55 protein-coding genes, 1 tRNA gene and 1 riboswitch (1 of these 57 cut by a window edge) are annotated in these 54,223 nt (G+C 68.7%); of the genes, 21 read left to right on the top strand and 35 right to left on the bottom strand.

Features of this window, described 5'->3' with window-relative positions:
• Positions 1-6 precede the first annotated feature (6 nt).
• On the top strand, positions 7-1,311 hold the full coding sequence (locus AB4Z46_RS06915) for an MFS transporter (RefSeq protein WP_442282737.1): 1,305 nt from the start codon (positions 7-9) through the stop codon (positions 1,309-1,311).
• Here AB4Z46_RS06915 and AB4Z46_RS06910 read toward each other — a convergent pair.
• Positions 1,279-2,046 (bottom strand): class II aldolase/adducin family protein, encoded by a 768-nt coding sequence (locus tag AB4Z46_RS06910; protein WP_442282736.1) that lies wholly within the window; start codon positions 2,044-2,046, stop codon positions 1,279-1,281. The genes AB4Z46_RS06915 and AB4Z46_RS06910 overlap by 33 nt on opposite strands.
• 26 nt (positions 2,047-2,072) lie before the next feature.
• Complete coding sequence (locus tag AB4Z46_RS06905; RefSeq protein ID WP_442282735.1) at positions 2,073-2,666, bottom strand: HD domain-containing protein; 594 nt, start codon at positions 2,664-2,666, stop codon at positions 2,073-2,075.
• 113 nt (positions 2,667-2,779) lie between these two features.
• On the opposite strand from AB4Z46_RS06905, the gene AB4Z46_RS06900 reads away from it, so the two are divergent.
• Positions 2,780-3,502, top strand: a complete 723-nt coding sequence (locus AB4Z46_RS06900; RefSeq protein ID WP_442282734.1) for a Crp/Fnr family transcriptional regulator — start codon at positions 2,780-2,782, stop codon at positions 3,500-3,502.
• Between the two features lie 12 nt (positions 3,503-3,514).
• On the opposite strand, the gene AB4Z46_RS06895 is transcribed toward AB4Z46_RS06900, so the two are convergent.
• Positions 3,515-4,684 carry an ABC transporter substrate-binding protein gene (locus tag AB4Z46_RS06895; RefSeq protein WP_442282733.1) on the bottom strand — a complete coding sequence of 390 codons (1,170 nt, stop codon included), beginning with the start codon at positions 4,682-4,684 and terminating at the stop codon, positions 3,515-3,517.
• Positions 4,685-4,912: 228 nt separating this feature from the next.
• Here AB4Z46_RS06895 and AB4Z46_RS06890 point away from each other — a divergent pair, with 228 nt between their 5' ends.
• Complete coding sequence (locus AB4Z46_RS06890) at positions 4,913-5,350, top strand: hypothetical protein (RefSeq protein ID WP_442282732.1); 438 nt, start codon at positions 4,913-4,915, stop codon at positions 5,348-5,350.
• A 9-nt stretch (positions 5,351-5,359) separates the two neighbouring features.
• On the opposite strand, the gene trmB is transcribed toward AB4Z46_RS06890, so the two are convergent.
• The 4 genes from trmB to AB4Z46_RS06870 form a co-directional block, all read right to left on the bottom strand.
• Positions 5,360-6,151 carry a tRNA (guanosine(46)-N7)-methyltransferase TrmB gene (gene trmB, locus AB4Z46_RS06885; protein WP_442282731.1) on the bottom strand — a complete coding sequence of 264 codons (792 nt, stop codon included), beginning with the start codon at positions 6,149-6,151 and terminating at the stop codon, positions 5,360-5,362.
• On the bottom strand, positions 6,109-7,023 hold the full coding sequence (gene gluQRS, locus AB4Z46_RS06880) for a tRNA glutamyl-Q(34) synthetase GluQRS (RefSeq protein ID WP_442282730.1): 915 nt from the start codon (positions 7,021-7,023) through the stop codon (positions 6,109-6,111). Before gluQRS ends, trmB begins: the two co-directional genes overlap by 43 nt.
• 16 nt (positions 7,024-7,039) lie before the next feature.
• A complete protein-coding gene (locus AB4Z46_RS06875) occupies positions 7,040-8,110 on the bottom strand; it encodes an NAD(P)/FAD-dependent oxidoreductase (RefSeq protein WP_442282729.1) in 1,071 nt (356 codons plus the stop codon).
• A 71-nt stretch (positions 8,111-8,181) separates the two neighbouring features.
• Entirely contained in the window at positions 8,182-9,135 is a 954-nt protein-coding gene (locus AB4Z46_RS06870) for a LysR family transcriptional regulator (RefSeq protein WP_442282728.1), read from the bottom strand.
• A 145-nt stretch (positions 9,136-9,280) separates the two neighbouring features.
• Between AB4Z46_RS06870 and AB4Z46_RS06865 the strand changes: the two genes are divergently transcribed.
• From AB4Z46_RS06865 to AB4Z46_RS06850, 4 genes are all read left to right on the top strand, one after another.
• Entirely contained in the window at positions 9,281-9,982 is a 702-nt protein-coding gene (locus tag AB4Z46_RS06865; RefSeq protein WP_442282727.1) for a pirin family protein, read from the top strand.
• Between the two features lie 38 nt (positions 9,983-10,020).
• Positions 10,021-10,461 (top strand): DoxX family protein, encoded by a 441-nt coding sequence (locus AB4Z46_RS06860; protein WP_442282726.1) that lies wholly within the window; start codon positions 10,021-10,023, stop codon positions 10,459-10,461.
• Positions 10,462-10,635: 174 nt separating this feature from the next.
• Positions 10,636-11,184 carry a flavodoxin family protein gene (locus AB4Z46_RS06855; protein ID WP_442282725.1) on the top strand — a complete coding sequence of 183 codons (549 nt, stop codon included), beginning with the start codon at positions 10,636-10,638 and terminating at the stop codon, positions 11,182-11,184.
• A gap of 176 nt (positions 11,185-11,360) precedes the next feature.
• The gene (locus tag AB4Z46_RS06850) at positions 11,361-12,248 is read left to right on the top strand and encodes a pirin family protein (RefSeq protein WP_442282724.1); all 888 of its coding nucleotides are present in this window, start codon (positions 11,361-11,363) and stop codon (positions 12,246-12,248) included.
• Between the two features lie 4 nt (positions 12,249-12,252).
• Here AB4Z46_RS06850 and AB4Z46_RS06845 read toward each other — a convergent pair whose 3' ends face one another.
• On the bottom strand, positions 12,253-13,038 hold the full coding sequence (locus tag AB4Z46_RS06845) for a sulfurtransferase (RefSeq protein ID WP_442282723.1): 786 nt from the start codon (positions 13,036-13,038) through the stop codon (positions 12,253-12,255).
• Positions 13,039-13,100: 62 nt separating this feature from the next.
• On the opposite strand from AB4Z46_RS06845, the gene dnaE reads away from it, so the two are divergent.
• The gene (dnaE, locus tag AB4Z46_RS06840) at positions 13,101-16,601 is read left to right on the top strand and encodes a DNA polymerase III subunit alpha (RefSeq protein WP_442282722.1); all 3,501 of its coding nucleotides are present in this window, start codon (positions 13,101-13,103) and stop codon (positions 16,599-16,601) included.
• A gap of 11 nt (positions 16,602-16,612) precedes the next feature.
• Complete coding sequence (locus tag AB4Z46_RS06835; protein WP_442282721.1) at positions 16,613-17,155, top strand: phosphatase PAP2 family protein; 543 nt, start codon at positions 16,613-16,615, stop codon at positions 17,153-17,155.
• Between the two features lie 19 nt (positions 17,156-17,174).
• Here the strand turns inward: AB4Z46_RS06835 and tolA are convergent, their stop codons facing one another.
• From tolA to AB4Z46_RS06740, 19 genes are all read right to left on the bottom strand, one after another.
• A complete protein-coding gene (gene tolA, locus AB4Z46_RS06830) occupies positions 17,175-18,131 on the bottom strand; it encodes a cell envelope integrity protein TolA (protein WP_442282720.1) in 957 nt (318 codons plus the stop codon).
• 3 nt (positions 18,132-18,134) lie between these two features.
• Positions 18,135-18,572: a biopolymer transporter ExbD gene (locus tag AB4Z46_RS06825; RefSeq protein WP_442282719.1), complete on the bottom strand. Its 438-nt coding sequence runs from the start codon at positions 18,570-18,572 to the stop codon at positions 18,135-18,137.
• 15 nt (positions 18,573-18,587) lie between these two features.
• Positions 18,588-19,301: a protein TolQ gene (tolQ, locus tag AB4Z46_RS06820; RefSeq protein ID WP_442282718.1), complete on the bottom strand. Its 714-nt coding sequence runs from the start codon at positions 19,299-19,301 to the stop codon at positions 18,588-18,590.
• Positions 19,298-19,759: a tol-pal system-associated acyl-CoA thioesterase gene (ybgC, locus tag AB4Z46_RS06815; protein WP_442282717.1), complete on the bottom strand. Its 462-nt coding sequence runs from the start codon at positions 19,757-19,759 to the stop codon at positions 19,298-19,300. Before ybgC ends, tolQ begins: the two co-directional genes overlap by 4 nt.
• Complete coding sequence (locus AB4Z46_RS06810; protein ID WP_442282716.1) at positions 19,759-20,946, bottom strand: pyridoxal phosphate-dependent aminotransferase; 1,188 nt, start codon at positions 20,944-20,946, stop codon at positions 19,759-19,761. The genes ybgC and AB4Z46_RS06810 overlap by 1 nt, the downstream gene beginning before the upstream one ends.
• Positions 20,943-21,476 carry a transcription antitermination factor NusB gene (gene nusB, locus AB4Z46_RS06805; protein ID WP_442282715.1) on the bottom strand — a complete coding sequence of 178 codons (534 nt, stop codon included), beginning with the start codon at positions 21,474-21,476 and terminating at the stop codon, positions 20,943-20,945. Before nusB ends, AB4Z46_RS06810 begins: the two co-directional genes overlap by 4 nt.
• Positions 21,473-21,937, bottom strand: coding sequence for a 6,7-dimethyl-8-ribityllumazine synthase (gene ribH / locus AB4Z46_RS06800; RefSeq protein ID WP_442282714.1), 465 nt, complete (start codon positions 21,935-21,937; stop codon positions 21,473-21,475). The genes nusB and ribH overlap by 4 nt, the downstream gene beginning before the upstream one ends.
• Positions 21,937-23,097 carry a bifunctional 3,4-dihydroxy-2-butanone-4-phosphate synthase/GTP cyclohydrolase II gene (gene ribBA, locus AB4Z46_RS06795; protein WP_442282713.1) on the bottom strand — a complete coding sequence of 387 codons (1,161 nt, stop codon included), beginning with the start codon at positions 23,095-23,097 and terminating at the stop codon, positions 21,937-21,939. The genes ribH and ribBA overlap by 1 nt, the downstream gene beginning before the upstream one ends.
• Positions 23,094-23,747, bottom strand: coding sequence for a riboflavin synthase (locus AB4Z46_RS06790; RefSeq protein ID WP_442282712.1), 654 nt, complete (start codon positions 23,745-23,747; stop codon positions 23,094-23,096). The genes ribBA and AB4Z46_RS06790 overlap by 4 nt, the downstream gene beginning before the upstream one ends.
• Positions 23,748-23,791: 44 nt before the next feature.
• A complete protein-coding gene (gene ribD, locus AB4Z46_RS06785) occupies positions 23,792-24,940 on the bottom strand; it encodes a bifunctional diaminohydroxyphosphoribosylaminopyrimidine deaminase/5-amino-6-(5-phosphoribosylamino)uracil reductase RibD (protein ID WP_442282711.1) in 1,149 nt (382 codons plus the stop codon).
• 15 nt (positions 24,941-24,955) lie between these two features.
• On the bottom strand, positions 24,956-25,384 hold the full coding sequence (locus tag AB4Z46_RS06780; RefSeq protein ID WP_442282710.1) for a type IV pilin protein: 429 nt from the start codon (positions 25,382-25,384) through the stop codon (positions 24,956-24,958).
• Positions 25,381-27,546 carry a pilus assembly protein gene (locus AB4Z46_RS06775; RefSeq protein WP_442282709.1) on the bottom strand — a complete coding sequence of 722 codons (2,166 nt, stop codon included), beginning with the start codon at positions 27,544-27,546 and terminating at the stop codon, positions 25,381-25,383. The genes AB4Z46_RS06780 and AB4Z46_RS06775 overlap by 4 nt, the downstream gene beginning before the upstream one ends.
• Positions 27,547-27,549: 3 nt before the next feature.
• Positions 27,550-28,152: a pilus assembly PilX family protein gene (locus AB4Z46_RS06770; RefSeq protein WP_442282708.1), complete on the bottom strand. Its 603-nt coding sequence runs from the start codon at positions 28,150-28,152 to the stop codon at positions 27,550-27,552.
• Between the two features lie 9 nt (positions 28,153-28,161).
• On the bottom strand, positions 28,162-28,944 hold the full coding sequence (locus AB4Z46_RS06765; RefSeq protein ID WP_442282707.1) for a PilW family protein: 783 nt from the start codon (positions 28,942-28,944) through the stop codon (positions 28,162-28,164).
• A complete protein-coding gene (locus tag AB4Z46_RS06760) occupies positions 28,931-29,470 on the bottom strand; it encodes a type IV pilus modification PilV family protein (protein ID WP_442282706.1) in 540 nt (179 codons plus the stop codon). The genes AB4Z46_RS06765 and AB4Z46_RS06760 overlap by 14 nt, the downstream gene beginning before the upstream one ends.
• Positions 29,464-30,030, bottom strand: a complete 567-nt coding sequence (locus AB4Z46_RS06755; RefSeq protein ID WP_442282705.1) for a GspH/FimT family pseudopilin — start codon at positions 30,028-30,030, stop codon at positions 29,464-29,466. The genes AB4Z46_RS06760 and AB4Z46_RS06755 overlap by 7 nt, the downstream gene beginning before the upstream one ends.
• Positions 30,031-30,236: 206 nt before the next feature.
• On the bottom strand, positions 30,237-30,680 hold the full coding sequence (gene nrdR / locus AB4Z46_RS06750; protein ID WP_442282704.1) for a transcriptional regulator NrdR: 444 nt from the start codon (positions 30,678-30,680) through the stop codon (positions 30,237-30,239).
• 175 nt (positions 30,681-30,855) lie between these two features.
• Entirely contained in the window at positions 30,856-32,100 is a 1,245-nt protein-coding gene (gene glyA / locus AB4Z46_RS06745; protein ID WP_442282703.1) for a serine hydroxymethyltransferase, read from the bottom strand.
• A gap of 41 nt (positions 32,101-32,141) precedes the next feature.
• A riboswitch (ZMP/ZTP riboswitch) is annotated at positions 32,142-32,270 on the bottom strand.
• 37 nt (positions 32,271-32,307) lie between these two features.
• Entirely contained in the window at positions 32,308-33,138 is an 831-nt protein-coding gene (locus AB4Z46_RS06740; protein ID WP_442282702.1) for a transglycosylase SLT domain-containing protein, read from the bottom strand.
• Between the two features lie 591 nt (positions 33,139-33,729).
• Here AB4Z46_RS06740 and AB4Z46_RS06735 point away from each other — a divergent pair.
• Both AB4Z46_RS06735 and AB4Z46_RS06730 read left to right on the top strand, forming a co-directional pair.
• On the top strand, positions 33,730-37,539 hold the full coding sequence (locus tag AB4Z46_RS06735; protein WP_442282701.1) for a DUF748 domain-containing protein: 3,810 nt from the start codon (positions 33,730-33,732) through the stop codon (positions 37,537-37,539).
• A gap of 90 nt (positions 37,540-37,629) precedes the next feature.
• Positions 37,630-40,464, top strand: a complete 2,835-nt coding sequence (locus AB4Z46_RS06730) for a DUF349 domain-containing protein (RefSeq protein WP_442282700.1) — start codon at positions 37,630-37,632, stop codon at positions 40,462-40,464.
• 36 nt (positions 40,465-40,500) lie between these two features.
• Here the strand turns inward: AB4Z46_RS06730 and AB4Z46_RS06725 are convergent, their stop codons facing one another.
• The 5 genes from AB4Z46_RS06725 to AB4Z46_RS06705 all read right to left on the bottom strand — a co-directional run bounded on the left by AB4Z46_RS06725 (position 40,501) and on the right by AB4Z46_RS06705 (position 43,880).
• The gene (locus AB4Z46_RS06725) at positions 40,501-41,295 is read right to left on the bottom strand and encodes a zinc-dependent peptidase (protein ID WP_442282699.1); all 795 of its coding nucleotides are present in this window, start codon (positions 41,293-41,295) and stop codon (positions 40,501-40,503) included.
• Positions 41,295-42,074: a UDP-2,3-diacylglucosamine diphosphatase gene (locus AB4Z46_RS06720; RefSeq protein WP_442282698.1), complete on the bottom strand. Its 780-nt coding sequence runs from the start codon at positions 42,072-42,074 to the stop codon at positions 41,295-41,297. The genes AB4Z46_RS06725 and AB4Z46_RS06720 overlap by 1 nt, the downstream gene beginning before the upstream one ends.
• Before the next feature lie 54 nt (positions 42,075-42,128).
• Positions 42,129-42,638, bottom strand: a complete 510-nt coding sequence (locus AB4Z46_RS06715; RefSeq protein ID WP_442282697.1) for a peptidylprolyl isomerase — start codon at positions 42,636-42,638, stop codon at positions 42,129-42,131.
• A gap of 14 nt (positions 42,639-42,652) precedes the next feature.
• Positions 42,653-43,192 carry a peptidylprolyl isomerase gene (locus AB4Z46_RS06710; protein ID WP_442282824.1) on the bottom strand — a complete coding sequence of 180 codons (540 nt, stop codon included), beginning with the start codon at positions 43,190-43,192 and terminating at the stop codon, positions 42,653-42,655.
• 97 nt (positions 43,193-43,289) lie between these two features.
• Positions 43,290-43,880, bottom strand: a complete 591-nt coding sequence (locus AB4Z46_RS06705) for a tetratricopeptide repeat protein (RefSeq protein ID WP_442282696.1) — start codon at positions 43,878-43,880, stop codon at positions 43,290-43,292.
• Between the two features lie 193 nt (positions 43,881-44,073).
• Here AB4Z46_RS06705 and cysS point away from each other — a divergent pair, with 193 nt between their 5' ends.
• The 9 genes from cysS to AB4Z46_RS06660 all read left to right on the top strand — a co-directional run bounded on the left by cysS (position 44,074) and on the right by AB4Z46_RS06660 (position 52,607).
• Positions 44,074-45,450: a cysteine--tRNA ligase gene (gene cysS, locus AB4Z46_RS06700; RefSeq protein ID WP_442282695.1), complete on the top strand. Its 1,377-nt coding sequence runs from the start codon at positions 44,074-44,076 to the stop codon at positions 45,448-45,450.
• Positions 45,451-45,467: 17 nt separating this feature from the next.
• Positions 45,468-46,115 carry a DNA-3-methyladenine glycosylase family protein gene (locus tag AB4Z46_RS06695; RefSeq protein WP_442282823.1) on the top strand — a complete coding sequence of 216 codons (648 nt, stop codon included), beginning with the start codon at positions 45,468-45,470 and terminating at the stop codon, positions 46,113-46,115.
• Positions 46,116-46,131: 16 nt separating this feature from the next.
• Entirely contained in the window at positions 46,132-47,112 is a 981-nt protein-coding gene (locus tag AB4Z46_RS06690) for an acetyl-CoA carboxylase carboxyltransferase subunit alpha (protein ID WP_442282694.1), read from the top strand.
• 37 nt (positions 47,113-47,149) lie between these two features.
• Entirely contained in the window at positions 47,150-48,100 is a 951-nt protein-coding gene (gene tilS, locus AB4Z46_RS06685) for a tRNA lysidine(34) synthetase TilS (RefSeq protein WP_442282693.1), read from the top strand.
• Positions 48,101-48,185: 85 nt separating this feature from the next.
• Positions 48,186-49,454, top strand: coding sequence for an aspartate kinase (locus AB4Z46_RS06680; protein ID WP_442282692.1), 1,269 nt, complete (start codon positions 48,186-48,188; stop codon positions 49,452-49,454).
• A 22-nt stretch (positions 49,455-49,476) separates the two neighbouring features.
• Positions 49,477-49,569 (top strand) — tRNA-Ser (locus AB4Z46_RS06675).
• A 276-nt stretch (positions 49,570-49,845) separates the two neighbouring features.
• Positions 49,846-50,985, top strand: a complete 1,140-nt coding sequence (locus tag AB4Z46_RS06670; RefSeq protein WP_442282691.1) for a CAP domain-containing protein — start codon at positions 49,846-49,848, stop codon at positions 50,983-50,985.
• A 209-nt stretch (positions 50,986-51,194) separates the two neighbouring features.
• Positions 51,195-52,151 carry a hypothetical protein gene (locus tag AB4Z46_RS06665; protein WP_442282690.1) on the top strand — a complete coding sequence of 319 codons (957 nt, stop codon included), beginning with the start codon at positions 51,195-51,197 and terminating at the stop codon, positions 52,149-52,151.
• 39 nt (positions 52,152-52,190) lie between these two features.
• Entirely contained in the window at positions 52,191-52,607 is a 417-nt protein-coding gene (locus AB4Z46_RS06660) for an MAPEG family protein (protein ID WP_442282689.1), read from the top strand.
• Here the strand turns inward: AB4Z46_RS06660 and AB4Z46_RS06655 are convergent.
• Both AB4Z46_RS06655 and AB4Z46_RS06650 read right to left on the bottom strand, forming a co-directional pair.
• Positions 52,564-53,577, bottom strand: coding sequence for a cupin domain-containing protein (locus AB4Z46_RS06655; RefSeq protein WP_442282688.1), 1,014 nt, complete (start codon positions 53,575-53,577; stop codon positions 52,564-52,566). The genes AB4Z46_RS06660 and AB4Z46_RS06655 overlap by 44 nt on opposite strands.
• A gap of 76 nt (positions 53,578-53,653) precedes the next feature.
• Complete coding sequence (locus tag AB4Z46_RS06650) at positions 53,654-53,869, bottom strand: hypothetical protein (protein ID WP_442282687.1); 216 nt, start codon at positions 53,867-53,869, stop codon at positions 53,654-53,656.
• Between the two features lie 110 nt (positions 53,870-53,979).
• Between AB4Z46_RS06650 and AB4Z46_RS06645 the strand changes: the two genes are divergently transcribed.
• Positions 53,980-54,147 carry a hypothetical protein gene (locus tag AB4Z46_RS06645; RefSeq protein WP_442282686.1) on the top strand — a complete coding sequence of 56 codons (168 nt, stop codon included), beginning with the start codon at positions 53,980-53,982 and terminating at the stop codon, positions 54,145-54,147.
• 31 nt (positions 54,148-54,178) lie between these two features.
• Here AB4Z46_RS06645 and AB4Z46_RS06640 read toward each other — a convergent pair whose 3' ends face one another.
• On the bottom strand, positions 54,179-54,223 hold the 3' portion of the coding sequence (locus AB4Z46_RS06640) for a PPK2 family polyphosphate kinase (protein ID WP_442282685.1). Its footprint extends 762 nt past the window's final position; 45 of the gene's 807 nt are visible here — the last part of the coding sequence; its start codon lies off the right edge, out of view; its stop codon occupies positions 54,179-54,181.

Here is a 54,223-nt window from a genome sequence, read left to right as displayed (position 1 = left end):
GAAGCCATGCAAGCCAGAGCCTTCCGTTGGTACGGCGTCATCACGCTGTTCGTGATCGTCGCCATCTCCTACGTCGACCGGATCAACATCGCGGTGCTGATCACCGATGCCTCGTTCCTGCACCACATCGGCATCGCGCCGGGCGACCGCGTCAGCCAGGGTCTGCTGGCCACGGCCTTCATGGTCGGCTACGGCGTGTCGGCCTTCGTGCTGACGCCGTTCTGCGCGGCGCTGTTCGGGGTCCGCAGGAGCCTGATTCTCGGGCTGGTGCTGTGGGGCGTGGTCACCTTCATCACACCGTGGTTCAACGGCTACGGCATGCTGCTGGCGTCGCGGATTCTGCTCGGCGTGTCCGAAGGGCCGCTGTTCTCGCTGGCTTCGTCCTACATCAAGGCGCATTTCGAGAGCCACGAGAACGGCAAGCCGAACTCCTTCGTCAACATGGGCACCGGCCTCGGACTGGCGCTCGGCTACCCGTTGATCGGCTTCCTGCTGATCAGCTTCGACTGGCAGATGTCCTTCCATGCGCTCGGGGTGCTGAACATCGTGCTGGGCATCCCGCTGGTGCTCGCCTTCGTGAAGATGCCCGCGTCCTACCCCGGGCTGGCCAAGCCGAAGTCCTTCGGCGACGCCATGGGCCGGGTCGGCGAGATCGTGAAGGGCGCATTGCACACGCGCTACCTGGTGCTGATCACGGTGCTGACCTCGGCCACGCTGGCCTACCTCTGGGGCAGCAGCAACTGGCTGCCGGCCTACCTGAAGGAGGTGCGCGGCTTCTCGCTCAAGGAGATGGGCTGGCTCGCCTCGCTGCCGCAGTACGCCACGGTGCTCGCGGTGCTGCTCGGCGGCGTCCTCATCGACAGGATCGAACGCCAGCGGGTGCCCTTCATCTTCATGGCCGCGAGCGCGGGCGTGGCGCTGTCGGTGCTGTTGGCGATCAACGTGCACGACCCTTACGCGGCGGCCTACTGCCTGATCGCGGCCAACTTCTGCTGGGGCCTGCAGAGCCCTGCAATCCCGAGCACCGTGCAGTACTGCGCCCGGCCCGAGCATGTGGCCAGCGCCTTCGGCGTGGTCAACGGCACCGGCAGCCTGGTCGCGGGCTTCATGCCGGCGCTGATGGGCGGCGTGATCAGCGCGGTGTCGGCCGGTCCCGGCGCGTCGGGCGGCGCGGCGCACGGCTTCTTCGCCGGCTTCGCGCTGCTGATCGGCACGCAGTTGGTGGTGTTCGCCTGCGGCTTCGTGCTGTGGTGGCGCGAGCGCAGGTTGGCCCTGGGCTCAGTCCCTGTAGCTGCGGTCGACGCGGTCTAGCTTGCGGATCAGCGAGGGCCAGACGAAGGTCCCGCCGAGGCCGCCGGTCTGCACCTTCATCGCCTGGCCCACGCCGTCGACGATGCGCGGGTCGACCTGCGTGAGCTCGCCGGCGCCGGACTGCGCCGCGATCTGGATCTGGCAGGTGTTCTCGAAGGTGTACATGGCGAGAAAGGCGTCGGCCACGGTCTTGCCGACGGTCAGCAGGCCGTGGTTGCGCAGCATCAGGAAGTTGGCTCGCCCCATGTCGGCCTGCAGCCGCGGCTTCTCGTCGTCGCGGAAGGCCACGCCTTCGTAGTCGTGGTAGGCCAGCGAGGCCAGCACGAAGGTCGACTGCTGGCTGATCGGCAGCACGCCGTTCTTTTGCGCGCTGACCGCGATGCCGGCACGCGTGTGGGTGTGCAGCACGCACTGCACGTCCTCGCGCGCCGCATGCACCGCGCTGTGGATCACGAAGCCGGCCGGGTTCACCGGGTAGGGCGAGTCGATCACCTTGTTGCAGTCCTGGTCGACCTTGATCAGGCTCGAGGCCGTGATCTCGTCGAACATCAGGCCGTACGGGTTGATCAGGAAATGGTGTTCCGGCCCGGGCACGCGGGCGCTGATGTGCGTGAAGACGAGGTCGCTCCACCCGTACATGGCGACCAGCCGGTAGCAGGCCGCGAGGTCGACGCGCAACTGCCATTCTTCGGCGCTGACGAGTTTCTGGATGTCGCTGGGCGCGGTGGCGTTCATGGGGTTCTCCTGGAAAAAAACGGGATTCAAGCGCTGGTCGGCGCGGGCTGCTTCGCGGCCTTGTAGACGCTCTGCCGCGGCTGCGCCATCAGGCGCCTGAGCATCGGCTCGAATTCGCTGATCGGCAAGGTCTCGGCCTTCGGGTCGAAGGCCGGGTTGTCGTAGAGTTCACAGAACTCGGCCGTGCGATCGAAGCACGGATGGCTGCGGAAGTTCTCGCGCAGGTCGCGGTCCAGCCCGACGTGATGGAAGAAGTAGTGGCCCTGGAAGATGCCGTGGTGCGCCACCATCCAGTGGTTCTCCTCGCTCACGAAGGGCTTGAGGATCGCCGCCGCGATGTCCGGATGGTTCATCGTGCCGAGCGTGTCGCCGATGTCGTGCAGCAGTGCGCACATGACGTACTCCTCGTCGCGGCCGTCGCGCAGCGCACGCGTCGCGGTCTGCAGCGAATGGCTGTAGCGGTCGATCGGGAAACCGCCGTAGTCGCCTTCGAGGATCTGCAGGTGCTTGATCACGCGCCCGGGCAGGCCCTGCGCGAACTGCATGAATTCGCCGCCGATCAGTTGCCAGTCCTGCGCGGTGCTGTCCTGCATGCGGACGAAACTCGCTCTTGCGTTCATCGTGGGTCTCCGTGGTATTTGCGGCCCACTGTAGACCCGGTGTCGGCGCTCAACTGTCAAAAACCAGACAATGAGGCGCTCTGGTAAACCCCCGAACCCGAAATCCGCACCGAATGCCCCAGTCCCCCAGACCGCGGCTGTCCGCCGCGCATCGCGCCGCCATGGAGGCCAACCCCTGGTTCGCCTCGATGCCGCGCATGCAGCGCGAAGGCCTGCTCGCAGCGGCCGAATTGATCCACCTGCGCCGCGGCGCGATGGTGTTCCGCCAGGGAGACCCGGTGCACGCGGCGGGCGCCGGCTTCTTCGGGTTGGCCGGTGGCTCGATCAAGATTTCGACCTTGCGCCAGGACGGCCGCGAGGCCATCCTGGCCGTGCTCGAGCCCGGCAACTGGTTTGGCGAGATCAGCCTGATCGACGGCTCGCCACGGACGCACGATGCCACCGCGCTCAGCGCATTGGACCTGCTGGTGGTGCCGTTCGATGCCTTCGCCCAGCAGATGCAGGGCGCCCCCTTTGCCCGCGCCGTCGCGGCCTTGCTCGCGGCGCGCGTGCGCGGCTTGTACGGCCTCATGGAAGACGCCACGCTGCGCGGCCTGCGCGCGCGGGTGGCACGCCGGCTGCTGGCGCTCGCGCGCGGCGACGCGACCCAGTCGCCGGACCCGCGCGCCTGCGTCTCGCTGCCCCAGGAGGCGCTCGCGATGATGCTCGGCGTGACCCGGCAGACGCTGTCGAAGGAGCTCAATGCATTGGCGAAGGAGCGCGTGATCGCGCTGGGCTACGGCCGCATCGAGCTGCTGTCGCTGGAAGCGCTGCAGCGCTTGGGAATCACGGGCTAGCAGCGACGCCGCTCAGCGCAGCACCCGCCCTTCCTTCGTGATGCTGATCAGGTCGATGGCACGCCCCGGGTCGCGCAGGCCCGGGCGCAGGTTGATGCGGAAGCCGCCGACGTCGTAGTCCGTCATGCCCGTCATCACGCGCTGCAGCGTGGCGGGCGTGAAGCCCTTGCCGGCCCGGCGCACCGCCTCGGCGGCGGCCTTGGTGGCGATGAAGCCCTCGAGGCCTTCGTAGGATGGCGCCTGGTCCGAGTTGTCGACCGCGGCGAGATACTCCTTGACGATCGGGATCGCCGACGGGCGCGGCGAGGGCACGACCTGCGAGATCACGATGCCGCCGATGTCCTTGCCGAGGGCCGCGTAGAGCGGATCGATGCCGACGATCGAAAAGGCCGTGAAGCTGCCGGCGTAGCCGCTCTTGCGCAGCCGGCGGATCACGTCGGCCGTGGTGGCCGAGAGCGACACCAGCACGATGGCCTGCGGCGACTGCTTCTGCACCGCCGCGAGCGCCGCATCCATCTTGTCGCCCGCCGGCGGCACCAGCGCGGTCGCGACCAGCGGCGCCAGCTTGAGATCGGCCATGGCCTGCTGCACCGCCGCCAGGCCGGCGCGGCCCATCGCGTCGTCGTCGCCGACCAGGGCGATGCGGGTCTGCCCGACCGTGGCGCACTGGCGCACGATCTTGAAGGCCTCGTCCGCCATGCTGGGGCGGACATGGAACACGTTGGGGGAGGCGGCGTCGCGCAGGTTGTCCGCCGCGGCGAAGGGCGCGAACAGCAGGCTTCCTTGTTGCGCCGCGACCGCCGCCCCGGCTTCGCTGCTCGCGGTGCCGACGAAGCCGAACAGCATGTCCGCCTTGTTCGTGCCCAGAAGGGTGCGCGCATTGGCGGCGGCGCGGGCGGCGTCGTAGCCGTCGTCCAGCTGCACCAGCTTCAGCTGGAGCCCGCTGGTGGCGCTGCTTTCGTTGAACTCGGTCGCGAAAAGCCGGCAGCCGGCCGCGAAAGCCAGCCCGATCTCGCTGGCCGCGCCGGTCAGGGGCACCGATTGACCGAGGATCACGGTGCGCGCCGCGACGGCGCGTGCCGCGCCTTGGGCGTGGCCCGGCCGCGTGGCGACCAGTCCGCTGCCGCCCAGCACCAGCGCTGCACCGGTCTTCGCCATCCAAGTCCTGCGAGTGAGAATCATCGGAAGCCTTTCGCTACATCTTTCAAAAAATGTAGCAACTTCGATGTCTTAAACGAAGGTACTAAGTCACGTTGCGAGCCGAGGTCGCTGCGATGGCGGGGGGCTGCGTCACTCCATTGCGACTCAAACTGTTAACTTTGGTAATAAGTTGTGGAATTTTGCACAGCAGAAATGCGCCTTCCGCTGTCAACATCTGGGCTGATCCGGAAAACGTTCCGGCTGGATGAAATGAAGCAAACGTCAACCGAAATCGCATTGCTGGAAAGCGCGCTGGTCGCCATCGAGAAGGTGCTCGCCCACGCCGACAGCGAACTCCAGGGCGCCCCTTACCTGGGCCCGACCGTCAACCTGCCCCTGGAGGCTCTCCGGACCGCTGCGCAGACCGAGGAGCAGCGATTCAGGGCCAGCGTCGCCCAGACCGCGGCCAACATCTGCCTGAGCTCGGCCGCGGCCCTGGTCGACGTCAGCCAGGCGCTGCTGAATCGCCGCGGCGACCGGGCCCACCACGAGCTCGAGCGCGAGTGGCAGGCGCTCATCAGGCACACCAAGATCGCCAGCCGCTCGGCCTATCGGGCGGCGCTCGTCATGGCGGCCCAGCAGAACCTGCCGCAAGCACAGGGGCGCGCGGCGGGACAAGCCGACGACTTGTCTACGCTGGCGCATTGAAGCGCCCGCTCAGAGGCGTTCGAACACCACGTCCCATACCCCGTGGCCCAGCTTGAGGCCTCGGTTCTCGAACTTGGTCAGCGGCCGGTAGTCCGGCTTGGGCGCATAGGCCGCGGCGGTGTTGCGCAGCAGCGGCTCGGCCGACAGCACCTCGAGCATCTGCTCGGCGTAGGGCTGCCAGTCGGTGGCGCAGTGCAGGTAGCCGCCGGGCGCCAGCCGGTCGGCCAGCTTGCGCACGAAGGGCGGCTGGATCAGGCGGCGCTTGTTGTGCCGGGTCTTGTGCCACGGATCCGGAAAGAACACGTGCACGCCCGCCAGCGAACCCGGCGGCAGCATGTGGTCGAGGACATCGACCGCATCGTGGGCGCAGATGCGGATGTTCTGCAGTTGCTGTTCGCCGATGCGCTTGAGCAGCGCGCCGACGCCGGGCTCGTGCACTTCGCAGCACAGGAAGTTCTTTTCGGGCATCAGCGCCGCGATGTGCGCCGTCGCCTCGCCCATGCCGAAGCCGATCTCGAGCACGGTCGGCGCCCGGCGACCGAAGGCGGCGTCGAAGTCCAGCGGCTCGGCGCGATAGGGCAGCAGGAACTGCGGGCCGAACTGTTCGTAGGCGCGCGCCTGGCCGTCGGTGGTGCGGCCGCCGCGCTTGACGAAGCTCTTGAGGCGGCGGTGCAGCGGATGCGCCTCGCCGGTGGGTTTGTCGCCCGCGGGCGGATCGGCCGGCGGGTCTTGGGGGAGGTCGGTGGTAGAGCTTGGGGTCACGGCGGCGGATTGTAGAGATCGCGCCAACGGGCCACCCATTGCGCGAGCGCCTCGCCTGCGGTGGCGGCGCCGGCCGGCCCGAGACCGAGCACCTGCGCCGCGGCCTGCAGCGCGGCCAGCGCGTCGGCGGGCGTGGCCAGGGCGAGCGCTGCCGCACCGTTCTGCTTGGACAGCTTGTCGCCGTCGGCACCCAGCACCAGCGGCGTGTGCAGGTAGCTCGGCGTCGGCAGTCCGAGCGCACGCTGCAGCAGGATCTGGCGCGCCGTGTTGTCCGCCAGGTCCTGTCCGCGCACCACGTCGGTCACGCCCTGGTCGGCGTCGTCGACCACCACCGCGAGCTGGTAGGCCCACGGGCCGTCGGCGCGCCGAAGGACGAAATCGCCGACCTCTTGGCCGACGGCCTGCTGCTGTCGGCCGAGGCGGCGGTCGTCCCACTGCAGCGGTCCGGACCCCTGCGTGGCTTCGAACTTCACGGCGGCGAAGCGCCAGGCGCGCGCCGGCTTGCCGTGCAGGCCCTCGCGGCAGGTGCCGGGGTAGACCCGCTCGCCATGGCGTGCATGCGAAATGCCGCGTGCCGCCAGCGCCAGTTCGATGTCCTTGCGGGTGCAGCCGCAGGGGTAGGCCCAGCCGGCCGCCTGCAGGGTCTCGAGCGCGCGCTCGTAGAGCGGGGCGCGCCAGGTCTGCCAGGCCGGCGGCGCGTCCGGGACAAGGCCGCAGGCGGCCAGCTGCGCGAGGATCCGCTCGCCCATGCCCGGCAGGCAGCGCTCGGTGTCGGCATCCTCGACGCGCACCAGCCAGCGCGTCTGCGGACCGCGGGCGCGGACGTCGAGCCAGCTCGCGAGCGCCGCGACCAGCGAGCCGGCATGCAGCGGCCCGGTCGGAGAAGGCGCGAAACGGCCGATCCGGGTCATCGACGGCGTTGGAGCTTCAGGCCACCTTGAGCGCCAGCGTCAGGCCCGAGAGGAAGGCGTCCTCGACCCGGTGCCCGGTGCACCAGTCGCCGGCGACGCCGAGGCGCGCCTTGGCGTCCCACAGGTGCGGCTTGCCCGCCGGCACCTGGGTCTGCGCTTCGGCCCAGCAGCGCGCCTCGGCATGCGCAGGCTCGGCCCGGATGCCGGTGATCTCGGCGAAGGCGCGCAGCAGCTTGGCCCTGACGCGCGCGGCGTCGTCGCGCAGGTGCTCCTGCGACCAGGCGGCGCTGGCCTGCAGCGTCCAGCGTTCGATCGGATCGCGGCCGGGCTTGGACGACTCGCGCGCGAGCCAGGCCACGCGATGGTGCGTGCTGCGGGCGGCGTTCCATTGCGGGCCGAGGTGCGACAACGTGGGCTGGTTGGCCTGGGGGAAAGCGAACATCAGCGTCCAGCAGGGCGCGATGCGAACCGGCTCGATCCGGCGGCTCAGTTCGGCGGACAGCCTGCCGTCGCCGAGCAGGGCGCGCGTGCGCGCCGGCGGCACCGCCAGCAGCACGGCATCGAAGCCCGAGTACACATGCTGCGAGTCGTCGGCGCCGGCGGTGCGCAACTGCCAGCGCCTGGGGTCGAGTGCATCGCGTTCGATCTGGGTCACCTGGGTGCGCGTCAGCAGCGCGTCGCCGAGCGGCGCCGCCCAGTGGGCGACCAGGGCGTCCATGCCGGGCTGGGCCACGAAATGGGGCTCGCGCGAGGGCAGGGCGGCCTCGGCCACGCGGCCATGGGCGTCGAGCACGCGCACCAGGTTGGCGCTCCAGGGCTTGCAGACCTGCGGGGTGGTTTCCAGCACGCGCGCGAAACGCGGGTCGCGCACGGTGAAGTACTGGGCGCCGCTGTCGAAGCGGCCGAACGGCGTGGCCTCGCTGGCCATGCGGCCGCCGGCGGCGGCTTCGCGTTCGAACACGGTCACCTGGTGACCGGCCTGCACCAGCGTGCGGGCACAGGCCACGCCGGCGATGCCCGCGCCGACGACGGCGTAGTGGCGCGAGGCGGTGGATCGGTGGCGGTCGGCAGCGGGTCGAAGTGTCATGGCGGTCTCTTTGTCGGGTGGCGGGCCATGTGACTCTAACCGGGTTGGCGGGCGCGCCCGCGGCGAGGCGGCTAGCGGCCGCGGTGGCGTTCCAGCAACGCGCGGCGCGTTCCCTCGTGCTCGAAGCGCTCGAGCCACCACTGCATCGCGCGCCCCGGGCTGCCGGCGCTGCGCACGCGCCAGGCGCAGTGCATGGTGGCGACCGGCGGCACGCGTTCGGTGCGGCGTTCGACCAGGTGTCCGGCCTCGATGTACGGCCGCGCCATGGGCTCGGGCAGAAAGCCGCCGCCGAGTCCGTGCAACTGGGCCGCCAGCTTGGCCTGCATGGTCGGCACCGTGAGCACGTCCTGCCCGCCGACCAGGTTGACCGTCATGCCCGGGCCGGCGCGCGCCGAGTCGGCCGCGGCCACGGCGCGATGCTGGCGCAGCACCGCGTCGCTGAGCGGTTCGGGGAGCCGCGCCAGCGGGTGGTGCGGCGCCACCGCGTAGACGAAGCGCAACTCGCCCAGCGGGCGGCTACGAATCCCCGTGGCCGTGAAGGCCAGGTTGGCGGCATCGAGCACCGCGCCCACGGCCAGGTCGGCTTCGCCGCTGGTCAGCGCCTCGAGGGTGCCCAGCAGCGTCTCATCGCGCAGCTTGAGCCGCGTCGGCGGATCGAGGGCGAAGAAGGAGTTCACCAGATCCAGCAGCGGATCGCGCGCGATCACGCTGTCGACCGCGATCGTGAGCATCGGCTCCCAGCCGGTGGCAATGCGCTTGACCCGGTTGGCGACCGCGTCGATCTCGCTGAGCAGCCGGGCCGATTCGCGCAGCAGCTCCACCCCGGCTTCCGTGACCCGTGCCTGGCGCCCGCTGCGGTCGAACAGCAGCACGTCGAGCGCGTCCTCGATCAGGCGGACCCGGTAGCTCAGCGCGCTGGGCACCAGGTTCAGCGAGCGGGCCGCGGCAGCGAAGCTTCCCGTGCTGGCCACGGTCTGGAGCATCGCGAGCGAATCGGGCGTGAGCACGTCACGGGCAGTGGGCATGGCATTCGACCATTCAAATAAATTGAATGATGCCATCAAATCCCATCGCTTCCAGGACCCTGGTGCCGACCTAAAGTTCTTCCCATCCGCTGCGCACAGGGCGCGGCATGCGAAGAGCCCTCCACGAGAGGGCAGGAGTTCGACGATGTTGCAAGTCCGTAAATCCCAGGAACGAGGCTATGCCGACCACGGCTGGCTGCGCTCCTTCCACAGCTTTTCCTTTGCGGGTTACTACGATCCGGCCCACATGGGTTTCGGCAACCTGCGCGTGATCAACGAGGATCGCGTCGCCGCCGGGGCCGGTTTCGGCACCCATGGTCACAAGGACATGGAAATCATCAGCTATGTGCTCTCGGGCGAGCTTGCGCACAAGGACAGCATGGGCAATGTGGAGTCGATCCCGCCCGGCGACGTGCAGCGCATGAGCGCGGGCCGCGGCGTGATGCACAGCGAGTTCAATCACAAGGCCGACCAGACCACCCACTTCCTGCAGATCTGGATCGAGCCCAACGTGCGCGGCATCGCGCCGAGCTACGAGCAGAAGACCTTCGCCGAGGCCGACAAGCGCGGCAAGCTGCGCCTTGTGGCATCGCCCGATGGTGCCGACGGCTCGGTTCTCGTGCACGCCGACGCCCGCCTGTTCGCAGGCTTGCTCGACGGCGACGAACAAGCCAGCCTCGTGCTGGACCCGAAGCGCAAGAGCTACGTGCACCTGGTGCGCGGCGAACTCGAGGCCAATGGCACGAAGCTGGCTGCCGGCGACGCGGCGCTGCTCGAAGGCGAAAGCCGGCTGACGCTCGGCGCCGCCAAGGATGCCGAGGTGCTCGTGTTCGATCTCGCGGCCTGAATTTTTTGTTTGTTTTCATCAACCCAGGAGTCCCTCCCATGTCCACCACCACCGCTTCCACCTTCACGGCCCCGGCCAACGCCGGCGCAGCCCAAGATTCGCTGGCGCTCCTCGGCCGCGTGCTGCTGGCGCTGCTTTTCATTCCGGCGGGCTTCGCCAAGCTGACCGGCTTTGCCGGTACCGCGGGCTACATCGCCTCGGTCGGGCTGCCGCTGCCGCAGCTCGGCGCGGCGATCGCGATCGTTGTCGAGCTCGGTCTCGGCGTCCTGCTGCTGGTCGGCTTCAAGACCCGGCTGTCGGCCGTCGTGATCGCGCTGTTCACGGTGGCGGCCGCGATCTTCTTCCACAACTACTGGGCCCTGCCGGCCGAGAAGGCGTACGTGAATCAGCTGATGTTCTTCAAGAACATCGCGATCGCCGGCGGCCTGTTCGCGATCGCGGCTTTCGGTGCCGGTCGCTTCTCCATCGATAAGAAGTAGCTCGGGAAGTAGCTCGCCCCCAGGTTGGCTCACTGCGTGTAGCCGCCCACCCCCTACCGGGGGCAACACCAGCGGCCCGGCGAAGCCGGTTCCGCGGTGTTTCACGAACGGGCCTGGCTGCGCCGGCCGGGGTTTGCGTACGATGCGCGTCAGTTATTGACACGGGAAAATCTGATGGCGGACATCGTTGTGGTCTTTCATTCGGGCTACGGCCATACGCAGCGCGTGGCGCAGGCGGTGGCCGACGGCGCGAGCGCCCAGTTGCTCGCGATCGACGCCGACGGCAATCTTCCGGCCCATGGCTGGGAGCTGCTCGCGGCGGCGGACGCGATCATCATGGGCGCACCCACCTACATGGGTGGCCCGAGCTGGCAGTTCAAGAAATTCGCGGATGCCTCTTCCAAGGTCTGGTACGTCCAGGGCTGGAAGGACAAGCTCTTCGCGGGCTTCAGCAACAGCGCGGCCATGAACGGCGACAAGGACGCCACGCTGACCTACCTGTGGCACCTGGCCATGCAGCACAGCGGTCTCTGGGTCAGCCTCGGCATCATGCCGAGCAACAGCAAGGCGGCGACGCGCCACTCGATCAACTACGTCGGCGGCTACAACGGCCTGCTGACCACCTCTCCCTCCGATGCGAGCCCGGCCGAGATGGCGCGCGGCGACCTCGACACGGCGATCGCATTTGGCGAACGCGTGGCCGAGGTGGCAAGATCAAAGTGATGAAACACCCCCGCAGCGCCTGCGGCGCCGCCCCCTCGAGGGGGCGATACCAGCGGCCCGGCGAAGCCGGTTCCGCGGTATCCCTGGCATGGATCCCGGCCGGTTTGATGCGCCGTGCGGGTCACGCAACGGCGTGGTGGAAGACTGAAATGCAACCCAATATCCAAGGAATCACGATGACCGCACCGCTCCTGCTCCAACCACACGACAAGGATCTGGGAGGCGGCTTCAACGTCCGGCGCCTGCTGCCGTCGGCGAAGCGCCGTTCGGTCGGCCCCTTCGTCTTCTTCGACCATTTCGGGCCGGCCACCGAGACGCCCGGCAAGGCGCATGACGTGCGGCCGCATCCGCACATCGGCCTGGCGACCGTCACCTATCTCTTCGAGGGCGCGATGATGCATCGCGACAGCCTCGGCAGCGTGCAGGAGATCCGCCCCGGCGCGATCAACTGGATGACCGCGGGGCGCGGCATCGTGCATTCGGAGCGCAAGCCCGAGGCGCTGCTCGACGCCACCTATGTGAACCACGGCCTGCAGCTCTGGGCCGCGTTGCCGCAGGCCCATGAAGAGGCCGAGCCCAGCTTCGTGCACACCGAGGCGGCCGACATTCCGGCACTGGACGTGCAGGGCGTGCCGGTCCGGGTGCTGGTCGGCGAAGCCTTCGGCGTCCGCTCGCCGGTCGCGACCTTGTCGCAGACTCTCTATCTCGACCTCGCGCTGCCGGCGGGCACGCGCTTCGAGCTGCCGGCGCTGGCCCCCGAGTTGGCCATCTATCCGATCGACGGCGACCTGACGCTCGACGGCGAGCCGGTGGCGCAACACACCATGGCGATGCTGCCCGAAGGCGCGGGCGGCGTGCTGGCGGCCGAGCGCGCGGTCCGCCTCGTGGTGATCGGCGGCGAGCCGCTCGACGGCCCGCGCTTCATCACCTGGAACTTCGTCTCGAGCCGGCGCGAGCGCATCCTCGAGGCCGGCGCCGAGTGGGCCGCACAGCGCCTGGGCCAGGTGCCCGGCGAGACCGAGTTCATCCCGCTGCCGGGGCACCCGTTCCAGGTGCAGGCCTAGGAATTCAGCGCTTGATGGCGAGGTCCGGGTCTTCCTGCGCCCGGGCGCTGGCGCGGTTCGCGCGTGCGCTCAAGTCGGGCGCCAGGGCTTCCCGGCCGTCGAACACGAAGCACTCGCCGTGATAGTGCGCGCCGCCGACCTGCTCGAAGTACTTGAGGATGCCGCCTTCGAGCTGCAGCACGTCGGCGACGCCTTCCTCGCGCATCAGGATCGCGGCCTTCTCGCAGCGGATGCCGCCGGTGCAGAAGCTGACCACCGTCTTGCCGGCCAGCGATTCGGCGTGCTTCTTCAGCGCCTTCGGAAAGTCGGTGAACTTGCCGATGCGCCAGTCGATCGCGCCGTCGAAGCTGCCGTGCTCGACCTCGAAGGCGTTGCGGGTGTCGAGCAGCGCGATCGGCTTTCCGGCGTCGTCATGCCCTTGGTCGAGCCAGCGCTTGAGGGTCGGCGCATCGACGCCCGGTGCGCGGCCCGCGGCCGGCTGGATCGCGGGATGGTCCATCCGGATGATCTCGCGCTTCAGCTTGACCAGCATGCGCCGGAACGGCTGTGCCTGAGACCAGCTCTCCTTGGCTTCGAGGTCGGCGAAGCGCGGATCGGCGCGCAACTCGCCGAGGAACGCATGGACGTGGTCCTTTTCCCCGGCCAGGAACAGGTTGATGCCTTCGGGCGCCAGCAGGATGGTGCCCTTGAGCGCCAGCGAATGCGTGCGGGCACGCAGGTGGTCGCGCAGCTCGGCGCCGTCGGCGATGCCGACGAACTTGTAAGCCGCGATATTCAGTATTTCTTGCACGGGGGGCGATTGTAGGGATGCCCGCATCACATCGTGGAGGCGGCGTTTTCTACAATGGCACGATGTTCGTTCACCTGCGCCTGCACACCGAGTTTTCCGTCGTCGACGGTACCAACCGCATCGATGAAGTCGTCAAGGCCGCGGCCGCCGACGGCCAGCCTTCGCTGGCGATCACCGACCTCAACAATCTCTTCGGCGCCGTCAAGTTCTACAAGGAAGCGCGCAGCAAGGGCGTCAAGCCGGTGCTGGGCGCCGAGGTCTACGTCGAAGGCCTGGGCGCCGAGCCCGGGGCTCTCACGCGCATCGTGCTGCTGGTGCAGAACAAGGAAGGCTATCTGCACCTGTCCGAGCTGCTGGCGCGCGCCTGGACGCAGAACGTCGGCCGCGGCCAGGCCCAGGCCGCCTGCAAGCTGGCCTGGCTCGAAGAATTGCAGGGTGGGCTGATCGCGCTCTCGGGCGCGCAGGCCGGGCCGCTCGGCGCGCCGCTGCTGCAAGGCCAGGAGGAGCGCGCCGCGGAGATCGCGCTGCAGCTCGCCGGCCTGTTTCCGCACCGTTTCTACATCGAACTCCAGCGCGCCGGACGGCCCGAGGACGAGCCGCACGTGATCGCGGCCGTGAAGCTTGCCGCCCGGCTGCGCCTGCCCGTGGTCGCGACCCATCCGGTGCAGTTCGCCACCGCCGACGACTACGAGGCCCACGAGGCGCGCGTGTGCATCTCCGAAGGCGAGATCCTCGGCAACCCGCGCAGGGTGCGCAAGTTCACGCGCGAGCAGTACTTCAAGTCGTCGGCCGAGATGGCCGCGCTCTTCGCCGACGTGCCGAGCGCGCTCGCCAACACGGTCGAGATCGCCAAGCGCTGCAACCTCACGCTGGTGCTGGGCAAGCCGCAGCTGCCCAATTTTCCGACGCCCAACGGCATGCCGATCGAGGAGTACTTCCGCGTCGCCTCCTTCGAAGGGCTCGAAGCGCGGCTGGCGCACCTGTACCCGGATGCGGCCAAGCGCGATGCCGAGCGCCCGCGCTACGTCGAGCGGCTCGAGTTCGAGATCAACACGATCCTGAAGATGGGCTTTCCGGGCTACTTCCTGATCGTCGGCGACTTCATCAACTGGGCCAAGAAGAACGGCTGCCCGGTCGGACCGGGCCGGGGTTCGGGCGCCGGTTCGCTGGTCGCCTATGCGCTCAAGATCACCGACCTCGATCCGCTCGAATACAAGTTGCTGTTCGAACGTTTCCTGAACCCCGAGCGGGTCTCGATGCCCGACTTCGACATCGACTTCTGCCAGGGCAACCGCGACCGCGTCATCGACTACGTCAAGGACAAGTACGGCCGCGACGCGGTGAGCCAGATCGCCACCTTCGGCACCATGGCCGCGCGCGCCGCGATCCGCGACGTCGGCCGCGTGCTCGACATGAGCTACATGTTCTGCGACGGCATCAGCAAGCTGATCCCGAACAAGCCGGGCAAGCCGGTGACCATCCAGTACCCGCCCGCCGACCTGTCGGAGGCCGACCGGGAAAAGTACGCGATCGCGGCGGAGCCGCAGCTCGCGGCCCGGATCGAGAAGGAAGAAGAAGTCCGCATGCTGGTGGAGCTGGCGCAGAAGCTCGAAGGCATGACGCGCAACATCGGCATGCACGCCGGCGGCGTGCTGATCGCGCCGGGCAAGCTCACCGACTTCTGTCCGCTCTACCAGCAGCCGGGCAGCGACTCGGCCGTGAGCCAGTACGACAAGGACGACGTCGAGGCGGTGGGCCTGGTGAAGTTCGACTTCTTGGGTCTTGCCACGCTGACCATCCTGGAGATCGCCAAGGACTTCATCGTCGCGCGCCACAAGGGCCAGGAGAACTTCGCCTACGAGAACATCAAGCTCGACGACGTGCCGACCTACAAGCTCTTCTCCGAGGGCAAGACCGAGGCCGTGTTCCAGTTCGAATCGCGCGGCATGCAGGGCATGCTGAAGGACGCGCGGCCGACCCGGCTCGAAGACCTGATCGCGCTCAACGCGCTGTACCGTCCGGGCCCGATGGACCTGATCCCGAGCTTCGTGGCGCGCAAGCACGGCCGCGAGCCGGTCGAGTACCCGCATCCGCTGGTGGCCGAGATGCTCTCCGAGACCTACGGGATCATGGTCTACCAGGAGCAGGTGATGCAGACCGCGCAGATCCTGGGCGGCTACTCGCTCGGCGGCGCCGACCTGCTGCGCCGCGCAATGGGCAAGAAGAAGGCCGAGGAGATGGCGGAGCACCGCGAGATCTTCCGCAAGGGGGCCGCCAAGAACGACATCGATCAGAAGAAGGCCGACGAGATCTTCGACCTGATGGAGAAGTTCGCGGGCTACGGCTTCAACAAGTCGCACGCGGCCGCGTACTCGCTGCTGGCCTATCACACCGGCTGGCTCAAGGTGCACTACACGGCCGAGTTCTTCTGCGCCAACATGACCGTCGAAATGGACGACACCGACAAGCTCAAGGTGCTGTTCGAGGACGCGCAGAAGAACTTCGGCATGAGCTTCGAGCCGCCGGACGTGAACCGCGGCAACTACCGCTTCGAGCCGGTCACCGACCGCGCGATCCGCTACGGGCTCGGCGCGGTCAAGGGGACAGGCCAGCTGGCGGTCGAGGCGATCGTGAAGGCGCGCGAGGAGGGCGGTGCCTTCACGAGCCTGTTCGACTTCTGCGTGCGCGTGGACCGGCAGCGCATCAACAAGCGCACGGTCGAGGCGCTGATCAAGGCCGGCGCCTTCKATTCGCTGCAGCAGAACCGGGCCTCGCTGATCGCCTCGGTCGACCGCGCCTTCGAATTCGCCAATGCAACCCAGGCGAATGCGGCGCAGGTCGACATCTTCGGCGACAGCGAGCACGGCTCGGCGACGCAGGAGCCCGACCTGGTCGACGCCACGCCCTGGGGCGTGAAGGAGCGCCTGACCTATGAGAAGACCGCCGTCGGCTTCTACTTGTCGGGCCACCTGTTCGACGAGGTCGCGCACGAAGTGCGGCGCTTCTGCAAGCGCGAGATCGACGACCTGCTCGACAGCCGGGACCAGCAGGTGATCGCGGGCATCGTGAGCGACTTCCGCATGATCAACGGCCAGCGCGGCCGGCTCGCCATCTTCAAGCTCGACGACAAGTCGGGCGCGATCGATGCGACGGCCGACGATGCCCTGTTCAACGCCAATCGCAATGTGCTCAAGGACGACGAGTTGGTGATCGTGAGCGGCCGCCTGCAACCGGGCCGCGGCGGCTTCGAGGCCCGCTTCCAGGTCCAGCAGGTGTGGGACCTGGCGACGGCGCGCTGTCGTTTCGGCAAGTTCCTGCGCGTGGCGGTCAACGGCAAGGCGCCCGACATCGCTCGGCTGGTGAAGGATTTTCCGCCGCGCACCGAGCAGAGCGAACATGGCGACCTGCTGCAGGGGCTGGGCGTGCGCCTGTCGCTGGCACGCGGCGGAGCGCAGGTCGAGCTGCAACTGGGCGAGCGGGCGAAGTTCTTTCCGACCGACGCGGCACTGGCGAGCTGGATGGCGCAGGCCGAGGCGGGCAAGGCGTCGGTGGTCTACGAATAGCGGCCGGCCCCATGATCGCGCTGGATCGGGAGCTGTTCCTGCTGCTGAATGCGGACGCCGGCGCTCAGAGCTGGCTGGTGGAGGCGGGGTACTTCCTGTCCGTCCATGCCCAATGGCTGGTGCCGGCGCTCATCGTGGGTCTGGCGCTTCATCGATGGCGGCCGCTGGTCAGACCGGTCGTGGCCGCCGCACTGGCGATCCTGCTGGGCAGCCTGGCCTGCGAACTCATTGCGCTGGCGTGGGATCGGCCACGCCCCTTCGAGAACGGCCTGGGCTACCAGCACCTGGCGCACGGACCGAGTCCGTCCTTCCCGAGCAGCCACGCCACCGTCTACGGAGCCTTGGCATTCTCGTTTCTGCTCGTGCCGCGCTACCGGCCGGTGGGTGGCTTCCTGCTCGCGCTCACGGCCCTGGTGAGCGTCTCGCGGGTGGTCCTCGGCGTGCACTACCCGCTGGACATCGCGATCGGCGTGGTGATCGGATGGCTTGCGGCGATCGCCGCGCATGGCTTGATCGATCAGCTGGCCGGGCCGCGCCTCGCGCCGGATGCTTGACGCCAGCTGAGCGTGGCCTTCAGAGCTTCGGTCTCAATGTGATGATCAGCCGCGGCGGCACAGTGCCGTCGATATCGCGCGGCAGCTTCTCGGTCTTCTGCAGCGCGCGCAGTGCGGCTTCGTCCCACCGGGGCAGACCGCTCGATTTGGTCAGGGTCGGCGTGCCGACGATGGTGCCGTCGGGCGCAAGGCGGACATCGAACTCCGCGGCCGGATTGCCACTGACCATGTCGGCGTCAGGAAACACCACGTTGGGCCGCACGGCGGCGTTGACCTTGCCACCGTAGCTGCCCGAGGGGCCCGACGACTTGGCGGCGGCGCCTTCGCCGCCTGAGCCCGCCATCGCCTGCATGCGCTTGAGCGTGGCCGCGCGGTCGGCCGCGGCCTGGGCCGCCTGCTTGGTCTCGGCTTCCTTCTTCTTCGCGGCTTCGGCCTGCTTGGCCTCGGCCTCCTGCTTGCGCTTCTGCTCGGCCAGCTTCTTCTGCTCTTCCTTCTTGCGCTCGGCCTCGTCCTCGGCGCGCTCGCGGGCCTCGGCCTCGCGCTTCTCCTGCGCCGCCTTCTTCGCCGCTTCGAGCTTCTTCTGCTGGGCCTGCTGCTCGAGCTCGCGCTCCTTCAGCTCCTTCAGCTTCTTCTCGCGTTCGAGCGCGATGTCGGGCGCCTTCGGCGCGGGCGTGGGTTCGGGCGGCCTGACCGCCTGGGGCGGGGGCGGAGGCGGCGGGGGCGGCGGCGGTGCCGGCGTGGGTGTCGGGACCGGCGGTACGGGCACCGGCGCCACGGCGCGCGGCGCGGCCTGCTGGATGGTCGAGGACCACAGCTCGGCCTCGACCGCATCGTTCTCGGCCTCGCGCCGCCAGCTCACGCCCCAGGTCAGCGCGGCGATCAGCAGCGCATGGGCGATCAGCGCCAGCAAGACGGCGCGCGGCGTGCCGCGCTGCGGCGGCGGGGCGAATTCGGGGCGGTCGGCGGCGAGCGACATGCCTTACTTCGCGCCGGTGGTCTGCACCGAGAGGCCGACCCGCTCGATGCCGCTGCGCTTGAGCTGGTTCATCGCCTTCACCACGGTCTCGTACTTCACGGTCTTTTCGGCGCTGATGACCACCGGCCGGTCGGCGTCGCCGCCCTGTGCGGTCTTGGCGGCCGCGCCGATCTGCGTCATCGGGATCGAGCTGCCGCCGCTGCCGGTGGACGGATCCTTCTTGATCTGTACTTCGTCGTCGCTCTTGATCACGATCTCGATCGGGCGGTCGGGCTGCTTGTTGGCCTTGTCGACGGTGGGCAGGTTGATCACGCTCGGCGTGATCAGCGGCGCCGTGACCATGAAGATGATCAGCAGCACCAGCATCACGTCGATGAACGGGACCATGTTGATCTCGTTGATCGTGCGGCGGCCGCGGCCGCGGGAGGACATGGCGGGCATGGTGCGGTGCTCCGTTCAGCGACCGGCCGGGGTCACCGTTGCCGGGTTCACGTGGGCCGTCAGGTTGCGCTGCAGGATGTTCGAGAACTCCTCGATGAAGGTCTCGAGTGCGATCGCGATCTTGTCGATCTCGCGCGCGAAGCGGTTGTAGGCGACCACGGCGGGGATCGCCGCGAACAGGCCGATCGCGGTGGCGACCAGCGCCTCGGCGATGCCCGGCGCCACGGTCGACAGCGTCACCTGGGCCAGCGCGGCCAGGCCGGTGAAGGCGTGCATGATCCCCCAGACCGTGCCGAACAGTCCGACATAGGGCGAGACCGAGCCGACCGTCGCCAGGAAGGACAGGTTCTGCTCGACGGCATCGAGCTCGCGCTGGTAGCTGGCCCGCATCGCGCGGCGAGCGCCGTCGAGCAAGGTGGCGGCATCCGAGACGTGGCGCTCGCGCAGCTTCTGGTATTCGCGCATGCCGGAGGCGAAGATGCGTTCCATCGGACCCGCGAACTTGGCGTTTTGCGCGGCCGAGGAGAACAGCTCGTTCAGGCTGGTGCCGGACCAGAAGTCGCGTTCGAAGTCGTCGTTCAGCGAGCGCGTGCGCTTGAGCGCGAAATACTTGCGGAAGATGGCTGCCCAGCTGGCGACGGAGACCAGGATCAGCAGCAGCACCACGAGCTGCACCGGCAGGCTGGCGTGGATCAGAAGGGAGAGGATCGACAGGTCTTGTTGATTCATGGCTTGAGAGGTTGAGACATGGAGCAGGCGTAGCGCTCGAGGGTTCCCGAAACTTGGCGCGGGATGCGTGCGGGACGCAAGCTGGCCGCATCGACCCAGCCGATGCGAATCGTGCCCTCGCACAGCAGGACGGGTCCGGCCGCCACCTCAGGTGCGGATTGCTCTGAATTTGATAGCACGCGCTGGGCGATTATCAGTGACGCCGAGCCGATCTGGCGCAGCTCGGCTGTAACCAGCAGTTCGTCGTCGAGACGGGCCGGGCGGTGGTACTTGAGCTGGGTCTCGCTGACCACGAAGATGCCGCCGGTGTCCTCGCGCAGCTGGCGCTGCGCGATGCCCAGCGAGCGCAGCCACTCGGTGCGGGCGCGCTCCATGAACTTGAGGTAGTTGGCATAGAACACGATGCCGCCCGCATCGGTGTCTTCCCAGTAGACGCGGATGTTGAGCGCAAAACTCATCAGGCACCGGCCCAGGCGCGCAGCCGGGCCACCGATTCCTCGAGATGCGCCATCGAGCTGGCGGTCGAAAAACGGATGAAGCGCCCGGTTTCGGCGGCACCGAAGTCGCGGCCCGGGGTGACCGCGACATGGGCCTGCTTCATGGCCTCGAAGGCGAAATCCCAACTGCCGGAGATGCCGAGCTTCCGGGCGAACGAGGAGCAGTCGGCCCAGGCGTAGAAGGCACCGTCGGGCATCACCGGCACCTCGAGGCCGAGCGCCTGGAGCTGCGGGATGAACCAGTCGCGGCGAGCCTTGAACTCGGCGCGCCGGCGTTCGTATTCGGCGATGCTGTCGGCTTCGAAGCAGGCGAGCGCCGCGTATTGCGACACCGTGCTGGCGCAAATGAAGAGGTTTTGCGCCAGGCGCTCCACCGCCGGGACCAGCGCATCGGGCACCACCAGCCAGCCGAGGCGCCAACCGGTCATGTTGAAGTACTTGCTGAAGCTGTTGATGCTGATCACCTGGTCGTCGATCGCCAGCGCCGTCTGCCCGAAGGCATCGTCGTACGACAGGCCGAGATAGATCTCGTCGATCAGCGTGATGCCGCCGCGCGTGCTCACGACCTCGTGGATGCGGCGCAGTTCGTCGGGCGCAATCGAGGTGCCGGTCGGGTTCGACGGCGAGGCCAGCAGCACGCCGCGGGTGCGCTCGGTCCAGGCGGCCTCGACCTTGGCGGCGCTGAGCTGGAAGCGCTCGGCCGCGGTGGTCGGCACCAGCACGGCGCGGCCGTCGGCCGCGGTCACGAAGTGGCGGTTGCAGGGATAGCTCGGGTCCGGCAGCAGCATCTCGTCGCCGGCCTCGATCAGGGCCAGGCAGGCGAGTTGCAGGGCGGCCGAGGCGCCGGCCGTGATCACGATGCGGCGCGCCGGAACGTCGACCTTGAAGCGCTCGGCGTACCAGCCGCTGATGCGCTCGCGCAAGTGATCGAGGCCGGTGGCCTGGGTGTACTGCGTGGCGCCGGCGCGCACCGCGCGCGCGGCCGCTTCCTGCACCAGCGGCGGCGCGGTGAAGTCGGGCTCGCCGATGTTCAGGAAGATCATCGGCCGGTCGGTGTGCGCCACCTCGCGCGCGAGCTTCGAGGCCGCCTTGGCCACCTCCATCACGTAGAAGGGCTCGATGCGTTCCGCGCGGCTCGAAATCCTCATGGCTTCGCCTTGCCTGTCAATCGGTCGGCCTCGACCTCGTCGCGGCGCAATTGGGGGGCGAGGCCGTTGAGCACGGCATTGACGTACTTGTGGCCATCGGTGCCGCCGAACTCCTTGGTCAGCTCGATGCACTCGTTGAGCACCACGCGCCAGGGCACGTCGAGGCAGTGCTGGAACTCGTAGACGCCGATCCACATCACGGCGTGCTCGACAGGCGAGATCTCCTCGAGCTTGCGGTCGAGCAGCGGCACGATCAGGGCGTCGAGTTCGGCCGCGCCTTCGATCGCGCCGTGCAGCAGCGCGTCGTAGTGCGCCGCATCGGCCTTGTGGAAGCCGGCCAGGTCGCGCGTGAACTGGTCGATGGACGCCGCATCGTTGCGGCCCACCAGGTGCTGGTAGAGCGCCTGCAGCGCGAACTCGCGCGCCCGGCTGCGGTTCGACTTGGCGGAGGCCTTGCGGGCCCCCGTGCTGGTGAGCCCGGTGCGGGTCTGGCGCGGCTTGCCGCTGGATGCTTTGGTGTCTTCGGTCATGAAAGGGTGGCGAGCAGCCGCGCCATCTCGACCGCCACGCGCGCGGCGTCGCGGCCCTTGTCGGTCTGTCGCGCCACGGCCTGTTCGAGGTTTTCGGTGGTGAGGATCGCGTTGGCGATCGGGATGCGGTAGTCCAGCGCCAGCCGGCTCACGCTGGCGCCGGATTCGTTGGCCACCAGCTCGAAGTGGTAGGTCTCGCCGCGGATGATGCAGCCCAGCGCGACCAGCGCGTGGTAGCGCTGGCGCTCGGCCAGGGCTTGCAGCGCCACCGGGACTTCGAGCGCGCCCGGCACGCTCAGGTGCTCGATGTCGGCATCGGCGACGCCGAGCACCGCCAGCTCCGAGCGGCAGGCCGCAGCCAGTGCGTCCGTGATGTCTTCGTTGAAGCGCGCCTGCACGATGCCGATGCGCAGTCCCTTGCCGTCGAGCGCGACGTCGCTGCCCTTGTTCGCGTGTTGCATCAGCTTTCGTCTTTCGTGATGTAGCCGGCGATCTCCAGCCCATACCCGGCGGAAATGCTCGGCATGCGGCGCGGCGTGCCGAGCAGGTTCATCTTGTGGACCCCGCACTCGCGCAGGATCTGGGCGCCGATGCCGTAGCTGCGCAGGTCCATGCGGCCGCGCTCCGGCGCCTGCGCAGGGCGTGCGGTGCCGTCGAACTGCGACAGCAGCTCGGCGCCGGTCTCGCCGCAGTTCAGCAGCACGGCCACGCCCTGGCCCTGGGTGGCGATATGGGCCAGGCTGGCGTCGAGGCTCCACGAATGCAGGCCGCGGTTGAGCTCGAGCGCGTCGAGCACCGAGAGCGGCTCGTGCACGCGCACGTCCACCGTATCGCCGGCATTCCACTTGCCGCGCACCAGCGCCAGGTGCACGCCGTGGCTCGGCTTGTCCTTGAACGCATGCGCCGTGAAGGGACCCCAGGCGGTCTGGATCTCGCGGCAGCCGACCTTCTCGATCAGCGTTTCGGTGTGGCTGCGATGTTCGATGAGGGCCGCGATGGTGCCGATCTTGATGTCGTGCTCGGCCGCGAAGAGCTGCAGGTCGGGCAGGCGCGCCATGGTGCCGTCCTCGTTCATCACTTCGCAGATCACCGAAGCGGGCGAGCAGCCTGCCATGGCCGCGAGATCGCAACCCGCTTCGGTATGGCCGGCGCGCATCAGCACGCCGCCGTCGACCGCCTGCAGAGGGAAGATGTGGCCGGGTTGGACCAGGTCGGACGCGACCGCGTCGGGCGCCACCGCCGCCTGCACCGTGCGCGAACGGTCGGCCGCCGAGATGCCGGTGGTCACGCCTTCGGCGGCTTCGATCGAGACCGTGAAGGCGGTCGAATGCTTGGCGCCGTTGCGCGCCACCATCGGCGGCAACTGCAGCCGCTCGCACATCTCGCGCGACAGGGTGAGGCAGATCAGGCCGCGCGCATGGCGCGCCATGAAGTTGATCGCCTCGGGCGTCACGTGGTCGGCGGCGAGCACGATGTCGCCCTCGTTCTCGCGGTCTTCCTCGTCGACCAGGATCACCATCCGGCCGGCGCGCAGCTCGGCCACGATCTCCTCGACCGGGGAAATGGGCGCGGGTGCACGGCCGCTGCGCGGGGCACCGATCGGCGTGACGGAGGCGTTCATGGGGAACTGTCTTTCTGGGGTGGTTGGATGACGCCGGCATGGAGCATCCGCTCCACGTAACGGGCGACGGTGTCGATCTCGAGGTTGACCCGGCTGCCAGGCTTCAGGCCGCCGAGCGCGGTGTTCTCCACCGTGTGCGGAATCAGGTTGATGCTGACGTCGCAGCCGTCCGGGCCGTCGCTCACGCTGTTGACCGTGAGGCTCACGCCATTGACCGTGATCGAGCCCTTGTAGGCCAGGAAGCGGGCCAGCGCGGGCGGTGCGAGCACGCGCAGCTCCCAGCTCTCCCCGACGGGCTCGAAGCGGTTGACGGTGCCGATGCCGTCGACGTGGCCGGAGACGATGTGGCCGCCCAGGCGGTCGCTGGCGCGCAGCGCCTTCTCGAGATTCACGCGCGTCGCGGCATCGGACAGGCCGGCTGTCTTGTCCAGCGATTCGGCGGAGATGTCGATGGTGAACAGCCTTTGCGCCGGATCGAGCGTGGTGACGGTCATGCAGGCGCCGTTGAGCGCAATGCTGTCGCCGAGCCCCACGTCGTCCAGATAGCCGTCGGGCACCGCAATGCTGAGACGCTTGCCGTGGGATGAAGAGCTGCCGAGGTCGTGGACGGCGGCGATGCGCCCCACGCCGGTAATGATTCCGGTGAACATGCGCGCATTTTCGCAGAGATGCGGGTCGGTCCTTCGGCGCGGTCCTAAAAGTGGTCCCGGCCGGCGACCCGGGCGACGATCCGGAGGTCGGGTCCGATGGCCTCGAAGGACTGGAACTCGAGCGCCAGCGCGCCGCCCAGCGACGTCAGGGCGCCGCCGGCATGGGGGTGGCTGGCGATGCCCAGGCCGTCGCCGATGAACTTCGGCGCCAGGTAGATCAGCAGTTCGTCGACCAGGCCTTCGCGCATCAGCGAGCCGTTGAGCTTGTGGCCGGCCTCGACGTGCAGTTCGTTGACTTCGCGCCGGGCGAGATCGGCGAGCAGGGCCCGGAGGTCGACCTTGCCGTCGGCATTGGCCAGGCAGCTCACGATGGCGCCGCGCGCCTCGAGGGCGCGGGCCCTGTCGTCGTCGCGCGCGGCCGCGTAGATCCAGACCGGACGCTCGGGGATCTCGAAAAGGCGCGCGTCGGGCGGCGTCTGCAGGCGGCTGTCGACAATCACCAGGGGAGGCTGGCGCACGGTGTCGACCCCGCGCACGTCGAGCCGGGGGTTGTCCTCGATCACCGTGCCCACGCCGGTCAGGATGGCGCCGGCGCGGGCCCGCCAGGCATGGCCGTCGGCACGCGCCGCGTCGCCGGTGATCCACTGGCTGCTGCCGTTTTCGAGCGCGGTCCTGCCGTCGAGCGATGCCGCCGCCTTGAGGCGAACCCAGGGGGTCTTGCGGATCATTCGGCTGAGGAAGCCGATGTTGAGGGCGCGCGCCGCTTCGGCCTGCGGTCCGACCTCGACCTCGACGCCGGCGGCGCGCAGGCGCTCGAACCCCTGGCCCGACACCAGCGGGTTCGGGTCGGGGATCGAGGCGACGACCTTGGCGATGCCGGCCTGGACCAGCGCGTCGCAGCAAGGGCCGGTGCGGCCGTGGTGGGAGCAGGGTTCGAGCGTCACGAAGGCGGTGGCGCCTGTCGTGGAGACGCCGCGCGCGGCGGCGTCGCGCAGGGCCATGATCTCCGCATGCGGACCGCCGGCGCGCTGGGTCTGGCCGGCGCCGACGATGCGGCCGTCGGCCGCCACGATGACGCAGCCGACCGCGGGATTCGGTGGCGCCGTGGTGCTGGCCGCGCGGGCCAGCGACAGGGCGAGGCGCATCGCCTCGGCGGCGGACAACGGCAGGGGTGGGGAGGGCGTCGGGATCATGCTCGGGTGGGGGCTTCAGCGGTTCCAGCACGCCGCCTTGAGTTCGTCCGAAGCGCCGGGAACGGCAAGCCCCCGCACACCGGCCTGGTCGAGCGTGTAGCCGCCGCACCGGTCGGCGGCCTGGGCGCCCTGGGGACGTGCGGTCAAAGTGTAGCCGCTGCCTTGCGCGTCCGCGGGCTCGAAGCCGATCCGATAGGCGCCCGACGGCACGCGCTGGAGCGCTTCCGGAAAGTCGGCGGCGTCCGCCGGATAGAGGCCCGTGGCCGTCGCGACGCGCTCGAGCCAGTGGGCCGCCTGCAGCAGCCCGGCGCGGGCCTCGGCGCGCAGGCTGCGCTGCAGGTAGGTCTGGTAAGCCGGTAGCGCGACCGCTGCGAGGAGGGCGATCAGCGCGACGACCACCAGCACCTCGGTGATCGTGAAGCCGCGCGGGCGCCGGGTTGTCATTGCAGTTGGCGCCAGCCCGGGCGCAGCAGGATGCTGTCGAGCTGCTGCATGGGCGGCGGCGCCGGCGTGCCGGGCGCGGACACCGGCGTCTCCAGCTTGCCGTCGCGGATGCCCACGCTCAGGCCGGCCTCCACGCGCGAGGGCTGGCCGCTGCTCGTGGACGGCAGGTGGGCGTAGAGCGTCGACCGGGGCGCCGAGCCATTGAGGATGTCGAGGGTGGTGCGGTAGCGGCGGGCGGGCGGCGGGAGATCGGTGTCGGCACTCGCGCGGACTGCCGGCACCTGGCTCCAGACATCGACCAGGTCGCCCTCGAACCAGCCCGGGTTCTGCAGCACCCGCTCGCCCGGCAGCGGCAGATCGAGGAGCCAGCCCCGCCGTGCTTCGCGGCCTGCGTAGGGCACCGGGTGGGAGGAGATGGTGCCCGAGCCCTGTGCTGCGTCCACTTGCACGGTCTGGGCCGTCAGGCGGCTTCGGCCGCCGGTGACCGGGCCCTGGCCCGCTCCGAAATCCAGCGGTGCCTCGCCCGCGCGTCGCTCGGCCACGCTGCGGCGCAGGATCGGCGTGTCGTCATGGATGCCGTAGATGGTCTGCACCTGGCGCTCCGAGCCGTCGCCGGGTGCGCTTCGGCGGCCGGTCCCGAAGGCGATCTGCAGGCCGCCCTGCGGGTGGGCCTTCCAGACCGGCGCCGTGGTGATCGGCTGGCGCGCGGCCGCCGCCGACGCGTCGCGGGCCACGAACAGCGCCGCGCCGTCGAAGGCCATCGCCCAGCCGCGGGCGGCGGTCGAACGAAGGTCGAATTTCCACAGGTTGCCGTGCAGGTCGCCCGCGTAGGCGACATCGGCCGTGCCGTTGCCGTCGAGGTCGATCAGGCGCGGCACGGCGAGCCCGTTCGCGGGGCCTGGAGCGGCGATGATCTTGCGCAGTTCCCGATCGCGGTCGAGGTACTGGATCAGCAGCACCGCCTTGCCGCTGGCGCTGCGCTCGCCGTTGCCCGTGACCAGGGCCCAGCGGCCGTCGTTCAGCTGGGCGATCTGCCGGCTGATCGAAGGATCGCCGGCTTCGGTCGCCGGCTCGCCCAGGATCTCGCCGATGTCTTCGTCCATGGTTTCGGTGTCCGTGCGGTCCAGGACCACCAGGCGGGCGGCCTCGGCGCCACCGAACGCAGCCGGGTCGCTGACGTCGAGGACGAAGTAGCCCCTGCCCCCGGCACCGAGGAAGCCCGCGAGGTAGGTTCGCCACAGGCCGGGATCGCTGCTGCCCGGGCCACCGAGGTACAGGTCGCCGGCCAGCGGCGAGCCGTCGACGAAGGGCTGGGGGCGGTAGTCCGGCCGTGCGAGCTGCGCCAGTCGGCCGTGCAAGCCGTCGGGCACGTACGCGAATCTCTCCTCGCCGGTCGCGGCGTCGAAGCCGTGCAGCATGCCGTCGTTGGCGCCCACGTAGAGCATCGACGGTCGCTGGCCCAGGGCGCGGCGGAAGCCCGCATGGCCTTCCGTTGCGTGGGTGGCCGGCGGCGGCCCCGTCTGGTGCCACAGCTTCGAATTCACGATGCCGCCATGCCGGGAGGTGCGTCGGCGCCAAGGCCCGCCTGGAGTGCCGCCCTGTTCCTTGCTGCGGTCTCCGCGCAGGTAGGCCAGGCGATCCTGGGCCATCGCCTCGTCCGCGGATGACGGAGCGCGGCCGCCGCCGAGGGCCATGAGTGCCGTTCGCTGCGTCTCGGACAGCGCGGCCCACGCCCAGGCGATGCCGGCCGCCGGCGCTCCGCCGCCCGGGCTTCGGGCCGAGAGCACGACGCGCGAAGCGGGCCAGTCGCTGCCGTGGGCATCCATCAGGGAGGCGGTGGAGCGGGGCCGTGCCGGTCGGGCGGGCCCGGCGTCGCTGGCCGCGGTCGCGGGCAGGTCGCCCCACAGCCCGGCGGTGTCGAGGGCCGCGCTCCCGGGCCGGAGTCGGTAGCCGGTGACCGATCCGGTCCAGCCGGGCGGGTCGTAGGCGGCCACGAACAACGCGGCCTCGTGGTGGCTCGAGCGCGCACTGGCGGCCAGCGAACTCACCTGCGCGGTCGCCCGCAGCAATTCCGGCGAAGCGTCGAGCCCCTGGGCCGGCAAAGCGCAGGCCTGGATCGCCGCGGCGAATCCCCCAGTCTGTAGTGCGAACCTCCATTTCATAGCTCAGGACCTCGTTTTCTTGTGCACCAGCGTGGTCTGGATCGCCGCTTGGGTCGTCGGCTTGCGCCCGATCGCCACGACCGTGATCCGGTAGATGTAGGGCCGGGCGGCGTCGGGCATGAAATGCTCGGCGGCGCCGCCTGCGGTCGCCGCTGCTGTGTCGGAGGGCAGCAGCTCGACCCAGTACCAGCCGCGCGGCCGGGTCGCGGCGACTTTCTTCATGCGCTCCAGCGCGACGTGGTCGATCCAGAAGCGCGGCGGCACCTGGTCGGGGATGCAGATTCCGGCTGCGCACGAGGGGCTGCGCCGGCCGAGCAGGTCCTGCAGCGCGAGCAGCTCGGCAGGGCTTCCGGGGTAGGGGCGCGCGCCGCCCAAAGCGCCGGGCATGCCGGCCCCTTCGCCCAGGATGTCGGACTCGGCGGCGCGCAGGATGTCCTGCGCGGCCTCGAAGGCACGCTGGAAATCGCTGTCATTGCCGGTCGCCGCCTCGTCCAGCAGCGCGGTGCGGGAGGCGGCGAGCACGAGCATCGTGACCAGCAGGACCGTGACCATCATCACCAGCAAAGCGAAGCCGCGCTGCGGCCATGCGGAGAGCGTGGTGTGCATGCCTCGTTCCTACCGGGTGCGCAGATGGAAGAGGTTGCGAAAGACCAGGTGCGTGCGGCCGGCACGCGGCTTGTCGGTCTCGGCGCAGCCACGGTAGTCCTTGAACGCGCCCGCGCTGATCTCGCTGCCCTCCAGGTCCAGGCAGACCTCGATGGCGGTGACTGCGGACCACAGCTTGGCGCGCTGGACGGCCCCCGCGTCCATGGCCTGGATGCCGCTGCCGGTATCGACCCGGTAGCTGACCCGGAAGTCCGCGACGTTGCCGATCACCGGTTGCAGGCCTTTCGCGCTGCGGCAGGTCAGCTGTCCCTTGGCGTCGAGCGAGAAGGTCGCGCTGATCCGGTTCTCGGTTTCGACGTTGGCGCCGATGCAGTCGTACTGGGCCCAGATCCTCTGCGAGCCGCTCGCCGCAGGCCAGCGGGCCCGCACGACGGCGACCGAGACGCTGTCGCCGGCACCGTCCGCACCCTGGGTGCCGGAGACCACCGCCGCGGCATTCCCGGACCCGGCGGCCTCGGTCGCGAAGGCGTGCAGCCCGGTGGTTTCGTCGCGCACCGGCTCCAGTGAGCCGGCCTGGCGGAACTGCTGGCCGATGACGTGCAGCGCGTACGAGCCCTGCTGCTGCAACTGGCCGAGTTCGCTGACGCTGGCGGCGGCGCTGCGCGCCAGCAGCAGCGTGCCGAAAGCGGTCGCGATCACCAGCAGGCCGATCGCCATGCCCGCGAGCAGTTCGATCAGGCTCAAGCCCCGTTGCCGGCGGCGCAGGCCAGGGCGGGCATCAGGGGTGGACATGGGCCAGATGACAAAGGAGGCCGGCGGGACAACGCACGCCCGCGGCCAGGCTGTCAACCCTGAAAGGCGTGTCGAGCGCCGGATCGGAGAGGCCCTTCGCGTTGGCGTGCCAGGCCACCATCACGCCCAGCTGCCGCGGGCTGTCGGTGATCTCGAACACCACGCTGCGGCCCAGCGGCAGTGCGCTCGCGACCGCCTGCTTCCAGCGTGCGATCTCCCAGCGCGCGAGCGCTGTCGGCTCGCAGGCGGTCGTGCGGCAATCCGGCAGCGGCGGCGGCAGGTCCCATTGCGCTGCTTCGGCCGGCAGGGGACGCATCCGCCCGGGATGGGCGCGAACGCGCTCGGCCAGATCCTCGACCAGGCGGATGGCCTGCGTGCGGTGGACGGTGGTCCGGGCATCGGCCAGGGTGCGCAACTGCACGCCGAGCAAGCCGAAGGCGACCAGCACGAGGATCGCGAGCGACACCAGGGATTCGAGCAGCGTGATGCCTCGCTGCCGGTAGGGCCGGCCGGCGTTCTTCAGCATTTGTCGGTCCCCTGGAGGGTCTGGAGCCGGCCGGCGGAGGACATGCACAGCACCCGCGCGGCCGTGCGGTCGGTGCTGCCCGGGGGCTTCAGCGTGAACCTGAAGGCGCCCAGGTTGTGAAAGCGGCCCCATCGGTTCAGGTTCAAATAGGTCGAGGGGCTGGGCACGAACACCGTCGCCTCGACGCCGCGCAGCGGTGGCCAGGACTGGATCAGGGCCTCGCCGGGATCGCGCTGGCCATTGCTGTCGCCGTCCTCGAAGACCATCCAGCCGCAGCTCCAGTCCTGGTCGTCGCGGGGCGTACATCCGGCCGCCGATGCCCGGCGCAGGGTGACGCGGCCGCCGCGGCGGAGCGCTTCCGACCGCGCGACGTGGATCGCGGAGCGGAGGTCTTCTTCGGCGCTGCGCAAACGGTAGCGCTCGAGGGCCCGGCCGAAGCCCGGCATCGCGAACCCGGCGAGGATCGCGACGATCGCGAGCACCACCAGCAGCTCGACCAGCGTGAAACCGGCCAGCGGCGTAGCGGGAAGTGAAGGTTGAAGAGGGACGGAGCCGGGCATGACGCGCCGAATGCTAGAAGCACCAGCGCCTCCGCGCGACTTCCGGCGGCCCACCGGCCCGGTCTTCGGGCCAGGCGGTCGGACGGCGGGCGGCAGCAACGATTCAGGACAAAGTTGGCTGCAATCCAAACGCGCCCGGCGGCCTCAGGGTCTGGCCGGCCCCGGGCCGCCCCAAAGCGGCCTGCGGCTCCTTGGGCGCAGCGGCCTCAGATATCCCTGAGCAACTGCCTGAACTCGTCGACGTCCTCGAAACTCCGGTACACCGACGCGAAGCGCACGTAGGCCACCTTGTCGAGCCGCTTGAGTTCCCGCATCACGAGTTCGCCGACCTTGGTCGATTCGATCTCGCGCAGCCCGCTGGACAGCAGTTTCTGCTCGATGCGCAGCAGCGCGTTGTCGATCTGCTCGATGCTCACCGGCCGCTTGCGCAGCGCCAGCATCATCGAGGCGCGCACCTTGGCGGTGTTGAAGTCGGCGCGGCTGCCGTCCTTCTTGACCACCACCGGGAAGTTGACGTCCGGCCGCTCGTAGGTGGTGAAGCGCTTGTCGCAGGCGCCGCATTGGCGTCGGCGCCTCACGAAGTCGCCGTCTTCCGACACCCGGGTCTCGACGACCTGGGTTTCGAGGTGGCCGCAGAAGGGGCACTTCATGCGGCGGCCCCGCCCACCGCCGGGCCGCCCCAAGGCGGGCAGCGCCCCCCTGGGGGGCAGCGACGACACGCAGTGCGGAGCGTGGGGGCTCCGCCCGCCGCCGGGCCGCCCCAAGGCGGGCAGCGCCCCCCCGGGGGGCAGCGACGACACGCAGTGCGGAGCGTGGGGGCCATGTTTACTTGTAGACCGGGAAGCGGCTGGTCAGCGCATGCACCTTGGCGCGCACCGCGTCGATGTTCGCTGCATCGCGCGGGCTCTCGAGCACGTCGGCGATCAGGTTGGCGGTGGCGCGCGCTTCCTCGTCCTTGAAGCCGCGGGTGGTCATCGCCGGCGTGCCGATGCGCACGCCGCTGGTGACCATCGGCTTCTCGGGGTCGTTGGGGATCGCGTTCTTGTTGATCGTCATGTGGGCTGCGCCCAGCACCGCCTCGGCTTCCTTGCCGGTGATGCCCTTGGCGCGCAGGTCGACCAGCATCACGTGGCTCTCGGTGCGGCCGCTGACGATGCGCAGGCCGCGCTGGGTCAGCGTTTCGGCGACGATCTGCGCGTTCTTGACCACCTGCTGCTGGTAGGCCTTGAATTCCGGCGACAGCGCTTCCTTGAAGGCCACGGCCTTGGCCGCGATCACGTGCATCAGCGGGCCGCCCTGCAGGCCCGGGAAGATGGCGCTGTTGATCGCCTTCTCGTGCTGCGACTTCATCAGGATGATGCCGCCGCGCGGGCCGCGCAGGCTCTTGTGGGTGGTGGACGTGACCACGTCCGCATGCGGAACCGGATTGGGGTACACGCCGGCGGCCACAAGACCCGCGTAGTGCGCGATGTCGACCATGAAGATCGCGCCGATGTCCTTGGCGACCTTGGCGAAGCGCTCGAAGTCGATGCGCAGCGAGTAGGCCGAGGCGCCCGCGATGATCAGCTTGGGCATCGACTCGCGCGCCTTGCGCTCCATCGCGTCGTAGTCGATTTCTTCCTTGGCGTCCAGGCCGTAGCTCACGACGTTGAACCACTTGCCGCTCATGTTGAGCGGCATGCCGTGGGTCAGGTGGCCGCCCTCGGCCAGGCTCATGCCCATGATGGTGTCGCCGGGCTTCAGGAAGGCCAGCATCACGGCTTCGTTGGCCGAGGCGCCGCAGTGCGGCTGCACGTTGGCGGCATCGGCGCCGAACAGCTGCTTGACGCGGTCGATGGCCAGTTGCTCGGCCACGTCGACATGCTCGCAGCCGCCGTAGTAGCGCTTGCCCGGGTAGCCCTCGGCATACTTGTTGGTGAGCTGCGAGCCCTGGGCGGCCATGACGGCCGGCGAGGCGTAGTTCTCGCTGGCGATCAGCTCGATGTGATGTTCCTGGCGGGCGTTCTCGGCCTGGATGGCGGCCCAGATTTCAGGATCGGTCTGTTCGACCAGGATGTTGCGGTGGTACATGGCAGTCCTTCAAGACAATGGTCCTTGTTCTTCAACCAAACAAGGGCTGCCCAGGCGAACGGCTGAACACCTGCCACTAAGACCGCAGGCGGCACGCTTCCCAGTGGTAGTCCACGTCAGCGCAATGCACCTGAAAAGGGTTGCGCCTATCGCCAGTCGCGTGCCGGCCGAGTGTAGCCGACGACGGCGAGCGCCGCCGCCAAAGACCTAGGAATCACCCAGAAGGGCGACCTGCGGATCGGGTTCGGTGCGCTTCGGCGCCGGAGGCGCGACCACCTGGACCGGGTTGGCCCGCAGCGTCGGCGGCGTGGCCGCCGGGGTGCGACCGGCGGCGACCTGCCGCAGCCGCTCGTGCTCGGCCAGCACCTTGCTCGCATAGCCCCCGTCGTCCGCCAGGTTGGCGGCGCCGACGTAGTAGCGCAGACCGCCTTCGAGGGAGCCGGCGCGGGCGATGCATTCCTGCAGCACTTTCACGCCCACGCGCATGTTGGTCACCGGGTCGAAGGCGGTCAGCGTGCCGCCTGCGCTTTCGTACTTCTCGCCATGGACGCGGGTCATGACCTGCATCAGGCCCTGGGCGCCGACCTGGCTCTGGGCGAAGGGATTGAAGCTGGATTCGACCGCCATGATCGCGAGGATCAGGGTCGGATCGAGCTTGGTCTTCTTGCCGAGTTCGAAGGCTTCGGCCACCAGGGCGCTCAACGGTTCGGCCGCCACGCGGTATTTCTTGCTCAACCAGTAGGCGACCGCGGCCTGTTGCTTCGGCAGCACGTGCGGGCTGGCCGCGGTGGTGCGCTCGATCGCGGTCGGTTCGAGGTCGGTGGCTTCGGGTGCCGGCTTGCGCGACTGCAGCCAGCCCATCAGTTGCTCCTCGCCGGTCTGGCGCAGGTCGGGGCGGGCGGCCAGCGCCAGCACCGCGAACACGGTCGCCAGCCCCAGCAGGGCGAAACTGTTGTGCGTGATTTCGAAGAAGCCGTCGACTACGTCGGACACGAAGGTCCGTAGCCCACGGGCTGTGGCGTCAAACGCTTGGTTCATCGCTCTTCCTTTCTGTGCGGCACCCGTTCGCAACGCCACGGGGACGAAAGCAGAAAGGGAAGCGGCGCTTGGATTGGTACGAATCAGGTCCGCGCGAACAGGGGAGAGAGCGCGGCCGCCTGATCAAGCCGACAGATGCCGGCAGCGGATTCGGAGAGCCCGGCCGCCTTGCGATCCGGGAAAGATTGGCATTCTAGAAGTCGCTAAATACCCGGTCAAGAATAACAACTAGGCTTGTTATTCCAATTTAGATGTAAAAAATGTATGAAATAGTGCGCGAATCGGAGCGGTGAGGCCCATTGAAAACGCGATTTGCAAACTCTTCGCCCAACGCCTACGCTGCAGATGCCTGAGCTTTCAGGCGTCTACCAAGGTCCAGTGGCCGAAGGAGCAATCCAACGGTTCAGCGGCTGAGGCCCAACGGTGGCAATCTCTTGCTGCCAGCATGACTGGAACGATTGAACTTCCGGTCGAGCGAAAGGATGGCATGGGCGTTGCGCCCGCCATCGAGCCCGGTGGCACGACTTCGCGTCGAGTCGCCGGGCTTTCTCATTTGGGCATCGAATGGCGTTTGGGGCACACTCCCCCTCGATGAATGCTGCTTTGCTGAAACAGAACAAATGGGTGCGGCGCGGGGTCCTGGCATTGCTGGTCCTGCTTTCCGTCTGGCTGATCGCGTGGCTCGCAGTGCCGCCGATCGTCAAGGGACAGGTGCAGAAGATCGCCAGCGAGAAACTGGGGCGGCAGGTCACGGTGGGCAAGATCGACTTCAAGCCCTGGACGCTCGAAGTCGCAGTGCACGACCTGCGCATCGCCACCGCCGACGGCACTCAGCCGCAAGTGGCGGTCAAGCGCATTTATGCCGATGCCGAACTGCAGTCGATCCTGCGCCTGGCGCCGGTGATCGACGCGGTCAGGATCGAGGCACCGGCGATCCAGCTGACGCACCTGGCCGATGGCCGCTACGACATCGACGACATCCTGGCCAGGCTCACGCCGGCTCCGGAACCGCCCGATGCGCCCAAGAAGGGGCCGCCGCGTTTCGCCATCTACAACATTGCGATCACCGACGGAGCCTTCGATTTCACCGACGAGGCGGTCAAGCGCAGGCATGAGCTGCGCGATTTCGCACTCAGCGTGCCCTTCCTCAGCAACCTGGCCTCCCAGCGCGAGATCAAGACCGAACCGAAGCTGGCTTTCGTCCTGAACGGCAGCAAGTTCGATTCGGCGGCGCAGACGACGCCCTTTGCCGACAACCGCAAGACCGACGCGCATATCAATTTCCAGGGGCTGGACCTGGTGCCCTACCTGGGCTACATCCCGGGCGGCCTGCCGGTGGCGCTGCAGGCGGGCAAGCTCGATGCCGACCTCAAGATCGAGTTCGAGCAGGCCGCCACGACGGGGCTCAAGATCACCGGCAGCATCGCCGCCAATGGCATCAAGCTGGCCGATTCGAAGGGGCGCGACCTGCTGGGCTTCGATTCGCTGAAGATCGGTCTGGCCGACGTCCGGCCACTGGAGCGGGTGGTCCACCTGGGCGAAGTGGCGCTGGCCGGGCCGGACCTCGTCGTGGCGCGCGACGCGGGCGGACGGCTCAACCTGCTGGCGACCGATCCTGCCACCGGCGCGAGCGAGAAGGTGGCGTCGGTCCCGGTCCCGGCGCCAGCGGACGACGGCGCGGCCAAGGCGGCCGAGCCGCTGCCCTGGCGGGTCCAGGTCGACAAGGTGGCCCTGAGCGACGGCCGGGTTGGCTGGCGCGACCAGACCACCCAGCCTGCCGCCGCCATCGACGTCAAGCAACTGGCGATCGAGGTCCAGGCGGTGACCTGGCCGATGGAGAAACCGGCCACCTTCAGTGGCTCGAGCTCGATCGGCGGCGCCGCGCTCAAGTTCAGCGGCGCGGCCACCGACAAGCAGGCCAAGGTCAAAACCGAGGTCGATGCGCTGCCGCTGTCGCTGGCTGCGCCCTACCTGGCCCAGAGCCTGGAACCCACCCTGGACGGCAAGCTGAGCGGCAAGATCGATGTCGAGTGGGCCAGCCCCGATCTCAGGTTCAAGGCCCGCAGCGTGGTGGCCGAGGGACTGGCGCTGACTCAGGAGAAGACCGCGCTGGCGAGCGTCGGCCGCTTCGAGCTGGTCGATGCCGAAGTCGACATGACGAAGCACACGCTGTCGATCGCCTCGTTCACGGCTTCGAACCCGAAGGTGCGCATCGAGCGCGACGACCAGAAGCGCTGGATGTTCGAGCGCTGGCTGAAGGTGCCTGCGGACAGCAGCCAGGGCGCGGCCGAGAATGCGAAGGTCGCTGCGCCCAAGAATCCGAGGGCGGGCGAGGGCGTGCCCCAGGGCGCCAACACGAAGCCGTGGGCGCTGGCCATCGGCACGCTGGCGGTCGACAACGGCACGCTGTCCTATGCCGACAATGCCGGCGCCACGCCGGTGGCCTTCGAGATCAGCGCGCTCAAGCTGAACGCGCAGAAGGTCACGCCGGATACGGCCACGGTGTCGCCGCTCAAGCTGTCCGGGCGCATCGCCGCCGGTCGCGCGGAGCCCGGCCGCTTCGAGTACGACGGCAACCTGGTGCTCAAGCCGATCGCGGCCGAAGGCCGGCTGGTGCTGGCCTCGCTGCCGGCCCATGCCTTCAAGGCCTACTACGCGGACGCACTCAATATAGACATCCGTCGCGCCTTCGCGAGCTACCGGGGCACGGTCAAGGTCGCGACCCTGCCCGCGGGCATGAGCGTGCGCCTGGCCGGCGACACGGCCGTCGACGACTTCCGCGCCAACAGCGTGGTGCTGACGCAGGCGCCAGGTCCCTCGACCAACCGGCAACTGCTGAGCTGGAAGACCCTGGGCTTGCGCGGCCTGCAGGTGAACATGGTGCCGGGCACGCCGCTCACGGTCGATGTGCGCGAGACCTCGCTGAGCGACTTCTTCGCCCGCGTCATCATCGATCCGACCGGCAAGCTCAATCTGCTGTACCTGGTCAAGCAGCCGGGGCAACCGGTGGAAGGGGAAGCGCCGGCCGTCGCTGTCGAGACCAAGCGCAGCCTGGGCGGCACCACCACGACCACCAGCCGCCCGCGCACGGCGCGCCCGGCCGCTCCGGTGTCGCCGGCGCCGCCGGCGGAACTGATGGTCGGCGGCGGTGCTGCAGCGCCGGTGGCGGCCGCAGCACCGGCCGAGGCCGACCGCGGCCCGGCACCGGTCATCACCTTCGGGCCGATGAGCCTGGTCAATGGGCGGATCGACTTCTCCGACCTGTTCGTCAAGCCCAACTACTCGGCCGACCTGACCGAGCTGACCGGCAGGTTGAGCGCCTTTTCGTCCAGGCCCCAGGGCGACCAGCCGGTCCTGGCCGACCTCGAACTGCGCGGCAAGGCCCAGCAGACGGCATCGCTCGAGATCACCGGCAAGCTGAACCCGCTGGTCAAGCCGCTCGAGCTCGACATCACGGCCCGGATGAAAGAGCTCGACCTGCCGCCGCTGTCACCCTACACGATCCGTTTTGCGGGCCACGGCATCGAGCGCGGCAAGCTCAGCATGGACGTCAACTACAAGATCGCGCCCGACGGCACGCTGACCGCGGCCAACAAGCTGGTGCTGAACCAGTTGCAGTTCGGCGAGCCGGTCGAGGGCGCGCCGGCCAGCCTGCCGGTGCGGCTGGCGGTGGCGCTGCTGGCCGACCGCAACGGCGTGATCGACATCGACTTGCCGCTGCGGGGGTCGATCAACGACCCGCAGTTCAGCGTCGGCCCGCTGATCATGAAGGCGATCGTCAACCTGATCGCCAAGGCCGCCACCGCACCCTTCGCCTTGCTGACCGGTGGTTTCGGCGGCGGCGGCGGCGACGCCAGCACGATCGCCTTCGCGCCGGGCAGCTCGGAGCTGTCCAAGGAGGCGAAGGAAAACCTCGACAAGGTGGCCAAGGCGCTGAACGACCGTCCGGCCCTGCAGATGACGGTGATCGGCACCTCGAGCCTCGAGAAGGAGCGCGACGCCTACCAGCGCCAGCGCCTGCGCGCGCTGACGCAGGTCGAGAAGCGCCGCGCCGCGGTGCGCGCCGGCAAGGACGCGGCCGAGGTCGGTCCGGTCACCGACGCCGAGTATCCGGAGTTGCTGGCCGCGGTCTACAAGCGCTCGGAGGTGACCAAGCCGCGCAACATGGTCGGCCTGGCCAAGGACCTGCCGACCCAGGAGATGGAGAATCTGCTGCTGGCCAGCATCGCGGTCGACGAGGAGTCGATGCGGCAGCTGGCCGTGGAGCGCGGCGCCGCGGCGCGCGATTACCTGCTGGAGCAGAAGCTGCCCAGCGAACGCCTGTTCCTTGGCGCGGTGCGCACCAAGGCCGAAGGCGCCGACTGGAAACCCGGTGCCGAACTGAAACTGGCGACCCGTTGACCCGGACCGCCGCAAGTCGGTGAAAATGGAGCCCTGCGCCGGCAATTGCCGGCGCCTCGCTTTTTCCCTAAAGATAACGACATTCGCTCAGTGACTTCAACTTCCTCCAAGCCTCACGACCTCCAGTCCCTCGATACCTTGACCGGAGGCGCCTTCACCGCGCCCACTTCGGGCGAGCGCGCCCAGCGCATCCGGGACTGGCTCGCGGCCAACCCGTCGCCCGAGCAGATGCAGGACGTCTTCAAGGAACTGAGCGGCCGCGACAAGGGCGCCGCCCGGTTGCTGCGCGAGAAGCTCGACGAGCTCAAGCGCGCCAAGGGGCAGGAGGCGATCGCCGTCGAATGGGCGCACAAGGCCGAGGCCCTGCTGGCCCAGCCAAAACTCAACATTGCCGATGCATTGGCCTGGCAGCGCGATGCCGCCAAGGCCGGTGCGCCGCTCTCGCGCGAGCCGCTCGCAGGCTTCAAGGCCCGGCTGGCCGAGCGCGTGAAGGGGATCGAGGACCTGCAGCATCGCGCGCAGGTGCATCGCGAGGCGGCGGTGCTGCTGGCACAGCGCTTCGAGGTGCTCTCGACCAAGAGCTGGCGCGATGCCCAGGGCGTCGAGGAAGCGCTGCGCGCCGACGTCGCCCACTGGCAGCAGCAGGCCGCCGAAATCACGGCCGACGCCAACTGGAGCAGCCTGGACGCCCGTTTCGCGCCGCAACTCGAATCCTCCAAAGCACAGCTGCTGGTGGTTTCCGATGCCTTCAACGGCGCACTGGCGCTGGCCGTGGCCGCCGCGGCGGATGCCGCAGCACCGTTGCCGCCGGTGCCCGTCTGGGCCGACGAGCTGCGCGTGGCCCGTGGCGGCACGCCCGAAGCCGCGCCGCCCGCGGCAGCGGCCAGGCCGGCGGCTCCCAAGGTCGATCCGGAGAAGCGTGCCGCGGCGCAGGACGCGGTGCAGGCCGCGCTCGCCAAGCTCGAGCAGGAAACCGCCGAAGGCCATGGCAAGGCCAGCGCCGGCGCGGCGGCTGCGCTGCGCGCGGTGCTCAAGGAACACGGCAAGCTGGTCGAGCCGCCGCTCGAGGCCCGGGTCCATGCGGCCCTGGTGGCGGCGGGCGAGCTCGAAGGCTGGCAGCGCTGGAGCGCCGACAAGGTGCGCGAAGACCTGGTCGCCAAGGCCGAAGGCCTGCTCAAGCGGCCCGAAGGCCAGGCGCTCGGGGGCCGCAAGATGCAGGAAACCCTGCGCGCCCTGCGCGAGCAATGGAAGCAATCCGACCAGGGGGGCGTGCCCAACCACGCGCTCTGGAAGCGTTTCGACGAAGCCTGCAACGAAGCCCACAAGGTGGTCGAGGCCTGGCTCGAGAAGGTCCGCGCCGACGCCGCCGAGCATCGTGCGCTGCGCACCGCGTTGATCGAGGAAGTCAAGGCGTGGGCGGCCGAACATGCCCAGGCGTCGGACCTGAAGGCGCACAACCGCGCGCTGCACCAGTTCGCCGATCGCTGGCGCGATGCAGGCCATGTCGGCGAAAAGGTCTTTGCCGAACTGCAGGCCCTGTGGAACGAAGCCTTCGGTGCCGCCCGCGCGCCCTTCGAAGCGGCCCAAAAAGCCAGCGTCGAGCGCCGCCAGGCCATGATCGCCGAGGCGGCCGAACTCGGCGCCGCGCCGATGCTGCGCATCGATGCGGTCAAGGCGCTGCAGCAGCGCTGGCAGCAGGAGGCGCAGTCGGTGCCGCTGGATCGCCGCCACGAACAAAAGCTCTGGGATGCCTTCAGGGCCCCGATCGATGAGGCCTTCAACCGCAAGACCGCCGAGCGCGAAAAGGTCTCGGCCGCGATGAGCGATCACGACCGGCACGTGCTGAACGCCTCCAAGGCGCTCGAGGCGGCCAACAACACGGGTGATGCGCAGAAGATCCGCGCCGCGGTGGCCCAGCTTGAAGCCGCGCTGCGCGGAGAAGCGCCACCGCCAGCACCCAAGGCCGCGGCGCCGGCACCGGCGACGGCCGCCGACGGACCCGCCATGGGAGCGACCGAAGTGGTGGCTCCGGGCCAGGCTGCGGCCGAGTTCGGCGAAAGCGCCGAGCAGGCGCCTGCACCCGAGGACGCCGAGGCRCAGCCTGTCGCTGCGGCCGCGGACGCTGCTTCGCCCGCGCCCGACCTCGTCGCGCCGGCCGATGGTGCCGATCCTTCCGCACGTTCCGATGCCGAAGCGGTGCCGGCCAGCCCGGCGCCAGCGCCCAAGCCGGCCCCGAAGCCGGTGATCGCGGTGCGCGGCGACGACCGGCCCGGCAACAAGAAAGCCGAGGCCCTGCCCGCGGGGCGCGGCGGCAAGTTCGGCGATCGACGCGATGGTCGCGGCCCCGCTGGCCCGGGCGGCCGCACGGGGGATCGGCCACCGCGTCCCGGCGACCGGGGCGCGCCCGCCGGTGGGGGACGCTTCGGCGACCGCCCGCCGCGCTTCGAGGATCGCGGCCCCCGCCTGGGCGATGCCGCTTTCCGGGCCCAGCGCGAAGCGCTCGAACGCGCCGACTTCGCGCTGCGCAAGCTGGCTTCGCAAGCCCATGGCGAGGCGCTCACGCAGGTGCTCGGTGCCTGGGAAAAGCGCGACGCCGCGCAACTGCCCAGCGTTCAGGAACTGGGCCGCGCCGTGACGCCGGCGGTGCGCAGCGGCTGGTCGCAGGCCCTGGGCGCCACGCCCTCGGCCCAGCCGGCCGAAGCGGCCGAGGCGCTGTTGCGCCTCGAAATGGCGGCCGAAGTGCCGACGCCGGCCGAGCAGCTCGACGCCCGCCGCGCCTTGCAGCTCAAGCTCCTGACCCGGCGCGGCGACCCGACGCCCGAACAGACCTGGGGCCAGGACGCCGGCAAGGTGCTGGCCGCCAGCCACGATGCGGCTTCCGCGCGCCGGCTGCAGAACGCCCTCAAGGCGCTGCTGCGCAAGTGACGACGGCACGGTTGCCCCGGGCGGGGCAACCGGTGTTCAGCGGCTCTGCGGCGCTGTGAAGAAGGCGTCGAACAGTCCGACCAACGCCCCGAACTCGGCCTGCAGCGCCGAGCGGTTCACGAAGTAGGCCTCGCACGCGACGGCGAAGAACTCGGCCGGCGACTGGGCCCCGTAGGGGTCCAGCCAGGGCGCCTCGCCGCCGAAGCGCTCGGCCAGGATGGTTTTCTCGCGCAGGGCCTCGTAGGCCGGCTGCAGCACCGCGAACCAGGCGGCGCGCGCCTCTCGCGCGCTGCGCGTCCCGAGGAAGCCCGTTGGCAGCGGCGGACAGCCGTCGGCCGCGCCGCTGCGCATGTCGATCTTGTGGGCGAACTCGTGGATCACGACGTTGTAGCCGTCGGCCCGCGTGACGCTGCTGGCCAGCACGTCCTGCCAGCTCAGCATCACCGGCCCGCGGTCCATGGCCTCGCCGGCGACGATCTCGTCGTACTGGTGCACCACGCCGGTGGCGTCGGTGGTCGTGCGGTGGGCCACCACCTCGGAGGGGTGCACCACGATGCCGACGAAATCGTCGTACCAGTTGAGGCCGCCCTTCAGGTGCAGCACCGGCAGCACGGCCTGGGCGGCGACCGCCAGCGCCACCTCGTCGGTGATGACGAAACCGTGCGCGCCGTGGAATTCCTTGTCGCGAAGAAAGGCCGCGGCCAGTTCGCGCAAGCGCTCGAGGTCGGCCGCCGGCCGTTCGGCCAGGAAGGGGTAGCGTGCCAGTGTGGCTTGCCAGGCGGCCTCGGGCAGGCGAGGGGGGGCGCGCAGCCGGCGCAGCCAGCCGAACATCAGCGCAGGTCGACGCGCCGGGCGCCGGTGCTCGACAGGCACAGCAGCTGGGCGCGCGGCGGATGTGCCGCCGCGTCCCAGTCGCTCAGCACGATGCGGCGCAGGCCTTGTCCGAGATCGTGGATGGCCGGCCGGTGGGTGTGGCCATGCACCAGGACGCTGGCGCCGGCCTGCCGCAGCCAGGCGCGCGCGGCATCGGCATCGACATCGGCCCAGACCATGTCGGGGCTGCGCTTGCGGTCTTCGCTCTGGGCCCGCACGGAACGCGCGAGCGTGCGGCGCTCCTCGAGCGGGCGGGCCAGAAGCGCCTGCTGCCACTCGGGCGTGCGCACCTGGTCCCGGAAACGCAGGTACTCGGTGTCCTCGAGGCACAGCGCGTCGCCATGGCTCAGCAGCCAGCGCTCGCCGTGCAGCACCAGCACCGTCGGATCGGCGACCAGCGTCATGCCGCAGCGCGCCGCGAAGTCTGCACCGACCAGGAAGTCGCGGTTGCCGTGCATGAAGAAGACCGGCCGCCGCGCGCATGCCGCGCGCAGCACCTCGGCGCATTGCGCCTCGAAGCCGGGCAGGGCGGCGGCGTCGTCCCCGACCCAGACCTCGAACAGGTCGCCGAGGATGAACACGGCATCAGCCGGCGTGGTGTCGAGGTAGCCCTGCCAGGCGTCGACGGTGGCGGGCTCCCCGGCCTGCAGGTGCAGGTCGGAGATGAGGTCGACCGTGCGCCAGGCCGAGGGCGCGACGATCTCGGCGAAGGGCGCCATGCGCGGTGTCAGGGACATTCCGCAACCTTCGTGCTTCGCACTGGGTCTTCGCCTCGGGAGCGGCCCAGCGGCTCAGGCCTTGACGACGGCCTTCTCGATCACGACGTCCTCGAGCGGCACGTCGTCGTGGAAGCCCTTGCGGCCGGTCTTGGCGGCCTTGATCGCATCCACCACTTCCTTGCCGCCGACGACCTTGCCGAACACCGCATAGCCCCAGCCCTGGGCCGAAGGTGCCGTGTGGTTCAGGAAGGCGTTGTCGGCCACGTTGATGAAGAACTGCGCGGTGGCCGAGTGGGGCGCGTTGGTGCGCGCCATGGCGACCGTGTAGTTGTCGTTCTTGAGGCCGTTGTTGGCCTCGTTCTGGATCTCGGCGCCGGTGGGCTTCTGGGTCATGCCGGGCTCGAAGCCGCCGCCCTGGACCATGAAGCCCGGGATCACGCGGTGGAACACCGTGTTGTCGTAGTGACCCTTGGTCACGTAGGCGAGGAAGTTCTCGACCGTCTTGGGGGCCTTGTCCTGGTCGAGTTCGAGCGTGATGACGCCCTTGTCCTTGATGTGCAGTTCGACTTGCGGGTTGCTCATGGGGGTTCCTTTGTTTACTTCGCCAGGGTGGCGGATTGGATGGTGATGGTTTCGACCGGCACGTCCTGCATGCCGGCCTTGATACCCGTGGGGGCGGCGCGGATCTTGTCGACCACGTCGGTGCCCGAGACCACCTTGCCGAACACCGCGTAGCCGTGGCCGTCGGGGTTCGGCGCGTCGAGCATGGTGTTGTCCTTCACGTTGATGAAGAACTGCGCGGTGGCGGAGTTCGGGTCCGAAGTGCGCGCCATGGCGATCGTGTACTTCGCGTTCTTGAGGCCGTTCTTGGCCTCGAGCGGGATCGGCGCGCGGGTCGCCTTCTGCTTCAGGTCGGGCGTGAAACCGCCGCCCTGGATCATGAAGCCGTCGATGACGCGGTGGAACACCGTGCCGTCGTACTGCTTGTCCTTGACGTACTGCAGGAAGTTCTCGACCGTCTTGGGGGCCTTGTCGGGCGCCAGTTCGATCACGATGTCGCCGGCCGAGGTGGCGAGCTTGACGCGCGGCGCGCTCTGCGCCCAGCTGGTGGCGGCGCTTCCGGCGACGGCCAGCATGGCGGCCAGGACCAGCGCCCGGCGGCGCGAAAGGGCTTGAAGAATCACGGGTGGATCGCTTTCGGATGGATGCGCCTCGGCGCGGTCTGGAAAGGGGTCAGTTGCGCACCGGCTTGCGCACGGCCGGTGTCGCCGGCGGCAGGGCCGCGGAGACCGGCGCGCCGAACATCTGGCGCACCAGCGCGAGCTTCGGCGGCACCGTCGCGTTGCCGGCTTCCAGCTTCAGGGCCCGGTCATAGGACTGGGCCGCCAGCCGTGCGTAGACGTCGCCGAGGTTCTCGTGCGCGGTCGCGTAGTCGGGATTGAGCTTGATCGCCATCTCGAGCGCGGCCCGCGCCTTGTCGAACTGGCTCTGGGCGGCATAGAGCGCGGCCAGATTGTTGTAGGGCTCGGGCAGCTCGGGGAAATCCTGCGTCAGCGCCGTGAAGGCCGCGACCGCGTCGGCCTGCTTGCCCTGTTCGGTCAGGATCACGCCGCGCAGGAAGCGCATCTGCGGGTCGCGCGGCTTGCCGGCGATGTAGGCGTCGGCCTTGGCCAGCGCCTGGTCGGCCTTGCCCTGGCGCAGCAGCGTGTTGACGTCGGCGTAGTCGTCGGCGTGGGCGGCGCCGACCAGCAGCGCGAGCAGGAGTGCAGCGAGGATCCGGAAGGCGCGGGGCATGAAGAAGGGGGAGAAAGCGGCGTGCTGCATGGAGCCTCGAGAGTAGGAGGGGACGCGGGCCTCGTAAACACGCGGAAAACATCCGGCGGTGGCCGTTTATACTGGGCGTGATTGTAGCCGAGGGGCCATCTCCAGCCGTTCGTCGCCACACCCCCCGTCACCCCTGAAAAACCCCATCATTCGCCCGTTCCAGCACGTGCGCGAATCGACGTTTCCGAGCCTCATGAGTCTTCGCATCTACAACACGCTCTCGCGTGAACTGGAGGAGTTTTCCCCACTGCAACCCGGCAGGGTGCGCATGTACGTTTGCGGCATGACGGTCTACGACTACTGCCACCTGGGCCATGCGCGCTCGATGATCGCCTTCGACGTGGTGCAGCGCTGGCTCAAGACCTCGGGCCTTGCGGTCGACTACGTGCGCAACATCACCGACATCGACGACAAGATCATCCGCCGCGCGGTCGAGAACGGCGAGAGCATCCGGGCGCTCACCGACCGCATGATCGACGCCTTGCACGAGGACGCCGACGCGCTCGGCATCGAACGGCCTACGCACGAGCCGCGCGCCACGGAATTCGTTCCGCAGATGCTGTCGATGATCTCCACGCTCGAGCAGAAGGGCCTGGCCTACCGCTCGACCAACGGCGACGTGAACTACGCCGTGCGCAAGTTTCCGGGCTACGGCAAGCTCAGCGGCAAGACGCTCGACGAGCTGCATGCCGGCGAGCGCGTGGCCGTGCTCGACGGCAAGGACGACCCGCTCGATCCGGTGCTCTGGAAGAGCGCCAAGCCGGCCGAGCCCGACGAGGTCAAGTGGGCCAGCGAGTTCGGCGCCGGCCGTCCCGGCTGGCACATCGAGTGCTCCGCCATGGCCTGCCAGCTGCTCGGCGAGACCCTCGACATCCACGGCGGCGGCGCCGACCTGCAGTTCCCGCACCACGAGAACGAGATCGCGCAGAGCGAAGGCGCGAACGGCAAGCCGCTGGCGCGCACCTGGATGCACAACGGCTTCATCAACATCGACGACGAGAAGATGTCCAAGAGCCTGGGCAACTTCTTCCTGATCCGCGACGTGCTGAAGAAGTTCGATGCCGAAACGGTGCGCTTCTTCGTCGTGCGGGCGCACTACCGCAGCCCGCTCAACTACAGCGACGTGCATCTGGCCGATGCGCGCAATTCGCTCCGGCGGCTGTACAACGCGCTCGCCCTGGTGCCGCCGGCGCCGGTGGCGATCGACTGGGGAAACCCCTATGCGGCGCGCTTCAAGGCGGCAATGGACGAGGATTTCGGCACCCCCGAAGCCGTGGCCGTGCTGTTCGACCTGGCGGGCGAGGTCAATCGCACGCAGTCGGGCGAGGCGGCCGGCTTGCTGAAGGCGCTGGCCGGTTGCCTGAACCTGCTGCAATCCGACCCGCAGGCCTTCCTGCAGGCCGGCAGCACGCTCGACGAGGCCACCATCCAGGCCCTGATCCAGCAGCGCGCCGATGCCAAGGCGGCGAAGAACTTCGCCGAGGCCGACCGCATCCGCAACGAGCTGCTGGCCCAGGGCATCGTGCTGAAGGATTCGGCGAGCGGCACCACCTGGACCTCGGCGCAGTGAGCGCCGCCGCCCGCACCATGGCCGCCAAAGAGCCGGTCGTCCAGGTCTTCACGCCCGACTACTGGGAGGAGGCCTGCAAGCACCTGGCCCGGAAAGACCGCGTCATGAAGCGGCTGATTCCGCGCTTCGGCGACGTTCGCCTGGAGTCGCGCGGCGACGCCTTCACGACGCTCGCACGCAGCATCGTCGGCCAGCAGATCTCGGTGCCGGCGGCGCAGACCGTATGGCGCCGCTTCGTGGAGCTGCCGCGCAAGCTGACGCCGGCCAGCGTGCTGAAGCTCAAGGTCGACGACATGCGCGGCGCCGGCCTGTCGGCGCGCAAGGTCGAATACCTGGTCGACCTGGCGATCCATTTCGACTCGGGCGCGGTGCATGTCGATGCCTGGGAGAATATGTCCGACGAGATGATCATCGCGGAGCTGGTTGCCATCCGCGGCATCTCGCGCTGGACCGCCGAAATGTTCCTGATCTTCCACCTGATGCGGCCCAACGTGCTACCGCTGGACGACCCCGGCCTGATCAGCGGCATCAGCCAGAACTATTTTTCGGGTGATCCGGTCAGCCGCAGCGACGCCCGCGAGGTGGCGGTCGCCTGGGCACCCTACTGCAGCGTGGCGACTTGGTATATTTGGCGATCGCTCGACCCGCTACCGGTCGCATATTGAATAACAGGAGAAGACGTTGGCGAAACGAACCTTTCTCGACTTCGAGCAGCCCGTGGCCGAGCTCGAAAGCAAGATCGAAGAACTGCGTTATGTACAGACCGAATCCGCGGTCGACATCTCTGAAGAAATCGATCAGCTGGGCAAGAAAAGCCTGCAGCTCACCAAGGACATCTACAGCGACCTGACGCCCTGGCAGATCACCAAGATCGCCCGTCATCCCGAGCGCCCCTACACGCTCGACTACGTGAACGAGATCTTCACCGACTTCGTCGAGCTGCATGGCGACCGCCATTTCTCGGACGACCTGTCGATCGTCGGCGGCCTGGCGCGCTTCAACGGCACGCCCTGCATGGTGCTGGGCCACCAGAAGGGCCGCGACACCAAGGAGCGCACCGCGCGCAACTTCGGCATGAGCAAGCCCGAGGGCTACCGCAAGGCGCTCAGGCTCATGAAGACGGCCGAGAAGTTCAAGCTGCCGGTCTTCACCTTCGTCGATACGCCGGGCGCCTACCCGGGCATCGACGCCGAGGAGCGCGGCCAGTCGGAGGCCATCGGCCGCAACATCTTCGAGATGGCGCAACTGGAGGTGCCGATCATCGTCACCATCATCGGCGAGGGCGGCTCCGGCGGCGCGCTGGCGATCTCGGTCGGCGATCAGCTGGTGATGCTGCAGTACTCGATCTACTCGGTGATCAGCCCCGAAGGCTGCGCCTCGATTCTCTGGAAAACCAGCGATCGCGCCCAGGAAGCCGCGGATGCACTGGGCATCACGGCGCACCGCCTGAAGGCGCTCGGGCTGGTCGACAAGATCGTCAACGAGCCGGTCGGCGGCGCGCACCGCGACCACCGCCAGATGGCGGCCTTTCTCAAGCGCGCGCTCAACGATGCGTTCCGCCAGGTCAGCGATCTGTCGACCAAGGATCTGCTGAACCGCCGCTACGAGCGGCTGCAGAGCTACGGCCGCTTCGCCGACACCAAGGCCGACAGCGGCAAGTAGGGCGCCGCGGCCGCTGGCCGCCGTTTCGCCCGTCGCCATGGAAAACCCCGCCGTCCACGCACTCGCGGCCTGGCCGGCGCCGCTGCCTCTGGCGGTCGCCTACAGCGGCGGCGCCGATTCCACCGCCTTGCTCCATGCCGCCGCCGCGCGCTGGCCGGGGCAGGTGCATGCGCTGCACGTGCACCACGGGCTGCAGCAGGCAGCCGATCGCTTCGAAAGCCATTGCGCGGCCACCTGCGCGGCCCTGGGCGTGCCCTTGCACGCGGCCCGTGTCGATGCCCGCCATGCGACCGGCGAGAGCCCGGAGGATGCCGCGCGCCGCGCTCGCTACGCCACGCTGGCGGCGCTGGCACTGGCGCAGGGGCTGCGGCATGTGGCGCTGGCCCAGCACGCCGATGACCAGGTCGAGACGATGCTGATCGCGCTCGGCCGCGGCGCCGGGCTCGACGGGCTGGCCGGGATGCCGCGCCGCATGGAGCGGCACGGCGTGAGCTTCCACCGGCCGCTCCTGGAACTCCGGGCGGATGCGCTGCGCGAATGGCTTGCCGCCGCCGGCGTGGCCCATGTCGAAGACCCGAGCAACAGCGACCTGCGCTATACGCGCAACCGGATCCGCCGGCTGCTGCTGCCGGCCCTGCAGGCGGCGCTGCCGCAATACCGCGACACCTTTGCGCGCTCGGCGCGCAATGCCGCCAGGGCCTCCGTCCTGCTCGCGGGCCTGGCCGAGCAGGATCTGGCCGAGGCCGGTTCGCCGCCGGCGCTGGCCGTGCTGCGGGCGCTGCCGCAGGAGCGCCTGGCCAATGCGCTGCGCCACTGGCTGCGGCGCGACCATGGCGCGGTCCCAAGCGAGGCGCAGCTTCTGCAGTTGCAGTCGCAGATCGCCGCCTGCAGCACGCGGGGGCACCGGATCCACCTCAAGATCGCGGCCGGGCGGGTCGAGCGGGAGGGCGGGGTGCTGCGTTGGTACAATGCTTCGCCCTTGTCGTAGCCCGCAGCCTTGGCGCTGAGTTCGGCTCGGCGGGCGCACGGACGCCGGCATTGCGGCGTCCGAACCCTTCTCTTTGACTTCACCCATGGCATTGATCGTTCATAAATACGGCGGCACGTCGATGGGCTCGACCGAGCGCATCCGCAATGTCGCCAAACGCGTCGCCAAATGGGCGCGCGCCGGCCACCAGATGGTCGTGGTCCCGAGCGCCATGAGCGGCGAGACCAACCGCCTGCTCGGCCTGGCCAAGGAACTGGCGCCCGGCAATGCCGGCACCGCCTACGCCCGCGAACTCGACATGCTTGCCGCCACCGGCGAGCAGGCTTCATCGGCCCTGCTGGCGATCGCGCTGCAGGCCGAGGGTCTGGAATCCGTGAGCTACGCGGGCTGGCAGGTCCAGGTCAAGACCGACAGCGCCTACACCAAGGCGCGCATCGAGAGCATCGACGACGAGCGCGTGCGCGCCGACCTGGACGCCGGCCGCGTCGTCGTCATCACCGGCTTCCAGGGCGTGGACGAGGGCGGCAACATCACCACCCTGGGGCGCGGCGGCAGCGACACCTCGGCGGTGGCGATCGCGGCGGCGCTGAAGGCCCACGAGTGCCTGACCTTCACCGACGTCGACGGCGTCTACACCACCGACCCGCGCGTGGAGCCCGACGCGCGCCGGCTCAAGACCGTGAGCTTCGAGGAAATGCTCGAGATGGCGAGCCTGGGCTCCAAGGTGCTGCAGATCCGCTCGGTCGAATTCGCCGGCAAGTACAAGGTGCCGCTGCGCGTGCTGTCGAGCTTCACGCCCTGGGACATCGACATCGAGGAAGAAGCCAAGTCCGGCACGCTGATCACTTTCGAGGAAGACGAAAACATGGAAAAAGCCGTCGTATCCGGCATTGCCTTCAACCGCGACGAAGCCAAGATCTCGGTGCTTGGCGTGCCCGACAAGCCGGGCATCGCGTACCACATCCTCGGCGCGATCGCGGATGCCAACATCGAGGTCGACGTGATCATCCAGAACCTGAGCAAGGACGGTCGCACCGACTTCAGTTTCACGGTGCATCGCAACGACTACGCCAAGGCGATCGACCTGCTCAAGGACAAGGTGCTGCCCACGCTGGGCGCGGCCGACATCGTGGGCGATACCAAGATCTGCAAGGTCAGCATCGTCGGCATCGGCATGCGCAGCCACGTCGGCGTGGCGAGCAAGATGTTCCGCGTGCTGAGCGAAGAGGGCATCAACATCCAGATGATCTCGACCAGCGAGATCAAGACTTCGGTCGTGATCGACGAAAAATACATGGAACTCGCGGTCCGCGCGCTGCACAAAGCCTTCGATCTGGATCAGCCGAGCGCTTGAACGTGGCATAATCGACGGCTCAGGAACTGTGACCGAGTGGCCGAAGGTGCTCCCCTGCTAAGGGAGTATGGGGTGTAGAGCCTCATCGAGGGTTCGAATCCCTCCGGTTCCGCCAATTTAGCGTCCGAAGCCGTTCCAAACGGTTCGGAAGCTACCCCTAAAAAACCCGCGCTCTCCTCTGGAGGGCGCGGGTTTTTTTCGTTTGGGTTTGGATCGGCCCGTTGCGGGCCGGAGCCTTGGCTGGGTGTCGAAGGCGATCGCCCTTCAGCTTTCGAGTGCGCTGCCGATATTGCTCAATGGCAGATTTGCCGGATGGGACAACCCTGCGGGACTCTCCCGCCAGCGATCGGTCGCTCCAACTCTCTCAACGAAAAAAGGATCTTTCCCCGAAATGACAAAGCTCACGACTGCTGCCGCACTGGCCCTCAGCGCTCTCACCCTTGCCGCATGTGGTGGTGGCGGTGGTGGTGGTGGTGCGGCCTTCCCGGCGGGTGGCGCGAACACGCCCGCGCCGGCGCCAGCCCCGGCACCCGCTCCGGGGCCGGGAGCCTCCGGCGACCCGACGGCCGATGATTCGACGCTGGTCGGATCGGTGCCGGCGCCGACCTATTCAGCCGCATCGGAAGAGCTCGCCGCTTTCGAGTTGCTCAACGCGGAGCGGCAACGCTGCGGATTCGGCTTGCTGCGCCAGAGCACGCAACTGGATGTCGCCGCAGTGGGTCATGCAAATTACCTGCTCCGCAACAACAAGGCCGGACACTTCCAGAATTCAGCCGATCCGTTCTTCACCGGCAACAACGCCCTTGATCGCGCCGCTGCCGCTGGTTACTCGGCGCTGGTGGTGCTCGACGACAACTCGGACACCACCGGCGGCGGCGCCAACGTGATCACGGGCCGCGGCCAGGCCGCCCTCCGTGGCCTTCTGAGCGCGCCATACCATGCACTCAGCCTGCTGAGCCCTGAAGTGGACGTGGGCATTTCCATCATGGGCAGCGACGCCACCGGCACGACCGGTACCCATGGCCCGCGTTCGATCTCCCAGTTCAATCTGGGTCTTGCCCAGGGCTCCGCTTCGCAGAAGCCCAGCAGCGCGACGGTTCAGACCTTTCCTTGCCAAGGCACGGTCGGCACCGCGCACACGCTGCGCAACGAGTCGCCCAATCCGATTCCCGGCCGCGACCTGAACCTGCTGCCGATCGGCCAGCCGATCATGGTGGCGGTGCGTCCAGGTCTTGGCATCGCCATCACAAGCGCTTCCTTGAAGGCGAAGGTCACCGGGGTCGCCGTCGTGCTCCGCCCCACCTTGACCAAGGCGAACGACGCCAACGGCATGCTGAACCCTAGCCAGGCTGTTCTGATGCCTGACGTTCCGCTCGCACCGAACACCGAGTACGAGGTGAGCATCGCGGGGACGAACACCACCCTGGTCTTCGACGGCACGAACTGGAACAGCACCGGCACGAATCCGGCGATCACGGACAACGCCACCGGCGCCTTCACGAAGAAGTTTTCCTTCACGACCGGCAACTGAGTCGTTCGCTCGACCCGAGGCGGCCGGGCAGGTCGGCCTCCCGGGGCCGACCGAATCGCGCAGGCCTCCCTGGTGCACCCTCGCAATGCGGGCCGTCGGTGCGTGCATGCTTCGGATCGCCGGGCAAGATTTGCGGACGCGTGGCCCGACTCGATTCACGTCGCGCTTCGATCATTGGCACTCCTTCAACGACATCGAAAGAGGCCATCATGCAAAACGCCCCCTCAGCGAACCAGTACTCGAAGGTCATCGCGAACTCCAAACGCGTCCGCTGGGACATCGACAACGACGTCATCCGTCGCCGGCGATTCGATCTCGGGAAGACGTTCCTGCCGGCCGGCCTGTCGCTGGTGAACGAGCTGGATTTCATGACGTCCGACGACCGGCGCCTGCTGAGCCAGGTGCAGGGTCGAAGCTACGCCTACATCTTCGGCCTGGTGGAGCGCTTCATCGGCGCCAAGGTGCTCGAGATCGGCCGGCAGCACGCGCTCGGCGACCAGGTGGCCATGGAGGCCCTGGTCCGCATGGCCGACGAGGAGTTGAAGCACCAGGAGCTGTTCCGGCGCATGGAGTCGATGATGGCCGCCGACATGCCGGCGGGCTACGTGGCAACGGCCGATCCCAACGCCGTCGCGACAGCCGTGCTGAGCAAGAGCACCTGGTCGGTTCTTGCGCTGACACTGGACATCGAGCTCTTCACGCTGGCCCACTATCGCGCCAGCATCGAACCGCGGGACGACCTGTGCGAGTTGTGGAAAGACGTCTTCCTGGCGCACTGGAAAGAGGAGTCGCAGCATGCAGTGCTGGACGAGCTCGAGTTCCTCCGCGAGGACGCGCGCCTGGACGCCGCCGAACGCGATGCCGCCGTCGGCGACCTGATCGACCTGGTCGTGGCGGTCGACGGCATTCTCGTGGCGCAGGCGCGCGCCGACGCGATCTATTTCGAGTCGATCGCGGGCCAGCGCTACGACGATGCGCAACGCACCGTCATCGGCGAGGGGATCCTGAAGGCGTATCGCTGGCAGTACATCGTGTCGGGCGTGACGGAGCCGCGCTTCCAGAAGACTCTCTTCCGCGTTCTCGATGACAGGCAGGCTGCCCGGGTGACGGATGCGCTCCAGCCGCTGCTCTATGCGGTGCCCGCTCCATCGCCCATGGTGCACTAGGACATCGCCAGGCCGCGGAGCCCACGACAGGAGACCGAGATGCTGCCCGAGTTGATGCTGCTGGGTTTCGCCGCCTGGACCCTGATCCTCCTGCTCACCACTGTGGGCGCCTACCGGTTGAGCCGGGTCTTCAGCGGTCGGGCGGGAATGAGCGAATTCCGGGCCGATCAGGTCGAGGGGCAGGACTGGTACCGGCGCGCGATGCGCGCACACGCGAACTGCGTCGAGAACCTGCCGGTGTTCGCGGTGCTGGTCTATGCGTTGCACGCCTTCGGCATCGCCGATCCCGCGGTGGATCCCTTGTGCGTGGTCATCCTGGCGGCGCGGATCCCCCAGTCGCTGGTCCACGTCTGCTTCGCCCAGACGGATCGCGTCGTGTCGGTGCGTTTTGCGTTGTTCCTCGTTCAGTTCCTCAGCTTCTGTGGGCTGATCGCATTGATCGTCTGGCGTCGTTGAACGCGGGCGGACTCTTGAGGCTGTGCTCGCGGCGCCAGGATGCCGGGGGCACGCCGAATTCGCGCTTGAAGGCGCGGCTGAAGGCGGTATCGGTTTCATAGCCGACTTCCAGCGCGATGTGCATCATGCTCAAGGCGCTGCGCCGCAACAGGTTCGACGCGAGCGCCATGCGCCACTTGCCGAGATACTGGATCGGGGGCTGCCCGACATAGTGAGTGAATCTCTCGGCGAGAACCGAACGCGAGGTTCCGGCTTCGCGCGCAAGGCTTTCGAGCGTCCACTGATACGCCGGCTTCTCATGCATGAGGGCGAGGCACTTGCCGACGGCGCGATCGCGCAAGCCGGCGAGCCAACCGGTCTGGCCCTCGGACATCTGGGAGATGTACCGGCGCAATGTCTCGACCACCAGCACCTCGGACAATTTGGCCAGCACGCCTTCGCCACCCGGCTGCGTGGAAGCGGCCTCCGCCACCGCGTACACAAAGGACCGCTCCACCCAGTCGGTCTTTTCGTCCCTCCTGAGCCTGACCGTCAGCACCCTGGGCAGCGCCGCCAGGACCGGCCGGCACAGGATGGGATCGCATGACAGATAGCCGCAGATGAAGCGCGTCGGCTCGCCGCCGCCGCCCAGCTGCAGTTCATCGGGCCTCTCGCGCAACAGCGCACGCACATCGAGCAGCGGCCCGGGCCCATCCATCCCGGACGAAGCCATCGTGTGGGCATCGCCATGCGGAAACAGGATGATGTCGCCGGCTTGCAGGCGAAGCGGCGGCATGCCGTCGAGCTTCACGGTGCATGAACCGTCCACGAAGAAATGGTAGAAGAGCAGGCGCTCGGATCCCGCATTGACCTGCCTGGCCACCGCCTCCGCTTCCGGGGAAGCAAAACACCATGGTGCGGTGAATCTGGCGTTGAAGAAGATCGCGCTGTTGAACTGCAGGATCTTCAAGACCTCGGACAAGGCATCCATATCGACTTCGCCTCCGCAGGAACGTCGCCATTGGAGCACCTTTCACCGGCAACGAGCGTCTGCCGGCCAGGTGGGCTTACCAGAAGCGCCAGAACGGACGGCGGCGCGCCGGCGCCGATTCGAGCGACGCGCTCATTGTGGTGGGAACCCCGAAGCGTCGGCGCACCTCGGCCTCGTGAAGCCGAGCGCGCTTTCCGGATTCCGAATGACCGCGCAAAGCCAGCAGGCGCAGTTGATGGGCTCGGTTGAGCAACTCTTCATCCTCGAGGTTTCCTGGCTCCGTCATGCTCATGAATGCTCTCCTTCGGCCGCCATGCTACCTGGGCGGCATTCCCGAAAGCGGGTTCGCCCGCCGCACAGCTCGCGCGCAGCGGCCCCCCACTCGCCGGGTAATATCCCCGCATGCCCGAATTCACCCTGGAACTCGCTTCGGCCGTCGCCGTCGCTTTCGCCGCCATCATGACCGTCGGCTTCGCCTGGCGCGAGCGCAAGTGGGGCCCGGCGCTCATGATGGTCGGCATCGTGGGCTTCCTGGCCATCATCGCGTACGGCATCGTGCCGCGGTTCTGAGCGAGGGCCGGGGTTCGGGTACGGGCCCTCGCTATTCGACGATCAGCCCCTTCAACGCCGGGTCGGCGTCGGGCAC

The organism is Variovorax sp. M-6, assembly GCF_052114385.1.
Taxonomy (GTDB): domain Bacteria; phylum Pseudomonadota; class Gammaproteobacteria; order Burkholderiales; family Burkholderiaceae_C; genus Variovorax.
The sequence above is the reverse complement of the archived record's forward strand: the minus strand, read 5'-3'. Positions and strand labels throughout refer to the sequence as shown.

What these genes read in the sequence shown, in the direction of transcription:
- AB4Z46_RS06900 (WP_442282734.1), top strand. Translation starts at nt 2,780, where the DNA reads ATGCCCCAGTCCCCCAGACCGCGGCTGTCCGCCGCGCATCGCGCCGCC.
- nrdR (WP_442282704.1), bottom strand. Translation starts at nt 30,680, where the DNA reads ATGAAGTGCCCCTTCTGCGGCCACCTCGAAACCCAGGTCGTCGAGACC.
- ribBA (WP_442282713.1), bottom strand. Translation starts at nt 23,097, where the DNA reads ATGAACGCCTCCGTCACGCCGATCGGTGCCCCGCGCAGCGGCCGTGCA.
- AB4Z46_RS06810 (WP_442282716.1), bottom strand. Translation starts at nt 20,946, where the DNA reads ATGAGGATTTCGAGCCGCGCGGAACGCATCGAGCCCTTCTACGTGATG.
- tolA (WP_442282720.1), bottom strand. Translation starts at nt 18,131, where the DNA reads ATGTCGCTCGCCGCCGACCGCCCCGAATTCGCCCCGCCGCCGCAGCGC.
- trmB (WP_442282731.1), bottom strand. Translation starts at nt 6,151, where the DNA reads ATGGGTGGCCCGTTGGCGCGATCTCTACAATCCGCCGCCGTGACCCCA.
- ribD (WP_442282711.1), bottom strand. Translation starts at nt 24,940, where the DNA reads ATGATCCCGACGCCCTCCCCACCCCTGCCGTTGTCCGCCGCCGAGGCG.
- AB4Z46_RS06855 (WP_442282725.1), top strand. Translation starts at nt 10,636, where the DNA reads ATGGCGGACATCGTTGTGGTCTTTCATTCGGGCTACGGCCATACGCAG.
- AB4Z46_RS06865 (WP_442282727.1), top strand. Translation starts at nt 9,281, where the DNA reads ATGTTGCAAGTCCGTAAATCCCAGGAACGAGGCTATGCCGACCACGGC.
- AB4Z46_RS06770 (WP_442282708.1), bottom strand. Translation starts at nt 28,152, where the DNA reads ATGCACACCACGCTCTCCGCATGGCCGCAGCGCGGCTTCGCTTTGCTG.
- ybgC (WP_442282717.1), bottom strand. Translation starts at nt 19,759, where the DNA reads ATGAGTTTTGCGCTCAACATCCGCGTCTACTGGGAAGACACCGATGCG.
- AB4Z46_RS06890 (WP_442282732.1), top strand. Translation starts at nt 4,913, where the DNA reads ATGAAGCAAACGTCAACCGAAATCGCATTGCTGGAAAGCGCGCTGGTC.
- gluQRS (WP_442282730.1), bottom strand. Translation starts at nt 7,023, where the DNA reads ATGACCCGGATCGGCCGTTTCGCGCCTTCTCCGACCGGGCCGCTGCAT.
- AB4Z46_RS06710 (WP_442282824.1), bottom strand. Translation starts at nt 43,192, where the DNA reads ATGCTGGCCGTCGCCGGAAGCGCCGCCACCAGCTGGGCGCAGAGCGCG.
- ribH (WP_442282714.1), bottom strand. Translation starts at nt 21,937, where the DNA reads ATGCAACACGCGAACAAGGGCAGCGACGTCGCGCTCGACGGCAAGGGA.
- AB4Z46_RS06695 (WP_442282823.1), top strand. Translation starts at nt 45,468, where the DNA reads ATGGCCGCCAAAGAGCCGGTCGTCCAGGTCTTCACGCCCGACTACTGG.
- AB4Z46_RS06895 (WP_442282733.1), bottom strand. Translation starts at nt 4,684, where the DNA reads ATGATTCTCACTCGCAGGACTTGGATGGCGAAGACCGGTGCAGCGCTG.
- AB4Z46_RS06875 (WP_442282729.1), bottom strand. Translation starts at nt 8,110, where the DNA reads ATGACACTTCGACCCGCTGCCGACCGCCACCGATCCACCGCCTCGCGC.
- AB4Z46_RS06835 (WP_442282721.1), top strand. Translation starts at nt 16,613, where the DNA reads ATGATCGCGCTGGATCGGGAGCTGTTCCTGCTGCTGAATGCGGACGCC.
- AB4Z46_RS06670 (WP_442282691.1), top strand. Translation starts at nt 49,846, where the DNA reads ATGACAAAGCTCACGACTGCTGCCGCACTGGCCCTCAGCGCTCTCACC.
- AB4Z46_RS06825 (WP_442282719.1), bottom strand. Translation starts at nt 18,572, where the DNA reads ATGCCCGCCATGTCCTCCCGCGGCCGCGGCCGCCGCACGATCAACGAG.
- AB4Z46_RS06780 (WP_442282710.1), bottom strand. Translation starts at nt 25,384, where the DNA reads ATGACAACCCGGCGCCCGCGCGGCTTCACGATCACCGAGGTGCTGGTG.
- AB4Z46_RS06905 (WP_442282735.1), bottom strand. Translation starts at nt 2,666, where the DNA reads ATGAACGCAAGAGCGAGTTTCGTCCGCATGCAGGACAGCACCGCGCAG.
- AB4Z46_RS06910 (WP_442282736.1), bottom strand. Translation starts at nt 2,046, where the DNA reads ATGAACGCCACCGCGCCCAGCGACATCCAGAAACTCGTCAGCGCCGAA.
- AB4Z46_RS06715 (WP_442282697.1), bottom strand. Translation starts at nt 42,638, where the DNA reads ATGAGCAACCCGCAAGTCGAACTGCACATCAAGGACAAGGGCGTCATC.
- AB4Z46_RS06860 (WP_442282726.1), top strand. Translation starts at nt 10,021, where the DNA reads ATGTCCACCACCACCGCTTCCACCTTCACGGCCCCGGCCAACGCCGGC.
- AB4Z46_RS06915 (WP_442282737.1), top strand. Translation starts at nt 7, where the DNA reads ATGCAAGCCAGAGCCTTCCGTTGGTACGGCGTCATCACGCTGTTCGTG.
- AB4Z46_RS06680 (WP_442282692.1), top strand. Translation starts at nt 48,186, where the DNA reads ATGGCATTGATCGTTCATAAATACGGCGGCACGTCGATGGGCTCGACC.
- AB4Z46_RS06650 (WP_442282687.1), bottom strand. Translation starts at nt 53,869, where the DNA reads ATGAGCATGACGGAGCCAGGAAACCTCGAGGATGAAGAGTTGCTCAAC.
- AB4Z46_RS06665 (WP_442282690.1), top strand. Translation starts at nt 51,195, where the DNA reads ATGCAAAACGCCCCCTCAGCGAACCAGTACTCGAAGGTCATCGCGAAC.
- AB4Z46_RS06735 (WP_442282701.1), top strand. Translation starts at nt 33,730, where the DNA reads ATGAATGCTGCTTTGCTGAAACAGAACAAATGGGTGCGGCGCGGGGTC.
- AB4Z46_RS06790 (WP_442282712.1), bottom strand. Translation starts at nt 23,747, where the DNA reads ATGTTCACCGGAATCATTACCGGCGTGGGGCGCATCGCCGCCGTCCAC.
- AB4Z46_RS06725 (WP_442282699.1), bottom strand. Translation starts at nt 41,295, where the DNA reads ATGTTCGGCTGGCTGCGCCGGCTGCGCGCCCCCCCTCGCCTGCCCGAG.
- AB4Z46_RS06655 (WP_442282688.1), bottom strand. Translation starts at nt 53,577, where the DNA reads ATGGATGCCTTGTCCGAGGTCTTGAAGATCCTGCAGTTCAACAGCGCG.
- tilS (WP_442282693.1), top strand. Translation starts at nt 47,150, where the DNA reads ATGGAAAACCCCGCCGTCCACGCACTCGCGGCCTGGCCGGCGCCGCTG.
- AB4Z46_RS06850 (WP_442282724.1), top strand. Translation starts at nt 11,361, where the DNA reads ATGACCGCACCGCTCCTGCTCCAACCACACGACAAGGATCTGGGAGGC.
- cysS (WP_442282695.1), top strand. Translation starts at nt 44,074, where the DNA reads ATGAGTCTTCGCATCTACAACACGCTCTCGCGTGAACTGGAGGAGTTT.
- AB4Z46_RS06765 (WP_442282707.1), bottom strand. Translation starts at nt 28,944, where the DNA reads ATGTCCACCCCTGATGCCCGCCCTGGCCTGCGCCGCCGGCAACGGGGC.
- AB4Z46_RS06645 (WP_442282686.1), top strand. Translation starts at nt 53,980, where the DNA reads ATGCCCGAATTCACCCTGGAACTCGCTTCGGCCGTCGCCGTCGCTTTC.
- AB4Z46_RS06755 (WP_442282705.1), bottom strand. Translation starts at nt 30,030, where the DNA reads ATGCCCGGCTCCGTCCCTCTTCAACCTTCACTTCCCGCTACGCCGCTG.
- AB4Z46_RS06740 (WP_442282702.1), bottom strand. Translation starts at nt 33,138, where the DNA reads ATGAACCAAGCGTTTGACGCCACAGCCCGTGGGCTACGGACCTTCGTG.
- AB4Z46_RS06720 (WP_442282698.1), bottom strand. Translation starts at nt 42,074, where the DNA reads ATGTCCCTGACACCGCGCATGGCGCCCTTCGCCGAGATCGTCGCGCCC.
- AB4Z46_RS06705 (WP_442282696.1), bottom strand. Translation starts at nt 43,880, where the DNA reads ATGCAGCACGCCGCTTTCTCCCCCTTCTTCATGCCCCGCGCCTTCCGG.
- AB4Z46_RS06660 (WP_442282689.1), top strand. Translation starts at nt 52,191, where the DNA reads ATGCTGCCCGAGTTGATGCTGCTGGGTTTCGCCGCCTGGACCCTGATC.
- nusB (WP_442282715.1), bottom strand. Translation starts at nt 21,476, where the DNA reads ATGACCGAAGACACCAAAGCATCCAGCGGCAAGCCGCGCCAGACCCGC.
- AB4Z46_RS06775 (WP_442282709.1), bottom strand. Translation starts at nt 27,546, where the DNA reads ATGAAATGGAGGTTCGCACTACAGACTGGGGGATTCGCCGCGGCGATC.
- AB4Z46_RS06870 (WP_442282728.1), bottom strand. Translation starts at nt 9,135, where the DNA reads ATGCCCACTGCCCGTGACGTGCTCACGCCCGATTCGCTCGCGATGCTC.
- glyA (WP_442282703.1), bottom strand. Translation starts at nt 32,100, where the DNA reads ATGTACCACCGCAACATCCTGGTCGAACAGACCGATCCTGAAATCTGG.
- tolQ (WP_442282718.1), bottom strand. Translation starts at nt 19,301, where the DNA reads ATGAATCAACAAGACCTGTCGATCCTCTCCCTTCTGATCCACGCCAGC.
- AB4Z46_RS06760 (WP_442282706.1), bottom strand. Translation starts at nt 29,470, where the DNA reads ATGCTGAAGAACGCCGGCCGGCCCTACCGGCAGCGAGGCATCACGCTG.